Source organism: Pantoea sp. X-Soil-YNGN-844, from assembly GCF_059730595.1.
The window spans coordinates 1778204-1834999 of sequence record NZ_AP036007.1 but is presented as its reverse complement, the minus strand read 5'-3'; the positions used below and the strand labels follow the sequence as shown (position 1 = coordinate 1834999).

The following is a 56796-nucleotide window of genomic DNA, read 5'->3' as shown; positions in this document are numbered from 1 at the left end:
CCTCCGCCGCCGTGATCAGCTTTCCTACCGTGGGCGGCGCTATCGGTAAAAGTCTGGGCCGCATCGTCGGCAGTCTGCTCGGGGCCACCGCCGCGCTGCTGATTGCCGGACATACCCTGAATGAGCCGTGGCTGTTTACCTTTGCGATTGCCGGCTGGTTGGCGCTCTGCACCGGCATTGCAAACCACTACCAGAACAATGTCGCCTACGCCTTTTCGCTGGCGGGTTACACTGCCGCTATTATTGCCTTCAGCAGCGTCAACATCACCGATATCACCTCGCTGTGGACCATCGCCCAGGCACGCGTCTGTGAGGTGATCTCCGGTATTCTCTGCGCAGGTTTGATGATGATGGTGCTGCCAAGCACCTCCGATGGCGAAACGCTGATTACCTCCCTAAAACAGATGCATGCGCGATTGCTGGAACATGCGGTATTACTGCTGCAGCCCTCGGCCAGCGATACTATTCGCACCGCACATGAAAACGTCATCAGCCAGATCCTCACCATGAATCTGCTGCGCATTCAGGCGTTCTGGAGCCACTACCGTTTTCGCCGACAGAACAACGTCCTGAACTATGTGCTGCACCAGCAGCTGCGACTTACCAGCGTGCTCTCGAGCCTGCGCCGCATGCTGCTCAACTGGCCCGACGCGCCAGAGGCGCTGTTTGAGGCGCTGCAGCAACTGCTGGCGGAGCTGGCAAAACCGGCGTGTGATAAATATCGTCTGGCGCAAATCCTGCGCAGCGTGACACCCGCAGCGGATGGCGACTACCGGCAGCGTGCCTTTTGTCAGCGGCTGCGCTACTTCTGCTGGATGTACCTCAACGTGCTGCGCTGGATCCGCCTGCTGGATCGCGCCGATGCCGATACCCGTTTTCAGCCGCCGCCGGTTCCGGCGCTGGCGCGTGACAGTGACAGTGCCGAAGCGGGCTGGAGCGCCCTGCGCACCTTCTGCGTGATCGTCCTGGGCTGCGCCTTCTGGATTAACACGCAATGGTCTTCCGGGGCCTCGGCGCTCACCCTGACCGCCATTGCCTGCGTGCTCTATGCCTCTGCCCCCTCACCCGGCGGCAGCGTGACGCTGCTGCTGAAAACGCTGCTGTGGCTGTTTGCATTTAGTTTTGTGATGAAGTTTGGCCTGATGGTGCAGATCGGTCAGCTATGGCTGTTTTTACTGTTTCTGTTTCCGCTGCTGGTGACGCTGCAACTCTTCAAGCTGCAGCAGAAACAGCGCGCCGGGATGTGGGGGCAGTTCATCGTCTTTATGGGCTCGTTTATCGCGGTGACTAACCCGCCCACGTGGGATTATCAGGATTTTTTTAACGATAACATCGCCAAAGTCTGCGGGGTGCTACTCGCCTGGCTGGCGTTTCAGATTCTGCGGCCCAGCTCCGATGCGCGGCGCAGCCGGCGGCATATCCGGGCACTGCGGCTGGCGTTTCTCGATCAGCTGCGGCAACGACCCCGGCTCAGCGAGAGCCGCTTTGAATCGCAGATTTATCATCGCATCAGCCAGCTCAGCCATAGCCGGGATGAGCAGGCGCGCGTCTGGCTTCTGCGCTGGGGCGTGGTGCTGCTCAACTGTTCGCATATCGTCTGGCAGCTGCGTGAATGGCGTGCCGGTTCAGCAACGCTGATGGCGTTTCGCGATAACAGCCTGCAAAATTTACAGCAGATTATCAGCAGCCGCGGCGTACGGCACAGTTCGCTGGAACAGATGCTGACTGAACTGGAAGCGACTATTACCGCGTTACTGGCGCTGGAAAACAATGAGGCCAGCGAACTGGCGGGGATTATCTGGCGATTACGCTGTTCGCTGGCACAGCTGAAGCAGGCTGTGCCGGAGTGATTACTGGCAATACTGCTGCTGTTGACGGTTAAAATCATCCTGCAACTGTTGCAGCGTTTTATGGCCCTCGAAGCGGGTTTTATCCATCTCGGTCATCGGTTCAATCACCAGCGCTTTCTCATCAGGTGAGAAGATAAAGCGACGCGTCAGTTCGGTGCCGGTGAAACTCTGGCCGTGAATGCCGCCGCACACCATGGTCATGGTGCGACGATAGATCGTGGTGTCAGTGAAATTGGTTTCAGTGGCGCTGCGAAAAACCTGATCGCACCCCTGCGCTTCCAGCTTGCGCACCATGTTGCGACTGAGCCATTCACGACCTTTGGCGATCTTTTCACAGGTGACACGCATCTTGCTGGTATCAATGGTGCGCTGAAGCTCCCGTCCGGTTTCCGTGACCAGCTGCGTATCGTTGGGTTTATCGCATCCCACCAGCAGCAGACACAGCAGTAATGCACCCTTGAATTTCATTTTCCCACTCCTTTCCTCATCACGCTTTCTTACCTGAATCAATATCATAGGGGGGAAATGTCAGGGATGGTATAACAATTCATAAACAGGCGGGATAAAAAAGGGCGGCTATCGCCTGCCGCCCGGAAATTCAGATAACGCCGCACGCATAACGCGCCCCGCCGCCGCCCAGCGGTGCAGGATGGTCGGCATGATTATCCCCGCCGGCATGCACCATCAGCGCTTTGCCTTTGATCTCTTTTAACGATTTCAGCCGTGGCGCCAGCACCGGATAGGTGGCGTTGCCTTTCTCATCGACATAGACAGCGGGCAGGTCGCCCAGGTGACCTTCAGCATACGGCCCCAGATGTTTGCCGCTGTTAGCCGGATCCAGGTGACCGCCAGCCGCACCGGCGGCGACCACTTTACCCTCAGATTCACCCGGCTCACAGCTGCCTTTAGCATGAACATGAAAACCGTGAATGCCCGGCTTCAGTCCCTGCAGTTCCGGCGTAAACTGCAGACCATACTGGGTCTCGTCAATCTTAACGGTGCCCAGCGATTTGCCAATCCCTTCAGCGGTAACCTGATGGATTGTAACCTGCTCGCTGGCAGCCTGTGCTGAGCCGCAGGCGATCAGCGCAAAAAGCGCAACTGCTTTCATTTTCATGGTGACTCCATTTGTATCCCAGGGTTTGAGATAAGTCTGGTCGCTATTGCACTATTTTGCCGAAGATTGACGCAGTTTTACGCTTCAGGGCACATCAAATCCCAGCGCCGCTTTGCGAATACGGAACCACTGCTGTCGCGACAGGGATAAATCCAGTGCCCCGGCGGCTTCGCTGACGCGCGCCGCTTTGCCTGAACCAATGATAGGTAGCGGTCGCGACGGCAGCATCAGTATCCAGGCATAAACTACCTGTTCCAGACTGGTGGCACCGGTTTCCTGCCGCACCATCTCAAGTTCATTACGCAGTGGCTGGAAGTGAGGATCGTTGAACAGACGTCCGCCGCCGAGACACGACCAGGCCATCGGACGAATGCGCAGTTGCTGGCACTGATCCAGCGATCCATCCAGCAGCACGCTTTGCTGCACGGGTGAAATCTCCAGCTGGTTCGTGACCAGCGAGAACGGCAGACGGGATTGCAGCAGTGAAAACTGGGATGGTGTGAAATTCGAGACGCCAAAATTCAGCACCTTGCCGCTTTGATGAAGTGCCATGAAGGCTTCAGCCACTTCGTCAGCCGCCATCAGCGGATCAGGACGATGGATCAGCAGCAAATCGAGACGATCGGTATGGAAATGGCGCAGCGAGTTTTCAGCACTCAGCAGGATATGATTTTTGTCGGTAATGTAGTGACCAATCTGATGTTCAGGCCGGGCGCGGGTGGCAATGCCGCACTTGGTCACAATCTGAAGCTGATCGCGCAGTCCGGGAGCCAGCTTAAGCGCCTCGCCAAAGGCCGCCTCACACTGGTAGTCGCCGTAGATGTCAGCATGGTCAACGGTGGTAATGCCGAGCCTCAGATGGTGCTCAATAAACGCAACCCGCTCCTGCGGCGACATGCCCCACTCCATCAGACGCCAGTACCCCATAACCAGCGGTGAAAAATCGGGGCCCTGTAAAGCGATGGCCTGCGGTTCTAACATGACGTTCTCCCTGTTGCGCATTGGCTGTAATTAGAGTGTCAGAGAGTATAACGGAAAGCGGAAAGTCGTCAGAATAACTCCGGCTGTTGTGGCTCGGGTGGCTCCTCGCCTTTCTGCTGCCGCTGCAGGCGCAGACGACGCTGCTGACAGAGACGAATGACTTCCCGCTTTTGCGCATCGCTGAAGCGCAGCCAGTTGAACCGCTCATCGCGGCTGCGTAAACATCCCAGGCAGTAGCCACGTGCATCGGTCTGGCAGATGCCGCGACAGGGGCTGGGAACCGGGAAAAACTCAAGCTGCTCGGCCACCATGACTCCGGATTAACAGAATAAACAGTCCAGTAAAAAGCGTAGCCTGGATGCGCAGGAATTAAGCTTTGCCTTGTCAGAATTATCCTTTTCTCTCACGGGTGAGTGAACACTCTGTGCCAAATGCACGGTGCAGCGTTGCATTAGACCAACCGGTCTACTACTCTCTTTGCCATGAATAAGACGCTACAACGCAATGAAACCCGCGAACACCTGCTCCAGACAGGTGAACAGCTCTGTCTGCAACGCGGCTTTACCGGAATGGGCCTCAGCGAACTGCTGACGCAGGCGGCGGTGCCGAAAGGCTCCTTCTACTACTATTTCCGCTCTAAAGAGGCGTTTGGCGTGGCGTTACTGGAACGTTACTTTGCGCGTTATCTGCAGGATGTTGAGTTACAGCTCAACCAGACAGACGGCACGCCGCGTGAACGTCTGCTTAACCATTTTCGTGCTGCGGTTGAGCTGTTCGTACAGCAGGGACACATTGTCGGTTGTCTGGGCGTCAAAGTTTCTGCTGAGGTCTGCGATCTCTCTGAGCCGATGCGTGATGCACTGCAGCAGGGTGCAGGAAAGATTACCGCGCTCTATGCCCGGACGCTGATTGCCGCAGAGCAGCAGGAGTCGCTGAGCCTGCCGCAGCCCCCCGCGCAGATGGCAGAGTTGCTGTCGCTGCTGTGGCTGGGAGCCAGTCTGCAGAGCAAAATTTCCCGCGAGGCGCAGCCACTGCGTCTGGCACTGAGTACCATCGAACAGTGGCTTGAAAGCCACTGATTTTTAAAAAACGTGTTTGTAGACGACTGGTCTACTAATCAGGAGCTATTATGGCGAGTACCCAGCTGTTTCGTCCGCTGAAAGTCGGCGCAATTACCGTCCCAAACCGCGTATTTATGGCACCGCTGACCCGTCTGCGCAGCATTGAGCCAGGCGACATCCCTACCCCAATGATGGCGGAGTATTACCGTCAGCGCGCCAGCGCCGGTCTGATTATCACCGAAGCAACCCAGATCTCTTTCCAGGCAAAAGGCTATGCCGGTGCCCCAGGCTTACATACGCAGCCACAGATTGCCGCGTGGAAAGTGATTAACGAAGGTGTCCATCAGGCGGGCGGTCATACCGCCGTGCAGTTATGGCACACCGGTCGTATCTCGCATAACAGCGTGCAGCCGGAAGGCAAAGCACCGGTAGCGCCATCCGCCATTGCCGCGGGTACGCGTACGTCACTGCGTGCTGAAGATGGCAGCGTCTATCGCGAAGACACCTCTGTACCGCGCGAACTGACGGTGCCGGAGATCCAGCAGATTGTGGCCGATTTTGGTCAGGCTGCGGCGAACGCACGTGAAGCAGACTTCGACCTGCTTGAGCTGCACTCCGCGCACGGCTACCTGATTCACCAGTTCCTGGCGCCGGGTTCAAACCAGCGTACCGACGAATATGGTGGCAGCATCGAAAAACGCGGTCGCTTTGCGCTGGAAGTGGTCGATGCGGTGATCGCCAACTGGTCAGCCGATCGCATTGGTATCCGCGTCTCGCCTATCGGCAGCTTCCAGAATCTGGACAACGGTCCGGATGAAGAAGAAGCGGCGCTGTGGTACATCGGTGAGCTGGCAAAACGCAACATCGCCTATCTGCACCTCTCTGAACCAGACTGGGCCGGCGGCAAGCCTTACACCGACGCCTTCCGCCAGAAAGTGCGCGATCTCTTCCCGGGCGCCATCATTGGTGCCGGTGCTTACACCGTTGAGAAAGCGGATGATCTGATTGGTCGCGGTCTGATCGATGCGGTTGCGTTTGGTCGTGATTACATTGCTAACCCGGATCTGGTTGAGCGTCTCCAGCAGGATGCCCCACTTAACCCACAGCGCCCGGAAAGCTTCTACGGCGGCGGCGCGGAAGGTTATATCGACTACCCGACACTGTAATCTGTTTGGGCTGCCGTCCGGGACGATGACGGCAGCCATTATTCAATGGCGATTTTCGTCGCTATACTTAGCGCCTGGGTCATCCGGCGATGGCGTTTTATTTAAAAGAGGATGTTATGCGTTTACTTCATACCATGCTGCGCGTTGGCGATCTGCAACGTTCAATCGATTTCTACACCCGTGTGCTGGGCATGCGCGTGCTGCGTCAGAGCGAAAACACCGAATATAAATATACCCTGGCGTTCGTAGGCTACACCGACGAAAGCGAAGGTGCGGTGATCGAGCTGACCTACAACTGGGGCGTTGATAAATATGACCTCGGCGATGCTTATGGTCACATCGCGCTAGGCGTCGATGACGCAGCAGCAGCCTGCGAACGTATCCGCAAAGATGGCGGCAACGTGACCCGTGAAGCAGGCCCGGTTAAAGGCGGCTCCACCATTATTGCCTTTGTTGAAGATCCCGATGGCTACAAAATCGAGCTGATCGAAAACAAAGATGCCGGTAACGGCCTGGGCAACTAAACCTGCCTCCCAGCCCGCCTGACCCGGTGGGCTGAATCCCCTTCTCTGCGCTTCATCTGCTGCACCCGGCCCCGTTTTTTGCCATAATACGCGCTGCCCTTTTTCTGCAACGAGATCCTGATGTCTGAATCGAATTCCCCTAATGCACTCAATCAACGTTTCCGTGGCTTCTATCCGGTGGTGATCGACGTTGAAACCGCTGGTTTCAACGCGCAAACCGATGCGTTACTGGAGATTGCCGCTATCACGCTGAAAATGGATGAAGAGGGATGGATTCAGATTGACCAGACGCTGCATTTCAACGTCGAACCCTTTGTCGGATCGCTGCTGCATCCGGAAGCGCTGGCCTTTACCGGTATCGATCCGAGTAATCCGCTGCGCGGTGCGGTGAGTGAATATGAGGCGCTGCACGCCATTTTCAAAATGGTGCGCAAAGGCATTAAAGACAGCGGCTGCAATCGCGCCATTATGGTGGCGCACAATGCCACGTTTGATCTGAACTTTATGTCAGCGGCAGCAGAACGTGCCAGCCTGAAGCGCAATCCGTTTCACCCGTTTGCCACCTTTGATACCGCAGCGCTGAGCGGACTGGTGCTGGGTCAGACGGTGCTGGCGAAAGCCTGTATTGCGGCGGGAATGGAGTTTGACAGTACCCAGGCGCATTCAGCGCTCTATGACACTCAGCAGACAGCGACACTGTTCTGCGAACTGGTGAACCGCTGGAAACGGTTAGGTGGCTGGCCTCTGCCCTTCGCCGGGGGTGACGCAGACGCCACGACATCCGCATAAGGGATGCCACAATGAAAGAGGCCGACATGATGTCGGCCTTTTTTTATTCTGCTTCTTTAAATTTTTCTGCGGTCTCTTTGATCAGCGACTGCAGTTCACCACGCTGTAACATCTCGACGATGATGTCGCATCCACCGACCAGCTCACCATCCACCCACAGCTGTGGGAAGGTCGGCCAGTTAGCGTATTTCGGCAGCTCAGCACGAATGTCCGGATTCTGCAGAATATCCACGTAAGCAAAACGCTCACCGCAGGCTGACAGCGCCTGCACCGCCTGTGCAGAGAAACCGCAGCTTGGCAGTTTCGGGGAACCTTTCATGTACAGCAGGATCGGGTTTTCTGCGATCTGGCGCTGAATTTTTTCTACAGTACTCATAATTGCCTTCCTTAATTCGTTACTTCGTGTTTGTTTATTGTAGCGACTTCGCAGCGTGACTGAAAATGAGATTTTGCTCGCTGCCCGATTAAATGACCATCATTGTTAAGTCCCGCTCGCAGGACATTTAACTTCAGGTATTAACAGCTGGTAACAGTTTAATAATTCGTAATAATTCCGTTGGTATAACATGCTGAAAATGTTCATTTTCAGTGCAATCACGTGGGCTGCAAAGATTAACATTAAAAGGCATTACAGTTTTTAAGCGAACTGGACTAGAATGGCCTGGGCACTGATCCTGGATCAGATTAATCTCAACTTTGTCGCGGTGCGTAGTGGCCCTGACAACTTAACTAATTAATGGACTATGCGTTTAATCATTACGCTTTTTATGCTGGCCTTTGCGCAACTGTTTTTCAACATCGCCGCTGCGTCGCCTCACGCGCCGGTGAACGTCAGTACGCATAAAGCAGAGAAAAAGAGTGCGCGCGACGATGAACGCCGCAAGCGTCGCCCGGTAAAAACGGTGACAAAAAAAACTCGTCTCAGCCCTGATCAAAAACTTAAAACGAAAAAACAGAAAAAAGTCGAACTCACTGCTAAACAGACGCCTGCTAAGAAGACCTCGCTCAAAACCGCCCGTATCAGCAAAAGCAAAGAAAAAAACAAAGAGAAGAAACGCTATGGGCATCAGCGCCAGCTGAAAACCGCTGAGGTCACCACCCGCGAGCCAGGCACGATTAAAATGAGCAAATCCCACCGCCAGCGCTATCAGAAGGCGCGTGAGACCGCAATGACCAAGCTGATGGGGCAGTTGGGTAAACCCTATCAGTGGGGCGGCACTTCTCCACATACAGGTTTCGATTGCAGCGGTCTGGTCTGGTATGCCTATAAAGACCTGGTGAAGTTTAAGATCCCGCGTACCGCTAATGAAATGTATCACCTGCGAGACGCCGCGCCGATCAAGCGTGAGTCGCTGGAGAAAGGCGATCTGGTCTTCTTCCGTATTAATGGCCGCGGCACGGCAGACCACGTCGGCGTTTACCTGGGCGATGGCAAGTTTATTCAGTCGCCGCGTACCGGCAAAGATATTCAGATCAGTGCATTAGGGGAAGATTACTGGCAGCGCCACTATATTGGTGCCCGTCGGGTGATGACGCCGAAAACCATTCGCTGAGCAGCAGTATAGTCCGAAAGAAGCCGGGATAATCCCGGCTTTTTTATTAGTGCAGAATGGCAGTAAAACTAAAGGCCACAATCATCAGCAGACAGCCGATAGTGGTCATCAAAGCCAGTTTCAAATCGGTACTCATTGCTTGCTCCTTAGTCACACACTTTGCAGGGATATGGCATTTTCCCACAGGGTCCGGTAAAAATCTCGTTTTATCCGTTCAGCCTTGTTAGAATCCCGCCTTTGTTGCGCAACGCGCGCATCCCTGATTCCGTTTGCGCATCTTTTCAGGCGTTTTTTCTCCGCCAGTCGCCTGTTTACCGGCCAGAAAAGCCGCATTTTTGCGGAAAAAACCCTGAGCAGACGCAAACGTTTAACATTACGCTTATCATAGAGTTAGGTAAGCACTGGAGTCCGATTTTCATGGCAACAATTAAAGATGTGGCGAAACGCGCTGGCGTCTCAACGACCACCGTTTCGCACGTCATCAATAAAACACGCTTTGTCGCTGAAGAGACACGCGAGGCGGTCTGGCAGGCAATTAAGGAACTGCACTACTCGCCAAGTGCGGTGGCGCGCAGCCTGAAAGTAAACCACACCAAAACGTTGGGCCTGCTTGCCACCTCCAGCGAAGCGCCCTATTTCGCTGAAATTATTGAAGCGGTTGAAAACCACTGTTTTGATAAAGGCTATACGCTGATTCTGGGTAATGCGCATAACGACCTGCAAAAACAGCGCGCCTACCTCAGCATGATGGCGCAGAAGCGCGTCGATGGCCTGCTGGTGATGTGCTCTGAGTATCCGGACGATCTGCTGCAGATGCTGGAAGAGAACCGCAATATCCCGATGGTGGTGATGGACTGGGGTGAATCGCGCGCCGACTTTACCGATACGGTTCTCGATAACGCCTTCCAGGGCGGCTATCTGGCGGGACGTTATCTGATTGAACGCGGACACCGTGATATTGGTGCTATCCCCGGTCAGATGGAGCGTAACACCGGCGGCGGACGCCATGCCGGTTTCCTGAAGGCACTGGAAGAAGCGGGTATTCAGCCGCGTGCCGAGTGGATTGTACAGGGTGACTTTGAGCCGGAATCGGGCTATCAGGCGATGCAGCAGATCCTGTCGCAGAAGCAGCGTCCGACGGCGGTGTTCTGTGGCGGTGACATCATGGCGATGGGCGCGATTTGCGCCGCCGACGAGATGGGTTTGCGCGTCCCACAGGATATTTCGGTGATCGGCTATGACAATGTGCGCAACGCCCGTTATTTCGCACCGGCCCTGACCACAGTGCATCAGCCTAAAGCCCAGTTGGGTGAGAAAGCGCTGGAAATGCTTCTGGACCGCATTACCAGTAAGCGCGAAGTGTCACAAACGATTGAGGTCCATCCCACGCTGATTGAGCGCCGTTCCGTGGCCGATGGCCCGTTCCGCGACTATCGCCGTTAATGCTCGCTTAACCACTCCTGATTAAGAGTTTGCGCATCACCCAGATAGCTGAGCAACCAGCCTGTCGCCGGTGATGCGCGATCCTCAGCCCAGCTGACGCAACAGGGGCTATCCGGAAATGCCACCGGCAGCGTCAGTTCGACCAGCTCGCCGCTGTCGAGCAGTGGTCTGGCCAGATGACCCGGCACCATCGCCACACATAAGCCTGCCTGCACGCATTCCAGTCCGGTTTGCCACTCCGGCACCACCAGCCTGCGCTGGTTATCCAGCGTCCATGTCATACGACGCGGCAGTGCGCGTGATGTATCTTCCAGCACCAGTGACGGCCAGCTACGCAGCGTATCATCATCGATCTGGCTCGCCTGCGTCAGAGGATGCTCGGGCGCGACCACGCAACGCCAGTTGAGCATACCCATATCGCGAAATGCAAACCGTCCGCCTACCGGAATCGCCTGAGTGGCCCCAATCGCAACTTCCACCCGACCGTCGGCCAGCGCATCCCAGACGCCGTTAAAAACTTCATAGCTGATGATCAGTTCCATATCGGGAAAGTGGCGATAGAAGTCTTTAACCAGCTGCCGGGTGCGCTGAGGTTTTGCGATACGGTCAACGGCAATGCTGAGCTGCCCCCGCCAGCCGTTGGCCAGTTGCTGACACTGCCGCCGGGTGGCAAGCATTTTTTTGATGACGCTGCGCCCTTCCCGGACAAAATGTTCGCCTGCTGGCGTCAGCACTACTTCGCGATGCTGGCGTTCGAACAGTGGCACTGCCAGCCAGTTCTCCAGCTGACGCACCGTGTAGCTGATAGCAGAGGGCACCCGATGTAACTCCTGCGCGGCGGCGCTGAAACTGCCCCCGCGGGCAACCGCGTCAACGACCTCTAATGCATATTCTGACCACATAATCTGCCTTCAAAAATTTTAACAGCAACCGGCAAATATTACCGTTTCACAGCGGCAAACGCACCTTTTACACTCTGCCGCGTTTATCCTGCAAAAATGAGAATGAGATGCTGTCGAATAAAGGATTTATGCCCTATCTTGCCCTGCTGAGCATGCTCGGCTTTTTAGCCACTGACATGTATCTGCCCGCCTTTGGTGCGATGCAGCAAACGTTTAATACCTCGCCGGGCCTGATCAGCGCCAGTATGAGTCTCTTCCTGGCGGGCTTCGCCTGTGGTCAGCTCTTCTGGGGACCGCTTTCCGATCGCATTGGCCGCAAACCGGTGCTGCTGGCCGGACTGGCCATGTTTGGCGTCGGCTGTGCGGGCATGCTGTGGGTGAATGATATCACTCTGATGCTGGCGCTGCGCTTTGTGCAGGCGATTGGCGTCTGTGCTGCGGCCGTGAGCTGGCAGGCGCTGGTGGTGGATCGCTATCCTGCCGCGCGCGCCAACAAAGTCTTTGCCACGATTATGCCGCTGGTTGCGCTCTCGCCGGCGCTGGCACCGTTGCTGGGTGCCTGGCTCATCGGCCATTTCCACTGGCGTTCGATTTTCCTGGTGCTGACCCTGATTGCGGTGGCGTTGATTCTGACCACGCTGCGTCTGCCCACCGTGCGCAAGGCTGCGGGAGAAAAAGGTGCGCAGCCGGGCTTTTTCACGCTGCTTAAATCACGAGTCTACAGCGGCAACGTGCTGATCTACTCCGCCTGCTCCGCCAGCTTCTTTGCCTGGCTGACCGGATCGCCCTTTATTCTGGCGGATCTGGGTCTGTCGCCCGCTGATATCGGTCTGAGTTATGTGCCCCAGACGCTCGCCTTTTTAATTGGCGGCTTCGGCTGTCGCACCCTGCTCAACCGCTTTAACGGCGCACAGTTGCTGCCCTGGCTGCTGGCCGTCTACAGCCTGAGCATTCTGGCGCTGTTTGCTGTTGCGCTTGCTGGCAGCAGCACGCTGGTGAGCCTGATGGTGCCGTTCTGTGGGATGGCGCTGGCTAACGGCGCGATTTATCCAATAGTGGTTTCCAGTGCACTGACGCCCTTCCCGCATGCCACCGGTAAAGCGGCCGCATTGCAGAACACCTTACAGCTAGGACTCTGCTTCGCTGCAAGCCTGGCAGTCTCTGCCGGATTAACGCATGCACTGTTTACCACTACGCTGATGATGACGGTGACGATTCTGCTGGCGCTGGTGGGTTACGCCACACAGCGTACCGCAAGCGCACAAACTGTTGTTGCCTCCGCGCAACCTGCCTGCCAGGATAATCACTGACACACTGACTTTTTCGTTAGCCTCCTAACAATAAGTCATTGAATATTGACCCGCGTGAGAATATACTCATCCGGGTCAACAAATCTGTAATAAATCAACAATATAATAACGTAATAATCTGATTGGCACCCTGTTGCCGGGACGGTATTCGCGCGCGTTATTCTTACCCTGACCGACCTGCTGCAGGCTATTCCAGTCCTCTGTATCACACAGTCAACCGGTGTGCGGAGTCATCCGTGCCGTTTCTCAATGCCTGACGAAATTGACTACTCTTTGTTCAGGTTCAGATTGGACAGGTGGTGGAAAAGCTATGAGTTCATCTTATGCAGAAGCAGTGAGCCCTGAGGAAAACCATTGGTATCGCATCGTCCACGAAATGCTGGAAAAAGCGGATATTGAAATTAATGGTTCACGCCCCTGGGATATTCATATTAATCATCCCGGCTTTTTTAAGCGTGTTCTGCAGGAGGGATCGCTTGGGCTCGGTGAGAGCTATATGGATGGATGGTGGGAGTGCGATCGGCTGGATATTTTCTTCCATCAGGTGCTGAAACATAAACTCGATCAGCAACTCCCGCATCACTTTAAAGATACGCTGCGCATTGCCGCTGCCCGCTTAACCAATCTGCAGTCAAAAAAGCGGGCCTGGATTGTCGGTAAAGAGCATTACGACCTGGGTAACGATCTCTTTTCACTGATGCTCGACCCCTATATGCAATATTCCTGTGGCTACTGGAAAGAGGCCACAACCCTGGCGACGGCGCAGGAAGCCAAGCTGGATATGATTTGCCGTAAATTAGCGCTGGAGCCCGGAATGTCTCTGCTGGATATCGGCTGTGGCTGGGGCGGACTCGCGGAATTTGCCGCACGTCATTATGGCGTCAACGTGCATGGCGTGACGATTTCCGCCGAACAACAGAAACTGGCGCAGCAGCGCTGTAGCGGATTAGACGTCACGATTCTGTTGCAGGATTATCGCGATCTGAATGAGCAGTTTGATCGCATCGTTTCAGTAGGCATGTTCGAGCATGTCGGGCCGAAGAATTACGCCACCTATTTTGATGTGGTCGATCGTAATTTAAAGCCTGACGGAATTTTTCTGCTTCACACCATTGGCGCGATTAAAACCGATATGAGCGTCGATCCCTGGATCGACAAATATATCTTCCCCAACGGCTGCCTGCCTTCAGTGCGTCACGTGGCGGATGCCAGCGAGCCGCATTTTATTCTGGAAGACTGGCATAACTTTGGGGCCGATTACGACAAAACGCTGATGGCCTGGCATGAGCGCTTTATGCAGGCCTGGCCGGAGCTGGCCGATAACTATGGCGAACGCTTTAAGCGGATGTTCTCCTATTATCTCAATGCCTGTGCCGGCGCCTTCCGCGCGCGGGATATTCAGCTGTGGCAGATTGTGTTCAGTCGCGGTGTTGAGGGCGGATTACGGGTGGCGCGGTAGTGCTCTGTCATGCAAACGCTGCGAATGCCAAATCATATTGAATCTCACAGCAACGAATAAGCTTAACGAGCAGGGAACTGGGTCAGAAGAGGAAAGCGTCCCGCGCCTGTGACAAAAACGCCGGGAGCGTTTTTGAACAACGCAGAGCGTTGGTCCGGCAACGGGCGCACCTCAGGGATGAGGTGCGTAATCGCGCGGGCCGAGCGTGTCATGGACTGGATTTTGCATCTTTCCGATCTGACCCTGTTCCCTGTGATGGCTCGGTAAAACAGCAAAACAGTTCAGATCCTATCGCTACTCTTAAAGGCGCTTACACGCCCTTTATTAACTCTCGGAGGCAGGCTGGCCGGTCAGCATACTCATCGCCGCCGCCGCATCGCGCTGTGCTAACACCCGCTCAACGGTCTCTACGATTGCCTGTGTGTGCGGATCGATCTCAATGTTGACCCGGTCGCCAAAGGTCTTCGCGCCCAGAGTGGTGCGCTCCAGCGTTTCCGGAATCAGATAGACACAGAATTTGGTCTTCGTCACATCACCTACCGTCAGACTGATGCCGTCGATGCCGACGAAACCTTTATGCAGAATATATTTCATCTGCATCGGATCCTGGATTTTAAACCAGACTTCGCGATTGTGTTCTGACTGGATAATTTTGCAGATTTCAGCGGTGGTCATAATATGACCTGACATCAGATGACCGCCTATTTCGTCGCTGAATTTCGCTGCACGCTCAATATTCACCACATCGCCCTGGCGTAAATCGCCAAGGTTAGTCACGCGCAATGTCTCTTTAATTAAATCGAAACTGACGCGGTCACCTTCGATTGCCGTCACGGTCAGGCAGCATCCGTTATGCGCTACGGATGCGCCCAGCGCCAGCCCCGGCAGGAGCTCTTCCGGCAGTCGGACAGTGTGGGTACGAAACAGTTCTTTTTCTTCAATGGACACGATTTCTGCGGTGCCCTGCACAATACCGGTAAACATAGTCTTTGCCTCTGCGAAGTTTACGCTAGTTTATCACAGCTCCGGTCGGCTGATAGATTTCACCCCACCTCACCCCATTAATGGGGTTCAAAACGCATTGTGTGACAAAGATTGGCGAATTCTGTTACCCCGGTTACACTGGTTCGCGCTATTCCCCGGGCTTTTCTGCCCTTTTAATTCATTTAATAAGTCAGGTGTTAACGTGCAGAAGTATTTAACAGAAGCGCGTCAATTGCTGGCCCTTGCGATTCCGGTCATCCTTGCTCAGGTGGCCCAAACCGCAATGGGATTTGTGGATACCATTATGGCCGGCGCAGTCAGCGCCACGGATATGGCCGCCGTTGCTGTCGGCACCTCTGTCTGGCTTCCGGCCATCCTGTTTGGTCATGGTCTTCTGCTTGCATTGACGCCCACCGTTGCGCAACTCAACGGTTCAGGCCGCCGCGAACGCATCGGCGAACAGATCCGCCAGGGCTACTGGCTCGCCTTTTTTGTCTCGCTGCTGATTATGGTGCTGCTGTGGCACGCCGGTTATCTTATCCGGGCGATGCATGACATCGATCCCGCGCTGGCGCGTAAAGCCGAGGGCTATCTGCATGCCCTGCTGTTCGGCGCGCCAGGCTATCTCTTCTTTCAGGTGCTGCGAAATCAGTGCGAGGGGCTGTCGAAAACCAAACCCGGCATGGTACTGGGCTTTCTGGGCCTGATGTTTAACATCCCGCTGAACTATGTCTTTATCTACGGCCACTTCGGCATGCCCGCGTTGGGTGGTGTCGGCTGCGGCGTGGCAACGGCATCGGTCTACTGGGTGATGTTTATCTGCATGCGCTTCTGGGTACGCCGGATGGGCAGCATGCGCGATATCCGGATGGAGAGTCGCTGGTCGCCGCCTTCGCGTCCGATTCTGAGCCGTCTCATGACGCTGGGATTGCCGGTAGCACTGGCGCTGTTCTTTGAAGTCACGCTGTTTGCCGTTGTGGCCCTGCTGGTGTCGCCACTTGGGATTGTGAACGTGGCTGGTCACCAGATCGCGCTGAACTTCAGTTCCCTGATGTTCGTATTACCGTTGTCGCTGGGCGTCGCAACCACCATCCGCGTCGGTTACCGTCTGGGTCAGGGCTCTACCGAGCAGGCAAGAGTCGCCGCCTGGACCGCCCAGGGTGTGGGCATCAGCATGGCAGCGCTGACCGCGATATTTACCGTGACGTTTCGTCATCAGATTGCCCTGCTCTATAACGACAACCCCGAAGTGGTCACACTGGCGGCGCAGCTAATGCTGCTGGCAGCGATTTATCAGTTCTCGGACTCGATACAGGTGATTGGCAGCGGGATTCTGCGTGGATATAAAGATACAAGGTCCATTTTCTTTATTACCTTTATCGCTTACTGGCTGCTGGGATTGCCCGCCGGGTATCTGCTGGCGCTGACCGACTGGCTGGTGCCCCGGATGGGGCCTGCGGGCTTCTGGTGCGGCTTTATTATCGGTCTGACCTCGGCGGCGGTCATGATGATCTGGCGCATCAGACGCTTACAGCGGTCACCTGCGGAAATCATCCTGGCACGCGCGGCGCGATAACCACACAAGCGGGCTATTTATGGCCCGCAATGACGAAAAAAACGACGGTTAGCACAGTTGCTGCTCAGTCATGGCGAAAAAACTATTTTCCCCTTGCCAGGCTTCTGCACTGCCGTTAATATTCGTCCCCGCTGTCGCCCTGACAGCATGTTGCGCTCTTAGCTCAGTTGGTTAGAGCACCACCTTGACATGGTGGGGGTCGATGGTTCGAGTCCATTAGAGCGCACCAAGTGCGTCCGTAGCTCAGTTGGTTAGAGCACCACCTTGACATGGTGGGGGTCGGTGGTTCGAGTCCACTCGGACGCACCAATATTCAGTATGCGCTCTTAGCTCAGTTGGTTAGAGCACCACCTTGACATGGTGGGGGTCGATGGTTCGAGTCCATTAGAGCGCACCACTTTCAGAATTTCTTCAACTTGCGCAACTCTCCCTTTTATTGATCTGCATCGCTCCCCCCTCTGCTTTTTGATTGGTTTTCGCATACTTAGCGTCTATACTGTCCCGCGTTGCTTACTTGAAAGGTTTCAGCGATCACGTGCTTACTGCGATAACTCAAATGATTTGCGCAACAACAGCGTGGTGGTTACCAACCGTAACCGCACAACTTCCCTGCACGCCTGGCCTTCGTCACCTATTCTTACTCAGTACTGCCCATTTCAGTCTCAATCAGAATTTTCATTTCGATGCGCTGCCATCGGATTTCGCCCTTATTCATCCATCACAACTTACAGAAAATCCGTCATGAAAAAGACTAAAATCGTTTGTACAATCGGCCCGAAAACTGAATCCGAAGAGATGCTGACTCAACTGCTTGAAGCGGGCATGAATGTTATGCGTCTTAACTTCTCTCACGGCGACTATGCTGAGCATGGTCAACGCATTACTAATATGCGTGCCGTCATGCAAAAAACCGGCCGTCAGGCGGCTATCCTGCTGGACACCAAAGGCCCTGAAATCCGCACCATGAAGCTGGAAGGCGGCAACGATGCGGCGCTGAAAGCTGGCCAGACCTTTACCTTCACCACCGACCAGAGTGTGATCGGCAACAGTGAGCGCGTTGCGGTAACCTATCCGGGTTTCACAGCCGACCTGAAAATTGGTAACACCGTGCTGGTCGATGATGGCCTGATTGGCATGGAAGTGACCGAAGTCACTGAAAATACCGTCGTGTGCAAGGTCCTGAACAATGGCGACCTGGGTGAGAACAAAGGCGTTAACCTGCCGGGCGTCTCCATCCAGCTGCCTGCACTGGCTGAAAAAGACAAGCGCGACCTGATTTTTGGTTGTGAGCAGGGCGTAGACTTTGTCGCCGCCTCGTTCATCCGCAAGCGTTCAGACGTGCTGGAAATTCGTGAGCACCTGAAACAGCACGGCGGCGAGCATATCCAGATCATCTCTAAAATCGAAAACCAGGAAGGCCTGAATAACTTCGACGAAATCCTCGAAGCATCAGACGGCATCATGGTTGCGCGTGGTGACCTGGGTGTTGAGATCCCGGTTGAAGAAGTGATCTTCGCGCAGAAGATGATGATCAAAAAATGTAATAAAGCACGCAAAGTGGTTATCACCGCGACGCAGATGCTTGATTCAATGATCAAGAACCCGCGCCCTACCCGCGCAGAAGCCGGTGACGTGGCGAACGCCATCCTCGACGGTACCGATGCCGTCATGCTGTCTGGTGAGAGCGCTAAGGGTCGTTATCCGCTGGAGTCGGTCACCATCATGGCGACCATCTGTGAGCGTACCGACCGCGTCATGAAGTCACGCATCGACAGCCAGAACGATACCCGCAAATTGCGTATCACTGAAGCAGTCTGCCGTGGTGCGGTAGAGACAGCTGAGAAGCTGGAAGCACCACTGATTGTGGTCGCGACCGAAGGCGGTAAGTCTGCTAAAGCCGTGCGTAAATATTTCCCGAACGCCACCATTCTGGCACTGACGACCAATCAGACCACCGCACGTCAGCTGATCCTGAGCAAAGGGATTGAGACGCGTCTGGTCACTGAAATCGCCTCAACCGATGATTTCTATCGTCTGGGTAAAGAAGCGGCGCTGGAAAGTGGTTATGGTCAGAAAGGGGATGTTGTGGTGCTGGTATCAGGTGCATTAGTACCAAGCGGAACTACCAACACCGCCTCTGTACACGTACTGTAAAACTCTTTTTTGCCATTATTTTAAAGCGCCTTAACGAGGCGCTTTTTTTATTTCTGCTTAAACCAAATCACGGAAAATTCCAATCGAAAATAACTATTCAAATACTCTTAATATTAAGGTTAATCCGATTAAATCTCTCTGTTTTCGCTAAATTTTTTTATCATATTCTGGGATTCGCTGCTTCTTTGAGCGAACGATCAAATTTAAGCATCTTCTCATCAAAAATTTATTCTCAACTTAAAAAGCTTTGTGTAATACTTGTAACGCTACATGGAGATTAACTCAATCTAGAGGGTATAAATAATGAATCGTACTAAACTGGTACTGGGCGCGGTAGTTCTGGCTTCAACTCTGCTGGCTGGTTGCTCAAGCAACGCTAAAATCGACCAGCTGTCTTCAGACGTTCAGACTCTGAACGCTAAAGTTGACCAGCTGAGCAACGACGTGAACGCAGTGCGTTCAGACGTTCAGGCTGCTAAAGATGACGCAGCTCGCGCTAACCAGCGTCTGGACAACCAGGCTCACTCTTACCGTAAGTAAGAGTTCTGGTTTAAAAATGGCGCCTTTAAGGCGCCATTTTTTTTGCCCGGAATTCAGTGCCCTTTCAGGGACTCATCCGTTCAGGGCTGCGCAGCTTTACCTTCGGCCAGCCCATCCGGGCTATTCGCGTCCACAGAGGCACTCTCCGGCCCCGCAGGCGGCACGGTATCACTCTGTACCGGCTCACCACTGCTGACCAGTACAGGCATGCCTGAGCGTCGCGTTAAGCTGGCTTTAATCAGCGCGCTATCGCTCTTCTCACTCTTCATAAATTTATTCAGGTCACTGCCGATCGCAATAGGCATAGTCTGCGGATCGTCTTTATCATTACGGGACAGCGGCTGATGCACTTCCACGTAGCGTTTTCCATCCGGCTCCACCGCGTACTTCACCGGCTGATTGATGATCTGAACCCGCGTGCCTTTTGGCGCAGCGTTAAACAGCGCTTCAATATCCTCAGAACGCAGACGGATGCAGCCTGAACTGACCCGCATGCCGATGCCAAACTTCGCATTGGTGCCGTGGATCAGATACTGGCCGGTGCCACGCGCCAGACGCATGGCAAACTGCCCCATCGGGTTATCTGGTCCAGCGGGTACCACGCCAGGTAATGTAATGCCCTCTTTGGCGTAACGCTTGCGGATATTCGGGGTGGGTGTCCAGGTGGGATTCGGGATTTTCTGGCCGATCTGCGTCACCATGACTGGCGTTGCCGCCCCCAGCTGACCAATGCCGATGGGATAGACGATGACCTTATCTTCCCCTTTGGGATAGTAGTAGAGACGCAATTCGGCCAGATTCACCACAATCCCTTCGCGCGGCGTATCAGGCAGGATCATCTGCAGCGGCACCGTCAGCTGGGTACCCGCTTTGGGCAACCAGGGATCGGTATCGGGATTCGCCTCCAGCATGCCCAGCAGCCCGACCTGGTAGCGGGCTGCAATGGCTTCCAGCGGTTGTTTATCATCAGGAACCTGAGTCAGAACGTTTTCGCCAATCAGGCGACTGTCAGGCGGTGGCAGCGGGTATTCGGTGGCGAATGCGGGTGCAGAGAGCCCAAAGCAGGTCAGCAGCAATGCACCGGCTAAACGTAAAGCAGGTTTCATGCAATTTTCTCGTCAGATAAAAAAACAGACGCCGGATGGCGTCTGTCGAGTGTAACTTAGCTGAGGTTCTGAGCGGTATGGCGAATAGACCGAATCATCGCCTCCAGCCCCTGCGACCGGGTAGGCGTCAGGTGCTGCACCAGGGCCAGTTCGCCAAACCAGTGGCGCACATCCAGCGCCAGAATTTCGGCGGGTGGCAGGTTCTGATAGAGACTAAATACAATAGCAATCAGACCTTTAACGATAGCGGCATCGCTGTCACCTTCAAATGCGATGGTGCCATCTGTCTGCGGGGTCATTCTGATCCATACCTGACTCTGACAACCGGAAATCGCGTTTTCCGGCTGGTGTAATGTTTCAGAAGATTCCGGAAGCTTTGAACCCAGTTCGATAATGTAGAGGTACTTCTCTTCCCAGTTAGCGCAACGGTTGAAGTTGCGAACCAGTTTCTCTTTTTCAGGCAAATTCGCCATCAGTGACTCCGTTAAAACTGTTCAGCCGCCCAACAGACGATGAATACGCGTCAAACCGGCAGCCAGACGATCCACTTCCTCTTCACTGTTATAGAAGGTGAAAGAGGCACGGCACATCGCCGGGACATTGTAGTGCTGCATCAGCGGCATCGCACAGTGATGTCCGGTGCGGATGGCAATACCGTATTGATCCAGGAAACTGCCGACATCAAAGGCATGATGTTTGCCCAGGTTGAAGGCAATAACACCGGCACGTGACTGCGGGCCGTAGATCTGAATATCCGGAACCGTGCCCAGCTTATCGAGCGCATAGTTCATCAGTGCCGTCTCGCGCTGATGAATGGTATCAAGTCCCAGCGCCTGCACATAGGCCATCGCCGCGCCAAAGCCGATAATGCCACCGGTGTTCGGTGTGCCTGCTTCAAAACGCCACGGCGCACTATTCCAGGTGGTGCCGGTGGGCAGCATGACCTGACCGATCATCGAACCGCCGCCTTCCCACGGTGGCATCTCATCCAGCAGCGCTTTGCGCCCATAGAGAATACCGACGCCATTCGGACCGTAAAGTTTATGGCTGGAGAAGACGTAGAAGTCGCAGCCGATATCCTGCACATCCACTTTGTCATGCATCACGGCCTGCGCGCCATCCACCAGCGTAATCACGCCAGCGGCTTTTGCCTCGGCAACAATGGCTTTAACCGGGTTAACGGTGCCGAGTACGTTCGACACATGCGTCACGGCCAGCAAACGCGTGCGACTGTCGATCAGCCCCGCCAGTTGCTCCAGCGCCAGTTCACCGTTGTCATTTAAGGGCAGCACACGCACTTCTGCCCCGGTACGCTGCGCCAGCATCTGCCACGGCACGATATTGGCGTGATGCTCCATCTCCGTGATGATCAGGTTGTCGCCAGACCTGAGGTTACTGCTGCCCCAGGTATTCGCCACCAGGTTGATGCCTTCGGTGGTGCCTTTAACGAAGACAATCTCTTCCTGTGATCCGGCATTAATGAAACGGGCAGCCTGATCGCGCACGTTCTCCATATCGCTGGTCGCCTGCTGGCTCAGCGTATGGATACCACGATGCACGGCCGCATAGCCGTGCTGATAGAAATGACTCTCGGCGTTAATCACCGACAGGGGACGCTGTGCGCTGGCTGCACTGTCTAGATAGGCCAGCGGATGACCGTTGACCTCACGCTTCAGGATAGGAAAATCAGCCCTGATGCGTTCGAGATCGAAGTTCATCATACGTCGCCTCCGGGAAAACGTTGTGCGATACGCTGCAGTACGGCCTGACGCATCACTTCATTTTCAAGTGTCTCGGTGAGTTCAGCTGCAAACGCATGAATAATCATGGTCTGCGCCGCATCCTGCTCAATACCGCGAGAACGCAGATAGAACATCTGCTCATCGTCGATGCGACCAATGGTAGCACCGTGGCTGCATTTAACGTCATCCGCGTAAATTTCGAGCTGCGGTTTGGTGTCGACTTCAGAAAGCTTGCCCAGTAACAGGTTGTTATTGGTCATCTGCCCGTCGGTCTTCAGCGCATGCTGTGCCACTTTGATGTGACCGTTAAACACCGCACGCCCTTTGTCACGCACGATGGTTTTATGCATCTGGCGGCTGACACAGTGGCCTTTGTTGTGCTCCAGGTAAGTACGGGTATCCGCCACTTCCTGTTTCACCGGCAGTACCAGGCTGTTAATTGCCAGCGTGGTATTTTCGCCATTCAGCTGAGTACTGGTGTTGTGACGCGACAGGCCCGCACCCAGCAGGAAGCTGGTGCTGCTGACCTGGCCATCGTTGCCAATTACCAAATCGTTATGCGCAAAGTGGTAGCTGGCGCTGCTTTCAAAGGCGAGCTTGGTGTGAGTCAGTTTCGCATTGTCACCGATCGCAAAGGTAAAGCGCGTGCCGGTGAAATGGGCGCGCTCATCCAGAGAGACGTAGTGCTCAATGACTTCCGCTTCGGCACTCTCTTCCAGCTGCAGGTGATGGCGGTAATGAACGGTGTTCATGCCCGTCTGCTGACCGCTGGTGATATGCAGCAGATAGACCGGACGGGCAGCGGCTTTACCGCGTGCCAGACGCAGGGTCGTCACCTCTTCTGCCAGGCTCTCAGTCAGATGCAGGAAGACTTCGGGCTGAACCGGAGCGGGCAGAGGACGGCGCTCGGCGGCCACGCTGTGCTGAATCTCAAACAGTTCGACGTCGCGGCTGCTGAAGACGGGCTGGAACTGACCATCGACATACACCAGGCGGATTGCATCCAGCGGCAGCGCCAGTGCATCAACCTGTTCAGCGCTCAGGGTCTGCGGCGCATCGGGCAGCACAAACTGCTGGGACAGCAGCGTGTCCAGCGGCGTGTACTTCCAGTTTTCATGCTTGCGGGTTGGCAGACCAACACGCATCAGTTGCTGCCAGTGCTGCTGTGCCTGCAGAGAACGCACGTCGCCGCGCGATTCAAACAGGTGATGCCACTGTTGCAGCGCAGAATCACTCTTCGTCGGTAAGCCAGCCATAACCTTGCTCCTCCAGCTGTTTCACCAGCGAGAAGTCGCCAGATTTCACGATTTTGCCCTGATACAGAACATGAACGAAGTCTGGCTTGATGTAATCCAGAATACGCTGGTAGTGGGTCACGATGATAAAGGCACGCTTCTCATCACGCAGGCTGTTAACGCCATTCGCGACGATTTTCAGCGCATCGATATCCAGACCGGAGTCAGTTTCATCCAGGATGCAAAGCTCAGGTTCAAGCGCCGCCATCTGCAGAATGTCGTTACGCTTCTTCTCACCACCGGAGAAGCCAACGTTAACGGAACGGGTCAGCAGATCTTCCGGCATCTTCAGCAGATGAATTTTCTCTTCAATGAAGTCCTGGAAATCAAAGCGATCCAGCTCGTCCTGCTGACGATATTTACGCACCGCGTTGACCGAGGTTTGCAGGAAGAACTGGTTGCTGACGCCCGGAATCTCTACCGGATACTGGAAGGCCATAAAGATGCCTTCACCGGCACGCTCTTCAGGGGCCAGTTCCAGCAGATCTTTACCTTTGAAGCTGACTGAACCGCCGGTCACTTCATAATCTTCACGGCCTGCCAGCGTCGCTGACAGCGTACTTTTACCGGAGCCGTTCGGCCCCATGATGGCATGCACTTCGCCCGGTTTAATTTCGAGATTCAGGCCACGCAGAATGGCTTTATCTTCAACACTGACCTGCAAATCTTTAATGCTTAACATTCTTATTCCTTCACATTGCTTCCGGCAAGGCGTGTGACGGCATCAGCCCACACTGTGCTCAAGGCTGATGGCTAACAATTTCTGGGCTTCCACAGCAAATTCCAGTGGCAGCTCCGAGAATACGTCTTTACAGAAGCCGTTCACGATCATCGAGATGGCGTCTTCTTCACTGATACCGCGTTGCAGACAGTAGAACATCTGATCTTCGCCGATACGTGAGGTCGTGGCTTCATGCTCAAGCTGGGCGGTATTGTTGCGGGTTTCAACATACGGGAAGGTATGTGCGCCGCAATCAGGGCCGATCAGCATTGAGTCACACTGCGTAAAGTTACGGGCATTGGTGGCGGTTGGCATGATTTTCACCAGACCGCGATAGGTGTTCTGACTTTTACCGGCCGAAATCCCTTTAGAGATAATGGTCGATTTGGTGTTTTTACCAATGTGGATCATCTTGGTGCCGGTATCGGCCTGCTGACGACCGCTGGTCAGTGCCACCGAATAGAACTCACCCACCGAGTAGTCCCCGCGCAGAATGCAGCTCGGGTATTTCCAGGTGATCGCTGAACCGGTTTCAGACTGGGTCCAGGACATCTTGCTGTGGTCACCTTCACACAGCGCACGCTTGGTCACGAAGTTGAGGATACCGCCCTCGCCTTCACCGCCAGGGAACCAGTTCTGAACGGTCGAATATTTCACTTCAGCATTTTTATGGATGATCACTTCCACCACGGCGGCATGCAGCTGATAGCTGTCACGCACGGGGGCTGAACAACCTTCGATATAGCTGACGTAACTGTCTTCATCGGCAATCAGGATGGTGCGTTCAAACTGACCGGTTTTCGCTGCGTTAATGCGGAAATAGGTCGACAGCTCCATCGGGCAGCGAACCCCTTTCGGGATATAGACGAAGGTGCCGTCAGAGGCGACCGCCGAGTTCAGTGCCGCAAAGAAGTTATCGTTAGCCGGAACCACCGTGCCGAGATACTGCTTCACCAGCTCCGGGTGTTCCTGAATCGCTTCGCCGAATGAACAGAAGATAATCCCCTGCTCCGCCAGCTTGCCGCGATAGGTGGTTGCTACAGAAACGGAGTCAAAAATGGCGTCAACCGCCACTTCCCGCCCTTCACGCACCGGCACACCCAGCTGATTAAAGGCGTTCTCCACTTCCTGCGTCAGGTAGTCGCTGGCTGGCGCGCTGCCGGAAGCCTGGGTCACACCCGGCTCTGAGGCGCAGGTGTCATCGCAGTTACCGCAGGAGGGGGCGGAGTAGTAGCTGTAATCCTGATAGTCGAGTTTTTCGTAGTGGGCTTTCAGCCAGTGCGGCTCTTCCATTTCAAGCCAGGCACGAAACGCTTTAAGACGAAACTCCAGCATCCACTCTGGCTCGTTACGCTTGGCCGAGATCGCCCGCACCACATCTTCATTGATGCCGTTGGCAAATTCTTCGGTCTGCAGTTGGGTAAAGAAGCCCTCTTTGTAGTTGAGCTTGCCTTCCCAGATTTGTACATCGTCAGATGTTTCGCTGTGTCGTGACATATTTCACTTACTCGACGCCAAAGCTCTCACCGCACCCGCAGGCGTGCTGAGCTTTAGGGTTATTGAATTTAAAAATCTGATTCAGGCCTTCACGAACGTAATCCAGTTCAGTGCCATCAACGAATGGCATCGCCTGTAGCGGCACAAACAGCGTTGCGCCGTGGAATGAGAACTGCAGATCGTCTTCGACGGGTTCTTTCACCAGATCCATGACGTAGCCGAACCCGGCGCAGCCGGATTGTTTTACGCCCAGACGTAGCCCCTTGACTTCAGGGTCCTGAGCCGCCAGATTGAGAATTTGTTGCGCTGCGGTTTCAGTCAGCGTCAGACCTTTCCAGACAAAATCGTCGGGTGAGAAAGAGTCTGTATTAACAGATGCCATGTTGATACCTCTTGAGTCCGGACCTTTTCAGGCTATCCCCCTATGGTAGTGATCTGACCAATCACTTCAACCTCTTGTTTTGCAGGGATAATCATCTTGTGCTGTTTTATTCGCTCAATTATTAAGCATAGCTGCTTCCGTTCATCCTGCGTGAACAGAGTCAGTCTCAATAAGCCAGTGATAACCTATTAATAAATCACTCTATTTGAAATAACCATTTTTGATAAAAATGCTTATTGATAGGTTACGCCTTTCTCGGATGTAAACAGATTGTTATTTCCGATTATACCGACAGGCAGGATAAATCGATAAATTTTTCTGTCCTGCAATTGCAATCCCGGCATAGATGAATATGATAATTATTATCATTAACATTCAGAGTGACGCCATGATGCTTTCTGTCTCCGCCTGGCTGCAGCATAAAATCGACGAATACCAGTTTTCGGTGCGTGATATCACCGTCGACTTTTATATGGCGCAGGCAAAGCTCGACCGGGCCGACTGCACGATTCATCAATTGCGTCAGTTTAACGATACCTGTCAGGATATGGCAGAAGTCTGCCAGTTGAACGGTGACGACCAGAGTTACCTTCATGCGATGGGTAAACTGCATCACCGGCTGGTGCAGGAGATGGGAAACAACGATCGCGATCGCCTGTTTCGCCTTCAGGCCTATCAACTGGCGCGATTGTCCCTGACCCGCCTCTGCCATCAACTGGCCATGGTCGGAGAGTGGAACAAAGCCACCGTGCTGCAAAGTGACTTCGTGCGTCACGCAGGCTGGATATTCTAATCCAGCCACGGCGTGACGTCGCGCACAATTTTTTTACATTAACGTTAACAATGCCTGAAGCGGATGGCGCATGCCGTTGCCTTCCACACGCTTGACCTGGCTGCGGCATGAATAGCCGGTGGCCAGACAGCGCTGGCGCGGCAGTCGCTGAAGCTGCGGATGCCAGGAGAGCGCATAGATCCCCAGCGAGTTTTCAAGGTTCTGACTTTCATGGCCATACGTGCCCGCCATGCCGCAGCAGCCTACATTGATGTTTTCCAGCTTTGCGCCAAAACGGGAGAAAATCGCCTGCCACTGGTTGGGCGCTGAAGGCAGCGCGGTTACCTCGGTGCAGTGCGCAAACAGATACCAGGACTCCCCGCCCGTGGCCTGTACCTCACGTTCTGCCAGGGCACGCTCTAACCATTCATGCACCAGCAATACGCTGAAGTCGCCGCGCGATTCACCCAGCGTCTGACGATACTCATCACGATAGCAGAGCACGGTAGCCGGATCGACGCCGACCATCGGCAGTTCCAGTTTTGCGACCCGATTAAGAAAATCGGCGGTACGGGCTGCCGTGCGGGCGAAACGTTGCAGGAAGCCTTTCACGTGCTGCGCTTTACCGTTTGGCGAGAAAGGCAGCAGCACCGGGCGATAACCCAGCTTCTCAATCAGCCTGACAAAATCGTTAACCAGCTGTGCCTCATAGAAGCTGGTAAAGGGATCCTGTACCACCAGCACACAGCTGGCGCGCTCCGTGGCTGACAGTCCTTCCAGCTGTTCCAGCGTCATGTTCATGGCGGGATGGCCACTGAGCTGCTGTTTCAGGTTAGGAGACGAAAGCAGTGGCAGATCGACCATGCCGATATGTGTTTTGCTTAACTCTTTCACCCACGGCTGGCGCAGGAAAAAGTTAAATACTTTTGGCGCCTTCGCCATCAGAGGCGCATAGCCTTCGACCGCCACCACCAGGTGATCGCTGACCGGGCGCAGATAACGGGTGTGATAGAGCTGCAGAAAGCGCGAGCGGAATGCGGGCACGTCAATTTTAATCGGACACTGGGTGGAGCAGGCTTTACAGGCCAGACAGCCGGACATCGCCTCTTTCACCTCGTGCGAGAAGTCATACTCCCCTTTACTGGCGTGCCAGCTGTTGCGGGTACGGGCGATCAGCCCGCGTAGCGACAGGCTGGTTTCCGGCAGCTGCTTTTCGAGTACCAGCGGATCGACGCCCTGCCCGGCCAGCAGTCGCAGCCACTCCCGCGTCAGCGTTGCCCGCCCTTTTGGCGAGTGAATACGGTTGCGGGTGATCTTCATTGACGGGCACATCGGGCTGCGGGCATCAAAATTGAAACATAACCCGTTGCCGTTACACTCCATCGCTCCACGCCATTCATCCCGGACCGTTAACGGAATCTGCCGATCGTATGTTCCGCGCTTCACCGCATCGACCTGCATCATTTCGTCGTTGCTGTTAAAGGGCGTACAGATTTTACCCGGATTCAGGCGGTTAAGCGGGTCAAAGGCCGCTTTGATGCGGCGCAACTCATTAAAAAGCGTCTCGCCGAAGAATGCCGGACTGTACTGGGCGCGGAACCCTTTACCATGTTCACCCCACAGCAGGCCGCCATAGCGCGCGGTCAGCGCCACCACTTCGTCGGAGATCTGTTTCATCATCATCTCCTGCTGCGGATCGCACATATCCAGCGCCGGACGCACGTGCAGGACGCCTGCATCGACGTGACCAAACATACCGTAACTCAGGCCGTGGCTGTCGAGCAGCGCGCGAAACTCGACAATGTAGTCCGCCAGTTTTTCCGGCGGAACGGCGGTATCTTCGACAAACGGAATCGGTTTAGCCCGGCCTTTAGCATTTCCCAGCAGGCCCACCGCTTTTTTACGCATGTTATAGATGCGCTCAATGCCTGCCAGATCGTTACAGAACTGATAGCCAATCACGCCGCCCTGCTGCTGCTGCATCAGCGCATCAAGCCGGGCACACAGTTTTTCGATCTGCTGATCGATGAGTGCGGCGTTGTCACCGGCGAACTCTACGATGTTCAGACCCAGCATCTCTTTATCGGGTACGTCAGCAATCAATTCACGCACCGAGTGCCACACGATATCTTCCCGCGCCAGGTTCAGCACTTTGGAGTCAACGGTCTCAACTGACAGCGCCTGCGCGTCCACCATAAAGGGCGCGTTACGCAGGGCGGAATCGAAGGAGTCATATTTAATGTTTACCAGCCGCCGCACTTTCGGCAGCGGGGTGATATCGAGACGTGCCTCAGTAACAAAAGCCAGCGTTCCCTCGGCACCACAGAGCAGGCGCGTCAGGTCGAAGGTTTGCATATCGTCGCTGAAGACGTGGCGCAGGTCATACCCGGTCAGGAAGCGATTCAGCCTGGGAAACTTTTCCACAATCAGATCCCGGTGCTCGCGGCAGCGCGTCAGCACCTGCTGATAAATACGGCCTTCGGGGGTGGCCGTCTGCGCCAGCGTTTCAGCCAGCGCGGTGGCCATCGGCCGCGTATCAAGAATATCGCCGCCCAGCAGCACGGCGCGCAGGCCCAGTACATGGTCTGAGGTTTTACCATAGACCAGCGAACCCTGACCCGACGCGTCGGTATTGATCATGCCGCCCAGCGTGGCGCGGTTACTGGTGGACAGTTCAGGCGAAAAGAAAAAGCCGAAAGGCTTCAGCCAGGCATTCAGCTGATCTTTGATGACGCCAGCTTCGACCCGCACCCAGCCCTCATCGGTATTGATCTCCAGGATGCGGTTCATGTAGCGCGACATGTCCACCACAATGCCCTGATTCAGCGACTGACCGTTAGTGCCAGTGCCGCCGCCGCGCGGGGTAAATACCAGGCTGGCAAAGCGTGCTTCTCCGGCCACGCGGGCGAGCAGCGCAACGTCCGCCGTCGAACGCGGAAAGAGCGCCGCGTCGGGCAACAATTGATAGATGCTGTTATCGGTGGAGAGTGAAAGACGATCGGCATAGCTGGTCGCCATGTCGCCGGTAAAACCCTGCTCTTTCAGCGACTCAAGGAACGTCAGCACCAGCTGAACGAGGCCCGGTGCCTGCGAAATCTGTGGGATCATGATTGTCTGACCGAAGGTGTTGTAAACGTTTGCGTTTATACGTGAGCGATTTCTCGTTTTATCATATTTTTTCTGCGGCTGCCCTTTTTTCAGAAAAGACAAAAACCTTTCTCCGCGACGCTGTTTAAACCCTGGCAAATAGATCATGATAAAAACGGGCATCCGAATGCCCTGAAATGAAGGATTAAGACGAGGTTATGAGTCAATGATGAAAAGCCAGTACCGGGATATGGATTTACCGCAAATACTCTTTACCCTGATGTTCATTCTGCTGCTGATTGTCGCCTGTTTATGGGTGGTGCAGCCGTTTATTCTGGGCTTTGCCTGGGCCAGCATGGTGGTAATTGCGACCTGGCCATTGATGCTGAAATTCCAGCGCCTGTTGTGGGGACGCCGTTCGCTGGCGGTGATCGTGATGACAATGCTGCTGTTGCTGCTGTTTATCATTCCTATCGCACTGCTGGTCAGCAGCCTGATCGATAACAGTGCCCCGGTCATCGCCTGGGTTACCCAGGGGCATACGATGCCGCAGTTGCTGTGGCTCAGGGATGTGCCGATGGTCGGCAAAAAGCTTTATGTCAGTTATGACACGCTGGTGGCGAGCGGCGGTGCCGGCATCATGGCTAAAATCCAGCCCTACATTGGACGTACTACCGGCTTTTTTGTCGCACAGGCGGGTCATTTCGGCCGCTTTATGATCCACCTGGGCGTGATGTTGCTGTTTAGTGTGCTGCTTTACTGGCGCGGCGAACAGGCTGCTCAGGGCATCCGTCACTTTGCTTTCCGCATGGCGGGACGACGCGGTGATGCCGCCGTGCTGCTGGCGGCACAGTCCATTCGTGCCGTGGCGCTTGGCGTGGTGGTGACGGCGCTGGTGCAGGGCGTGCTGGGCGGTATCGGTCTGGCGATCTCCGGTATCCCCTATGCCACGCTGTTAACGGTGCTGATGATCCTCTGCTGCCTGGTTCAGCTCGGCCCGCTGCTGGTGCTCGTCCCCGCCATCATTTATCTCTACTGGAGTGGCGATACCACCTGGGGAACCGTGCTGCTGGTCTGGAGTTGTGTGGTGGGTACGATGGATAACGTCCTGCGTCCGATGTTAATCCGGATGGGTGCGGACCTGCCGATGATCCTGATCCTTTCTGGCGTAATTGGTGGCCTGTTTGCCTTCGGCATGATTGGTCTGTTTATCGGCCCGGTAGTTCTGGCTGTCTCCTACCGTCTGGTTTCCGTCTGGGTTCATGAAGCACCAGCGCCAGACAATGACCCGCTGGCCGTGGCGGATGCGCTGGCCGATCACGATAGCACCCCGCCAGCCGTCTGATTCACAGCAACGACACACTGTGTCATTCTATCCTGTGAGCATTGATTAGTGCGGTTAATGATGATTAACCGCACCCCTTCTCAGAGACTCGCCAGATTTTGTTTTCCATTAGCGATTTTTAAGAAAAAAGCCATCTTTGGCCTTTATTTGACCTTTCTGGCCTAAAAAAGATTACTTTCTGCACTGTTTCTTAAGTCAAACGGCGAAGTAAAGGTGACAAAAGATTATCGGCTTTAAACTAATAAGAGGATTCTTAAAGACGCCAGCCAGCGGTATGAATAACATGTTTCCTATGTTCGAAATCAAGCTATTGATTTTCAGACAACATGATTCCCCTGAGTAGAGTAAAGAATTGCTGTGTGTAGTCTTTGCCCATCCCCTGTGATGGGCTTTTTTTTTGCCTGAATATGACCAGCTATAAACAGAAAAAGGCCCGCAATGCGGGCCTTTCATCATTTCTGTAAGCGTCGTCAGGCAGTTTTGTTTAACTGTGCCAGACTCACCCACGTTTCCACTACGGTGTCCGGGTTCAGCGACAGGCTATCAATGCCCTCTTCCATCAGCCATGCGGCAAAATCCTGATGGTCGGACGGCCCCTGACCACAGATGCCGACATATTTACCCTGCTGCTTCGCGGCCCTGATCGCCATGGAGAGCAGGGCTTTAACGGCTTCGTTACGCTCGTCAAACAGCGCGGAGACGACGCCGGAATCACGATCCAGCCCCAGCGTTAGCTGGGTCATGTCGTTGGAGCCAATTGAGAAGCCATCAAAGTGCTGCAGGAACTGCTCTGCCAGCAGCGCATTTGACGGGATCTCGCACATCATGATGATCTTCAGCCCGTTCTCACCGCGCTTCAGCCCCTGACGGGCCAGCTCTTCCACCACGGCCTGCGCCTGATCCACCGTGCGCACAAACGGAACCATGATTTCGACGTTGGTCAGGCCCATCTCGTTGCGAACCCGTTTTACCGCTTCACACTCCAGCGCAAAGCAGTCGCGGAAGTTATCCGCCACATAGCGACCTGCGCCACGGAATCCGAGCATCGGGTTTTCTTCTTCCGGCTCATAGCGTTCGCCGCCAACAAGGTTGGCATATTCATTGGTTTTAAAATCGGAAAGTCGGACAATTACGCGTTTCGGTGCAAATGCCGCACCAAGCGTGGCAATTCCCTCCGTCAGGCGAGCGATGTAAAACTCCACCGGATTATCAAATCCTTTCATCATTTTACGGATCTGCTGCTGCAGTTCCGGTGTCTGCTGATCAAATTCAAGCAGCGCTTTCGGGTGGACGCCAATCATTCGGTTAATAATAAATTCCAGCCGCGCCAGGCCAACACCTTCGTTCGGCAGACAGGCGAAATCGAAAGCACGATCGGGGTTACCTACGTTCATCATAATCTTCAGCGGCAGCTCAGGCAGCGAATCGACCTGCGAACTGGTGACGTCGAAGTCGAGCAGCTGATCATAGACGTAGCCGGTGTCGCCCTCGGCGCAGGAGACGGTGACCTGATGACCCTCTCTCAGCCGATCGGTGGCGTCGCCACAACCTACTACCGCCGGAATACCCAGCTCACGCGCGATGATCGCCGCATGGCAGGTTCGTCCGCCACGATTAGTGACAATGGCTGACGCCTTTTTCATGATCGGTTCCCAGTCCGGGTCAGTCATGTCCGTCACCAGCACATCGCCTTTTTCAATGCGGTTCATTTCGCTGATATCGTGGATGACCTTCACCACGCCTGCGCCGATACGATGACCGATGGCTCGCCCTTCAACGACGACGCTGCCCTGACCCTGCAGCGTATAACGCTCCATCACCTGGCCATTTGAGCGCACGGTTTCAGGACGCGCCTGAACAATAAACAGCTTGCCGGTGTGTCCATCTTTGGCCCACTCAATATCCATCGCCCGCTGATAGTGCTGCTCGATCAGCACTGCCTGCTTCGCCAGCGCCTGCACTTCCTCATCGTTCAGACAGAATCGGTCGCGTTCGGCCTCAGGCACATCTTCGATGCGTACCTGTTCGCCATGCGCCTGAGAATCGGCATACACCATGCGCACCTTTTTCGAGCCCATATTGCGACGCACGATAGAGGGACGATCCGCCGCCAGCGTTGGCTTGTGAACATAGAACTCATCCGGGTTAACAGCGCCCTGCACCACCATCTCACCCAGTCCCAGGGCGGCGGTGATGAAGACCACCTGATCAAAGCCGGATTCGGTATCAATGGTGAACATCACACCTGACGAGGCCAGGTCCGAACGCACCATGCGCTGTATGCCGGCAGAGAGCGCCACGCCACGATGGTCGTAGCCCTGATGCACGCGGTAGGAGATAGCACGGTCATTAAACAGTGAAGCAAAGACATGCTTGACCGCCACCATAACGGCGTCGATGCCCTGCACATTCAGGAAGGTTTCCTGCTGGCCGGCAAAGGAGGCGTCGGGCATATCTTCGGCGGTGGCAGAGGAGCGGACGGCAAACGACGCGGCCGCATCATCGGCAGAGAGTTGCTGATAAGCGTCCAGAATGGCGGACTCCAGTTCCGGCAGAAACGGCGTTTCCACCACCCACTGACGAATCTGTTTACCCGCTTTTGCCAGCGCATCAACATCATCAATATCCGTCTCATCCAGCAGCGCATAAATTCGCTGGTTCAGCCCGCTTTGATCGAGAAACAGGTTAAAGGCGTACGACGTGGTCGCAAAACCATTGGGCACGGAAACACCCAGCGACGACAGATTCGTTATCATTTCACCTAACGAGGCGTTTTTGCCGCCTACCCGATCAACATCATGCATGCCAAGCTGGTTATACCAGAGCACCAGTGGCTGTTCTTGAGTGGACATCGTGCTTATCCTTTATCAATTTTCAATGAATGGACACAGAGAGTGAGCTGTTTCCAGCCTGGCATATCACCCCTGCAATAACGATCTGTTGAATCGTTAAAGCAGAATTTCAGCCGCAGTTTCGGAATTGTGAGCGGATTATTTTGCCGTTGCGCAAAGTTGCGATTTTTATCTAACTGATTGATGTGGCAGGAAATGGCACATTTTCAGCCACTTAAGCATTCTGTTTTGTTGCGCAACAGATGGAGGGGCTATTTATGGTCCGATTGCATTTTAAAAAAGAATTCCGGCGAATCGAAACGCCTTTTCAATTTTATTAGCATGATGAAACTGCAGACAAATAATCCGGACAGGCCTTCCAGAAATTAAAATCAGAGATGATTTATTGAGTCGCATCGCGCATGCTGATGGCTCACTCCTGGCTGAGGCTGAATTCATTATGACAACTGACAGAAGCGTTTTTTATATCTCCGATGGTACAGCGATAACAGCTGAAGTCCTGGGCCATGCGGTGCTGTCGCAGTTTCCGGTTAATATCACCAGCCTGACGTTGCCATTTGTGGAAAACGTCCAGCGGGCGCTGGCGGTTAAAGCCCAGATTAACGCGCTCTATCAGCAGAGCGGCGTGCGGCCGCTGGTGTTCTTCTCCATTGTCACGCCAGAGGTGCGCGACATTATCGTGCAGAGTGAGGGTTTTTGTCAGGATATCGTGCAGGCGCTGGTGGCTCCCCTTCAGCAGGAGCTGGGCTTATCGCCTGCCCCCGTGGCACATCGTACCCACGGACTGGACGCCAGTAATCTGGGGAAATATGACGCACGTATTGCGGCGATCGATTACGCCCTGGCGCATGATGACGGCATCTCGCTGCGCGGGCTGGAAGATGCGCAGGTTATCCTATTAGGCGTCTCGCGCTGTGGCAAAACACCCACCAGCCTCTATCTGGCGATGCAGTTTGGTATTCGTGCCGCCAACTACCCCTTTATTGCCGACGATATGGATAATCTTAAACTGCCGCCCGCGCTGCGCGCCCATCAGAATAAACTGTTCGGGCTGACCATCGATCCGGAACGGCTGGCAGCGATACGGCAGGAACGGGCGGAAAATACCCGCTACGCCTCAATGCGTCAGTGCCGGCTGGAAGTAGGCGAAGTTGAAGCGCTGTTTCGCACCCATCAGATCCGCTATCTCAACAGCACTAACTACTCGGTCGAAGAGATTGCCACCAAAATTCTCGACATCATGGGCCTGACGCGCCGTATGTACTGAAGGGGAATCGGATTGAAGATGTAAAGCGCCGCTGCCGTGGGTTTTGATTTCATTATCAAATCACGGGTTGAATTCGCAGACTAATGGTTTATTGTGACCACCATCACTTCCCGGTATTTCACCGCTGCGAAGAACCGTTTTCGAGAAACTCATGAACAAAACCGACGAACTGCGTACCGCACGCATTGGTAGTCTGATTACCCCCGCCAGCCTGGCGGCTGAACATCCTGTCTCTCCGGCGATTGCCGACAATGTCACCGCTGCCCGTAAACGTATCGCCCGTATATTGACGGGTGACGATCCGCGCCTGCTGGTAGTGATCGGGCCCTGCTCGCTGCACGACCCGAAAGCAGCCCTGGAGTATGCCGCGCGTCTGAACGCGTTACGCAGCCGCTATGAAGATCGGCTGGAGATTGTGATGCGTGCCTACTTCGAGAAGCCTCGCACCGTCGTAGGCTGGAAAGGGTTAATCTCCGATCCGGACCTGGATGGCAGCTACGATGTGAACCGGGGTATCGGCATCGCCCGCAAGCTGCTGATCGATATCAACGCGCTGGGCCTGCCCACCGCCACAGAATTTCTGGATATGGTGATCGGCCAGTTTATTGCTGACCTCATCAGCTGGGGCGCGATTGGCGCACGTACCACCGAAAGCCAGATCCACCGCGAAATGGCGTCTGCCCTCTCCTGTCCGGTTGGCTTTAAAAACGGCACCGATGGAAACGTGCAGATCGCGGTGGATGCGATTCGCGCCGCACGCGCCAGCCACATGTTCCTGTCACCGGATAAACTGGGCCAGATGACTATTTATCAGACCAGTGGTAACCCGCATGGTCATGTGATCCTGCGAGGCGGTAAACAGCCTAACTATCATGCCAGCGATGTCGCCGCCGCTGCGGAGAGTCTGGCGGCCTTTAATCTGCCAGAGCAGCTGGTGATCGATTTCAGTCACGGCAACTGTCTGAAACAGCATCGTCGTCAGATGGATGTGGCGGCAGAGGTAGCAGAGCAGATTAAATCAGGATCGCGGGCTGTTGCCGGTGTGATGATTGAAAGCTTCCTGGAAGAAGGCAATCAGAAAGTAGTAAGCGGTGAACCGCTGGTTTACGGCCAGTCGATTACCGATCCCTGCCTCGGCTGGCAGGAGAGCGAACAGGTGCTCGCCCTGCTGGCCGAGGCGGTTTCTCACCGCCTCTGAGTCTTTATTAGCTGGAGCAGCTCACCTCTAAGGTTTTGCCCCAGTCTGGCGGCCGCTGACGATACTCAGCGGCTGTCTCATCACTGAAGGGCTGCTGTAACGCCTGATGCAGACGAGCCAGCGCCCCCTGCTCTCCCCGCTCCGCCTCTTCAATCACCTGTTGTGCCAGATAGTTGCGCAGAATCACTGCCTGATTGGATGCCTTCATTAAGGCCTGCCGTTCTTCATCGCTGACCTGCTCATCCATCAGACGACTGCGATAACGCTGATACCAGCTATCAAACGCCTCACGATCGATGAACTCGTCGCGCAACGGTGAGCGGCTTTCCGCCTGTTGGGTTTCACTCAGCAGCCGGAACGTCAGGGTGTAATCACTGTGCTCCTGCGTCATCAGCGCCAGCAGATCGGTCAGAATCTGATTGTCGCTGCTCTGCTGCGTCAGCAGACCAAGCTTCGCCCGCATCCTCTCACCCCAGACGCGCATCAGTTCAGGCTCATAGGCGCTTAGCGCCGTCCGCAACTGCTCAGTGGTCAGAAGACCCGACAGCGCATGCGCCAGACGGTTAAGATTCCACATGCCAATCATCGGCTGATTTTCAAAACTGTAGCGCCCCTGATAGTCACTGTGATTACAGATAAAGTCAGGCTGATAATCATCCAGAAAACCAAACGGGCCATAGTCGATGGTCAGGCCAAGGATCGACATATTGTCAGTATTCATGACGCCATGCGCGAAGCCCACACTTTGCCATAACGCAATCAGGCGCGCGGTGCGTAACACAATGTCGGTAAACCACTGTTGATAGCGGTCCGCTTCTCCTTCCAGATGCGGCCAGTGATGACGAATGGCGTAGTCGGCCAACTGCTGCACTTTCTCCTGCTGCTGGCTGTAAAAGAAATGCTCGAAATGACCGAAACGCAGGTGGCTCGGTGAAATGCGCATCAGCATCGCGCCACGCTCAGTGGTTTCGCGGTAGACCGGCTCATCGCCTATCGACAGAGTGAGTGCGCGCGTGGTGGGGATACCCAGATGGTGCAGCGCTTCCGAGGCGAGAAACTCACGGACGCTGGAACGGATCACGGCACGACCATCGCCCATGCGGGAATAAGGCGTCAGGCCTGCACCCTTGAGATGCCAGTCAAGTTTGCTGCCATCATCCAGACGCTGTTCACCCAGCAGGATACCGCGCCCGTCACCGAGCTGACCCGCCCAGACACCAAACTGATGGCCACTGTAGACCTGCGCCAGCGGCTGCATGCCGGGCAGTAGTGCCGCACCGTGCCAGACATCGTGACCGTGACCTTCAAAGAGCGCACTATCCAGCCCCATTGAGGTTGCAAGCGGTGCGTTGTGATACAGCAGGCGTCCGCCTGCCAGCGGCGTGGGGTTCAGCGCGGTATAACACCCGGTCAGCTCACGGAACCAGGTGTTGTCAAAAGAGGCCTTGCCTGCGGACATTGTTTCTCCCATGCGATACTCAGCGATACGTAGGTTAGTCCTTTAGTGTAACGCTGATAGCAGGGATTAACAGGTTCTGTCAGCCGGGATGCTGAGAGGAAGGCATGCGCTCGTCGGCACAGAGCAGTGAACGCAGTGCGTCAGATTTTACCACCGGGAAGAGCGCACCCTGAAAATCGGCACCATTCAGCTGGCTGACTTTATCGAACAGCACTTCGTCATCAATGCCGCAAATAATCAACCGGTCACAATGGGCGCGGAAATTATCAATAATGCTCTGAATAAATGGCACAAATGAAGCGCGTTTTGCCAGCGAGTGAATAAATTCTTTGTCGAGACAGATGCAGCTGAATAAATTATCGTAGACTGCATTAGAGGGTGATTTGCCCGCGCCAAAATGAGAAAGCGCTAAATTAAACTCAGCATGCAGGCTCGCCAGCAGCGGATTATTTTTGCCCAGCTTGAGTTGCGGAAACGTTTCAGTGATATTCAACAGAATGAACGGAAGCTGTTTTATTTTGCGCATGACTAATTCACTGGCAAGCAGCGTCCGGGCCATGCCTTCATCAATACGGATAAAAGCTGACACGGAATGCGCTTCAAATAATCCGCGATTCTGCTCCAGCAATCCAATCTGGCTTTGCAGCAGGCGTAACTGCTGCGACTCATCAAGCTGGGGAAGCAGCAGATCCTGAGGCAGGGTGATGGGCGCACTTTCATGCACAAACTGCGTTACCAGCTCGACAGCGGTCAACCGTCCGTCAACATCACAGACAGGATAAAACCAGATTTCCGACTGATAGTCGGCCGAGAGATGAATTTTCATTTTAATGCCAGAATATGCGGCGATGTTGATATCGTATAGTAATGGTCAGCCGCAGGCAATAGTGCCAAATCATTGAAGAGACGACCTTCTTTACGCTTCCATTGCCGTTTGGCAACAGCCGAACACGCTTAAGCCAAATAGTAGTGACAAAACACCGGTTATTAGTGGAATTAAATCAGCGATTATTCTGTTTATTAAAATCCTCGCCCTAAACTTTCATTTAAAATAAAACTTTTAATCGTTGTTTTAACTCTATTTAAAATTGGACTTAAGTCTGATTTCGCGAACCTGCTGTTAAATACGGCGAGCCTGCCAGAACACTTTTCGCCAGTAGACATTGTCGAGTGAGGAGCGAATGACGCCCTGACTGGTCGAGGCGTGGATAAAAGCATTATCGGTATCATAGATGCCCACATGCAGGCCATTTTCACCGCGTCCGGTTTTGAAAAAGACCAGATCGCCTGGCAGCAGTTCATCTTTGCTGATGCGGGTGCCAATATCGCTTTGGGCTGAGGTGGTGCGCGGCAGTTGCAGTGCAAATTTATCGCGGAAGGTCAGATAGACAAAGCCGGAGCAGTCAACGCCGTTACGACTCATGCCGCCATAACGATAAGGCGTACCGCGCCAGTGACCGAGCTGATCGTTCAGTTCCGCTATCACGGTGATTGAATCGGAAAGACGGCCATTAATCGGCGGGGCGTGATGACTGCATCCCGTCAGCAGCAGAACTAAAATCAGCAAACCCAGGCGCATCGCCAAATGTCCTTATCAGAAGTTGCAACCGGCATAATGTAGCGGTAAAGCCCGCCAGGTAGCAAGTGTCAGGGCAGAACGGTCAGCAGCGTGCGTCCTTCAAGTTCAATCTGCCGGAAAGCAATCTGGTAGAGTGGTGTCAGGCGCTGCGGCGTCAGAACCTCTGAAGGTTCGCCCTGCGCGATCACCTGCCCGCTATCCATCAGCCAGACCCTGTCTGCCTGCTGCAGACTGTGGTTAAGATCGTGACTGCTGGCGACAACACTAACACCCGACGCGCACAGCGCCGCAATCAGATCGTCCACCGCTTTTTGCTGGCCGATATCCAGCGCCGTCAACGGCTCATCAAGAATCAGCAGCCGCCCGCAGGGGTTGATGTGAGGATCGATCTGGGCACAGACGGCTGCCAGCCGGACGCGCTGCCATTCCCCGCCGGAGAGCAGGGTCAGTGAACGCGATAACTTATCCTGCAGCTGAAGCCGCTGCAGCAGCATGCTGAGACAGGCATCGGCCTGTGGCCCCACCGGTTTCAGGTGCAGACGCAAATAGTGCCAGACCGGCATCTGACTCAGTGGGGCCTGCTGCTGTGGCAGCCAGCCGCGCACCCTTGACAATGCCGCGCCGTTCCAGTCACTCAGCGCCTTTTCGTCCAGCAGCACCGTGCCGGAGGCAGGTTGTAGTCCGGCAATCACACTCAGTAAGGTGCTTTTACCGGCTCCGTTCGGGCCTGCAATGTGCAGCAGCTGACCGGCGGCAAGCTCGTCGGTCAATGGCAGCAGCCGTCCAGGGACGGCGGCCTTTTGCAGGCGCAACAGCATCTATTTTGCCAGCGCCTGTTTAATCGTTTCCAGAATGATGGGATCTTCCGGCGTCATGTCAGGTGCAAAACGCTGGATCACACTGCCGTCACGGCCAATCAGGAACTTTTCAAAGTTCCACAGGATGTCGCCCTGCTCTTTCGGCGCGCGTCCTTTACTCTCCATACGTTCGTAAAAACCGCTGCCTTCCGGACGCACCGCGTCAGGCCGGGCCGCAATCAGCTGCGCATAGAGCGGATGACGCGCCGGGCCATTAACCTCGGTTTTGGCAAACAGCGGGAACGTCACGCCATAGGTGGTACTGCAGAAAGTTTTGATCTCCTCACTGCTGCCCGGTTCCTGCTCCAGAAACTGATTGCAGGGGAAACCGAGGACGCTGAAGCCCTGATCCTGCCAGGCTTTCTGCAGATTCTCCAGCTCTTCGTATTGCGGCGTCAGACCACATTTCGAGGCAACGTTGACGACCAGCAGGACTTTGCCGTGCCACTGTGACAGCGTGGTTTTTTCCCCGTCGAGAGTAACCAGTTCAGTCTCATAAATGTTCATGCTTTTTCCTGTAATGGATGCGGTTGTGGATGCAGAGTAGCCAGCCGAAGCTAGCGCGAAGATTTCACCAGTAAAATAATAAACAGTGGCGCGCCCAGTGTCGCCGTCACGACGCCTATCGTCAACTCCGCTGACGTCAGTGCCAGACGCGCCACGATATCGGCGGCCAGAAGCACCGCCGCGCCCGCCAGCGCCGATGCCGGCAAAAGATAGCGGTGATCGCTGATGCCGCTCAGACGCAGCAGATGCGGGATGACCAGTCCGACAAAGCCAATGGCGCCGGCCATCGCGACGCTGATACCCACCAGCCAGCCCATCGCCAGCACCAGCAGGTTACGCCAGAAGAAGAGTGACAGCCCGAGCTGACGGGCGGACGTCTCGCCCAGAGCCAGCAGATTGAGAATCGGCCCGGTCGCCCCCAGCGCGAGCATCACCGGCAGCAGTGCCAGCATCATCCAGCCATAGCGCCAGTCAATGCCGCTGAATCCCCCCATCATCCAGTACATCAGCTGACGCAGATCGAGGCTGGTGCTGAAGTAGACCGCCCAGGTCATGATGGCACTGCAGATAATCCCCAGCGCCACGCCGGTCAGCAACAGCCGGGTGACCGAGAGCTGACGATGGGCAAAATGCAGCAGGATAAGCGTAATAACCAGCGCACCGGCCATCGCCGCCAGCCCCAGGCTCCATAGCGAGCCGCTGCCCAGCAGCACGCCGAGCACCAGGCCGATACCCGCGCCGTTCGAAACGCCGAGCAGACCTGGCTCCGCCAGCGGATTGGTAAACAGCGCCTGCATCACCACGCCGCATATCGCCAGCGACGCCCCCACCAGGACTACCGCCAGACTGCGGGGCAGCCGCAACTGCCAGACAAAGAGCTGTCCGCTATCGCTGAACCACGCAGAGGGCGCGATCCAGCTGTCCCCGGCACAGAGGCTGAGACAGAGCAGTGCAGAGAGCATAAGGGCGAGCGCAATCAGCCATTTCTGGCCGCGTTGATCGGCCTGGCGCGCGAACGTGTCGAGCAGAGACATAAGCGGGATTAGCTGAGAAAACAGTGATTTGATTGTAGAGGGATTGGTGAAAAAAGAAAGGCTGATGAGGCAGTCTGAACCGGGATGGCGTGAACATTGACGAACACAGGAAGCAGAATCCCTGTTTACCTGAACCATGAAAAAAGGCCGCTTTCGCGGCCTTTTTGAAACGCTGAAATTCAGTCAGTCTCTTTGGGTGTAGCGTTCTCTACGCGGCTTTTCAGCTTCTGTCCTGGACGGAACGTTACTACGCGACGCGCAGTAATCGGAATATCTTCACCCGTTTTCGGGTTTCTGCCAGGACGCTGGTTCTTGTCACGCAGGTCAAAATTACCAAACCCAGACAGTTTTACCTGTTCTCCATTTTCCAAAGCGCGACGTACCTCTTCGAAAAACAGCTCTACTAACTCTTTAGCATCGCGTTTGCTCAGCCCGAGTTTCTCAAACAGGTACTCTGACATCTCAGCTTTTGTAAGCGCCATAGGTTCAATCCCTCAAGGTTGCCTGGAATCGCTCTTTTAATGCCGCAACGCATTTGCCAACGGTCGCGGCAATCTCCTCTTCTTCGAGTGTCCGGCTGGTATCCTGCAAAATCAGGCTGATTGCGAGGCTCTTATAGCCCTCAGAAACGCCCTTACCGCGGTACACGTCAAACAAGTTTACGCCAACTACCTGATTTACGCCAACTTTCTTACACTCCGCAATGATATCTGCTGCAGGGACGTTTTCAGCCACTACAACGGCAATATCACGGCGGTTCGCCGGGAAGCGAGAAATCTCGCGCGCGTCAGGCAGGACGCGGTCTGCGACCTTATTCCAAAGCAGTTCAAAGACTAAGGTGCGACCATTGAGATCAAGCTTACGTTCCAGCTCAGGATGTACAACGCCGATAAATCCGATATGTTCATCACGCAAATAAATCGCCGCGCTCTGTCCTGGATGCAACGCCGGATTCGCCTCAGCCCGGAAGCTAATCTCATCCAGTTTGCCGGTTAAATCGAGCAGCGACTCTAAATCGCCTTTCAAATCATAGAAGTCAACTGTCTGACGCGCCAGATCCCAGTGCTCTTCAACGCGGTTGCCGCTGATGACGCCAGCCAGCATAAGATCCTGACGGATGCCTAAATCTGCCTGCGTATCTGGCACAAAGCGTAAGCCGCTCTCAAACAGACGTACGCGGCTCTGCTGGCGGTTCTGGTTGTAGACTACCGCACTGAGCAGACCGGTCCAGAGTGACAGACGCATGGTCGACATATCACTGGAGATCGGGCTTGGCAGTAACAGCGCCTCTTCACCCGGATGCAGCAGCTGCTGGATTTTCGGATCGACGAAGCTATAGGTAATCGCTTCCTGATAACCTTTATCCACCAGCAGGTTTTTGGCGCGTTTCAGCGACAGATTCGCTTCACGGTGACGGGTCATGACCAGACCGGCCTGAACAGGCACATCAGGAATATTGTTGTAGCCATAAATACGGGCCACTTCTTCAACCAGATCTTCTTCAATGGTCATATCGAAACGCCAGCTCGGCGCGACGGCCTGCCACTGCCCTTCACCTGCCGTCACGTCACAGCCAAGGCGCGTCAGAATGTCGGTAACCTGCTCATCCGCAATCACGTGACCAATCAGACGATCCAGCTTTTCGCGACGCAGCGTAATGGTCGCCGGGACAGGCAGGGCTGCCTGATGGGTCTGATCGATGATCGGGCCTGCTTCACCGCCGCAGATGGATAGCAGCAGCTGGGTAGCACGCTCCAGCGCAGTATGTTGCAGCGCCGGGTCAACACCACGCTCGTAGCGATGAGACGCGTCAGTATGCAGACCGTGACGACGGGCGCGGCCGGTGATAGAGAGCGGATCAAAGTACGCACACTCGAACAGGATGTTCTGCGTTTCGCCGTTCACACCCGAATGTTCGCCACCAAAGATACCGGCCATCGCCAGCGCTTTCTGATGATCGGCGATCACTAAAGTATCACTCTGCAGGGTGGCTTCAGTGCCATCCAGCAGCGTCAGCTTTTCGCCCTCTTTCGCCATGCGCACCACGATACCGCCATCAATACGGTCAAGGTCGAAGGCGTGCATTGGCTGACCCAGCTCCAGCAGAACGTAGTTGGTGATATCAACGACCGGATCGATAGAGCGAATGCCGCAGCGACGCAACTTCTCTTTCATCCACAGTGGCGTAGCCGCCTTAACGTTAATTCCTTTCACGACACGGCCCAGATAGCGCGGACAGGCTTCTGGCGCGTCAACCTGAATCGGGAACGTGTCGTTAAGCGTCGCCGCGACCGGCTGCATCTCCGGTACCTTCAGCGGCAGGCCGTTGAGCACGGCAACATCACGGGCGATACCGATCAGACCCAGACAGTCGGCGCGGTTAGGCGTGACGCTGATTTCGATGGTGTTGTCGTCCAGCTGCAGATAAGCACGGATATCGGTGCCAACGGGCGCGTCAGAAGGCAGTTCGATGATGCCGTTGTGATCGTCGGAAATACCCAGCTCGGAGAACGAGCAGAGCATCCCTTCAGAAGGCTCGCCACGCAGTTTGGCTGCTTTGATTTTGAAATCACCGGGCAGCACAGCGCCGACGGTCGCGACAGCAACTTTCAGTCCCTGACGGCAGTTCGGCGCGCCACAGACGATATCCAGCAGGCGATCGCCACCGACGTTGATTTTGGTGACACGCAGCTTGTCGGCATTGGGGTGCTGACCGCACTCCACGACTTCACCAACCACAACGCCGTGGAACGCACCGGCGACGGCATCAACGCCGTCCACTTCCAGACCGGCCATGGTGATTTGTTCAGACAGCGCAGCGCTGTCCAGGGCTGGATTTACCCATTCGCGTAACCAGAGTTCACTGAATTTCATTGGATATCCTGCCCTTACTTAAATTGTTTGAGGAAACGTAAATCATTTTCGAAGAAAGCACGCAGATCGGTCACGCCATAGCGCAACATGGTCAGACGCTCCATGCCCATACCAAAGGCGAAACCAGAGTAAACTTCCGGATCGATGCCGACGTTGCGCAGCACGTTAGGGTGCACCATGCCGCAACCCAGCACTTCCAGCCACTTACCGTTTTTACCCATAACATCCACTTCTGCCGATGGCTCAGTGAATGGGAAATAAGAAGGACGGAAGCGAATCTGCAAATCTTCTTCGAAGAAGTTGTTCAGGAAATCGTGCAACGTGCCTTTCAGGTTGGTAAAGCTGATGTTTTTATCCACGATCAGCCCTTCCATCTGATGGAACATCGGCGTGTGCGTCTGGTCGTAATCGTTACGGTAGACGCGGCCGGGCGCAATAATGCGGATAGGCGGCTGCTGAGCCTGCATGGTGCGGATCTGCACGCCAGAGGTCTGCGTACGCAGCAGACGCGTGGCGTCAAACCAGAAGGTGTCGTGATCGGCACGTGCCGGGTGGTGTGCAGGAATATTCAGCGCATCGAAGTTATGATAATCATCTTCAATTTCGGGCCCTGTTACCACACCAAAGCCTAACTCGCCAAAGAAGGTCTCAATGCGATCCATGGTGCGGGTGACCGGATGCAGACCGCCATTCTCGATACGACGCCCCGGTAGCGAGACATCGATGGTCTCTTCCGCCAGACGGGCATTCAGCACCGCGGCTTCCAGTGCGTCTTTACGGGCATTCAGTCGATCGGTGACCTGCTGCTTCGCTTCATTGATTACCGCACCCGCTGCAGGACGCTCTTCTGCTGGCAGCTCGCGCAACGTCGTCATCTGCAGTGTCAGATGTCCTTTCTTACCCAGGTATTCGACGCGCACCGCGTCAAGGGCGGCGATATCCATCGCCCCGTCGATGGCCGCCGTGGCGCTGGCCACCAGTTCTGCGAGTTGGGACATAGTTTCCTCTTTTTCCAGTCAGGCTGGTCAGTTCTCGTTGGGACCTGCCGGTCCAATATGCTAGCGCCAGAAACAAAAAAGCCTCCACGAGGGAGGCTTTTAGCGCGATTTTTCGTTTCTTCTCTTATGCGCAAAAGCCCCCGAATGTCAGGCGCTAAAGTAAAAAAAGAAACGGAAAATAGCAGCATTCATGCTTGCGGTTACCTTGTCATGCGATACAGGGGGTCTATTGAAAAGCTCAGCGACGAAAATGTCAATCTTTTGCGTAAGTTACAGGCAATAAAAAAGGGAGCAAGCTCCCTTTTCCATCTGACTTACGCCAGGGCTGATTTCGCTTTTTCGACCAGTGCAGAGAATGCCACTTTGTCGAATACTGCGATGTCGGCCAGGATCTTACGGTCAATCTCAATAGCTGCTTTTTTCAGACCATTGATGAAACGGCTGTAAGACATGCCGTTCTGACGCGCCGCTGCGTTGATACGCGCGATCCACAGCTGACGGAACTGACGCTTACGCTGACGACGGTCACGGTAAGCATACTGACCAGCTTTGATAACAGCCTGGAAAGCAACACGGTAAACACGTGAACGTGCACCGTAATAGCCTTTAGCTTGTTTTAAGATTTTTTTGTGACGTGCGCGAGCAACTACACCACGTTTTACACGAGCCATTTAGCTCTCCTGTTTAATATTCTGAATTAATGAAAAAAATTTACTTATGCGTACGGCAGGCAGGCAATAACCAGACCCAGATCGCCTTTTGACACCATGCCTTTAGGGCGCAGGTGACGTTTACGCTTAGTAGATTTTTTAGTCAGAATATGACGCAGGTTTGCGTGTTTACGCTTGAAGCCGCCAGAAGCGGTCTTCTTGAAGCGCTTAGCCGCGCCACGTACAGTTTTAATCTTTGGCATTTTAAAAATATCCACTTCGCATTGTTAATAACATGACCCAGACAGGCGAACAGATAACCGCACAGCGCGAACGCTGCGCGGTCCTTGCTACTTGAAAGCCTACTGTTTCTTCTTAGGAGCGAGCACCATGATCATCTGGCGGCCTTCGATCTTCGAAGGGAAGGATTCGACAATGGCCAAATCCAGATCTTCACACAGGTCTTTACGGACGCGGTTAAGCACTTCCATACCGATCTGCTGGTGCGCCATCTCACGACCGCGGAAGCGGAGCGTGATTTTGGCTTTATCGCCATCTTCCAGAAAGCGAATCAGGTTGCGTAGTTTGACCTGATAGTCGCCATCATCGGTTCCAGGACGGAATTTGATTTCCTTAACCTGAATAACTTTTTGCTTCTTCTTCTGTTCCTTAGAAGATTTGCTTTTTTCATAGAGGAACTTGCCGTAATCCATAATACGGCAGACCGGCGGTTCGGCATTCGGGCTGATTTCGACTAAGTCGCCGCCCGCTTCCTCGGCTTTTTCCAGAGCTTCGCGTAATGTGACAATGCCAATCGGCTCGCCATCCATGCCCGTTAAGCGCACTTCAGTTGCGCGGATTTCACTGTTAATTTTGTTCGGACGCGTCGGTAGTACTCGTTTTCCGCCTTTAATACTTTATTCCTCCAATTGGTGAAGATTTCGGCTGCGAATCTCTTGTTGAAGTTTCTCAACAAATAGATCGACATCCATCGATCCCAGGTCTTTACCACGGCGGGTGCGAACGGCAACTTTGCCAGATTCCACCTCTTTATCACCGCAGACCAACATATAAGGGACGCGACGTAATGTGTGCTCGCGGATTTTAAAGCCTATCTTCTCATTTCTCAAGTCTGCCTTCACACGAATGCCAGCATTCTGCAGCTTACGCGTCAAAGACTCAACATATTCCGCTTGTCCGTCGGTAATATTCATTACCACAACTTGCAGCGGTGCCAGCCAGGTTGGGAAGAAACCGGCGAATTCTTCGGTAAGAATACCGATGAAGCGCTCCATCGATCCCAGAATCGCCCGGTGAATCATCACTGGCGTCTGGCGATCGTTGTTTTCACCCACGTAGGTTGCTTCAAGGCGTTTTGGCAGGGAGAAGTCTAGCTGAACGGTTCCGCACTGCCAGGCGCGATCAAGACAATCGTACAAAGTGAACTCAATTTTAGGGCCGTAGAACGCGCCTTCACCTGGCTGGAACTCAAACTCAATGTTGTTTTCGTTCAGCGCAGCGGCCAGGTCTTCCTCGGCACGATCCCACATCTCATCTGTACCGATGCGTTTCTCAGGACGGGTGGATAACTTCACCACAATCTTTTCAAAGCCGAAGGTGCTGTACATGTCATAAACCATGCGGATACAGCTGTTCACTTCGTCACGCACCTGCTCTTCTGTACAGAAGACGTGTGCATCATCCTGGGTAAAGCCGCGAACGCGCATCAGACCGTGCAGCGCACCTGAGGGCTCATTACGGTGACAGCTACCAAACTCTGCCATACGCAGCGGCAGGTCACGGTAGGATTTCAGACCCTGATTAAAGATCTGAACGTGTCCAGGACAGTTCATCGGTTTGATGCAGTATTCACGGTTCTCAGATGAGGTGGTGAACATGGCTTCTTTATAGTTTTCCCAGTGCCCGGTTTTTTCCCACAGGACGCGGTCCATCATGAACGGACCTTTCACTTCCTGGTACTGGTACTCTTTTAATTTGCTGCGGACAAACACTTCCAGCTCGCGGAAGATAGTCCAGCCGTCATTATGCCAGAAGACCATACCGGGTGCTTCTTCCTGCATGTGGTAAAGATCCAGCTGCTTACCAATCTTACGATGGTCACGCTTCGCCGCCTCTTCCAGACGCTGCAGATAGGCTGCCAGTTGCTTTTTGTCTGCCCATGCGGTGCCATAAATACGCTGCAGCATTTTGTTGCTGCTGTCGCCGCGCCAGTAGGCACCGGAGATCTTCTGCAGTTTAAAATGATGGCAAAACCGCATGTTCGGCACGTGCGGACCGCGACACATGTCGACATATTCTTCGTGATGATACAGGCCAGGCTTATCGTCATGGCTGATGTTTTCATCAAGAATGGTGGTCTTGTAGATTTCGCCGCGCGCCGCAAAGACGTCGCGTGCTTCCTGCCAGCTGACCTTTTTCTTCACCACATCGTAGTTGGTTTCAGCCAACTGATGCATGCGTTTTTCCAGCAGGTCGATATCTTCCTGGGTCAGGGTACGATCGATGTCGACATCATAATAGAAGCCGTTATCAATGACCGGGCCAATCGCCATTTTGGTATCCGGCCACAGCTGTTTAATTGCGTGCCCTAACAGGTGCGCACAGGAGTGACGGATAATTTCCAGACCCGCTTCATCTTTTGCGGTAATGATCGCAACAGCGGCATCCTCGGTGATGGGATCAACAGCATCAACCAGTTCACCGTTAACGCGGCCAGCGATACAGGCTTTCGCCAGACCTGGACCGATGTCCAGCGCAATATCCATGACACTGACAGGGCGGTCAAACACACGCTGGCTGCCATCAGGAAGCGTAATTACAGGCATTTCATGTCCTTATTTGCAGTGGTAAGCCACACGAAAGCTTACATGCAACGTAATGTAAAATGAGTGACCTGGCGTGATATCAGACCCACATTGTCGGAATGTCGCCAGGATTGCAGTGCGGAGCAGATGATAGCAGTTTTCGCCGACGAGAAAAACCATCCCCTTTTCGCTAAGCCATGGAGCGAACAAAAAAAAGCGGCCTGACACACAGTGTCAGACCGCCGGGCATGCCGCAGGCAAAAATGCGCTTACATAGCGTAAGAGAGCATGATTGAGGTTTTGGTGTCGGTGCGATCTGGCGCAGACTCAGCCGGATTGTTGTTCCAGGTGACATTGTAAGCCAGCTTCAGCGCGAAGTGGCTATTGATAGCGACCTGCAGGCCGGTTTCGGAGTTCACCGTGGTGTCTTCACCGAAGCTGCTCAGCACGGATACGCCCTGAATAAATTTGGTGGTATCGGTCAGCTGCCACTGATAGCTCACTGCGCCATAGCCAAGCGCCTTGGTCTGATGACCACCAGCGTGGTAGTCGTCATAACGTACACCCGGACCCAATTCCGCACGCAGCGAGTGCACCGGACCATTCAGGATCTGACGACCGTAACCGGCAGTCAGCACGTCACGTGAATCATAACCATTGAAACGATCGCTTAACCAGCTCGCCTGGCCAAACAGGTAGTCATAGGAGTTGAGGTTATAGCGTGAACGACCACCGATGTTGTACGTCTCTGAAGAGCGTTCATCATTTGACGAGGTGTTTGCTGCGTTACCCCACAAGCTGTAGGCCATAGATGACTGATACCAGGTCATATTGGTCTGAGCCGTCAGCGATGAACTGGTGGTGTTACCGGTTTGCGCCAGGTATCCCGCAGAAGCAGAACCTTCAAATGGCTTTTTAGCCGTGGAAGGGTCATCCATTGAGGTGAATACGGCGTTATCGGCCAGTGCCTGGTGACAAAACGCTCCGGCGGAGAGCAAAAGAACAGCAGACAGCTTGTTATAGGCTTTCATTAAATGTGATCCGTGCGACTGTTTAAAAAACGGAGAGTCTGAAGCGTTTTGCCGGGCATTCAATGCAATTTACGGTAAGTTTTGTAAAAAATTATTAACTTACACAAAATACCTGGAATCACCCTGACAACCCATGTTAATTGGGACTCATCTTATTAACGTCGCGCATTATAGTGCTGTCCAAATGAAAAGCCAGACGTAACGGCAGAAAGATTTTTACGTCATGGGCAGTGCTCCTGACACTGATTTACGCTATGCGTCACGACAGACACCCAGCATCTCTTTCATAATTCGCCTGAATTTTCACCATAGTCTACGCTCAGTTCAGTTTCTCTTTCCCGGAGGTGCCTTATGAGCAACACTGCCCTGACCCGCTATATCGTGACCTTTCATTATCAGGAGTCGGGATTAAGTGACATCCTGGAGCTCACCAGCGCGATGACCGCCGCCGGTTTCACCACCACGCTGGCTGATGAAAACGGCCATCCCCATGAGCTGGGCACGAACAGTTATGGCATTGTCAGTACGCTGGACGCTGAGGATCTGCGACAGCAGGTTGCGGCTGCCGGTGAAAACGCACTGGGTCAGAAACCCGATGTGACTGTTATGACCTTTGAAGAGTATCTGCGGGACACCGCCAGTCATCGCCCCGCCACCTCAGCGCCAGAATAAAAAGGTGCAATCACGCTGGTTTTGGTGAATATTCAGGCATCAGCATCGAACTTACGCAGCGAACAACGAGGATAGCCCTATGTGGTCAGCCATCAGTCGTCTGTTAAGCGAGCAGTTAGGCAACGCCGAAATCACTCAACGTCACGCCCTTGCGGGTGGTGATATCCACCCCACCTGGCATATTCGCTACGGTGATCATGATGTCTTCGTTAAAAGTAACAGCCGCGAGATGCTGTCGCTTTTTACCTGGGAAGCAGACCAGCTCGCCTTGCTGGCACGCACCGGCACGGTTCGGGTGCCAAAGGTGTATGGTGTGGGTCATCATCGTGAGGAGAGCTTTCTGTTGCTGGAGTACATCAGGCCACAGCCGCTTGATGAGCAGAGTGCATATCTGCTGGGTCAGCAGCTGGCGCACCTGCATCAGTGGAGCGAGCAGACACAGTTTGGCCTCGATTTCGACAACAACATCACCACCACGCCCCAGCCTAATAGCTGGCTGCGACGCTGGTCGGTCTTTTTTGCCGAACAGCGCATCGGCTGGCAGCTGCAGCTGGCGGCCGAAAAGGGGATTCAGTACGGGGATACCGAGCTGATTATCGCCTCCGTGCAGCGGGTGCTTGCGTCACATCATCCGCAGCCGTCGCTGCTGCATGGCGATCTCTGGCCCGCTAACTGCGCCAGCAGTGACAGTGGCCCCTGGCTGTTCGATCCCGCCTGCTACTGGGGCGACCGTGAGTGCGATTTAGCCATGCTGAGCTGGTACCCTGACCTGCCCCGCCAGATTTACGACGGCTATCAGGCCGTGTGGCCCCTGCCGGATGGTTTTTCGCAGCGTCTGCCGGTCTATCAGCTCTACTATCTGCTGAACCGGGCTAACGTGTTTGGCGGGCACTGGCCTGGCGATGCGCAGTTCGCCATTGGCCAGTTGCTGGATGAGGATGCGCTCGGTACCCGTCAGGCCAGGCCGGCCTGACGGCGTTCACGGTCAGATAAAGCCCAGCAGCGACAGCGCAAAATATCCGGCTATCGCAATCACCACTGGCAGGACATAAAGCGGGAAGATCTGCAGGAAGATGGTGTGACGAGGAACGCGCACCTTCTCTTCCAGTTGCTGACGGCTGCGTCCTTCACTGCCCTTTGCCTGCTCCAGAATCATCTGATCTTCAATGCCCTCTTTGACGTGACGTGCCTGCCGTCCCATCCGCGCGCCTGATGATTCCAGCGCCAGCCCGACAAAAATCAGAATGTAGATTACCCAGAAACCCAGGTTCATCTGACCATTAAATTCCGGTACTGGCGAGTTATGCCAGAAAACGTTCAGGAATGGCGTGTTGAAGCGCAGCATATCGACAATGACATGGACGAAATCAAGCATGACGGCGTCAATGCCCGGCTGCTTCTCGCTGTGCTTAAACATAAAGCTCAGTACTGAAATAATGGTCGACAGCAGTGCCACTAAAAAGAGCACCCAGCCCACCACGCGCTTAAGGATGGCGATACGGCCAGCCTGTTGATAGGTCATAATATCTCCTGAACCTGGAATCCAATTTGCCGTCAGTCTACCTGCCAACGAAGAAATTTCCCAAATAAAGCGTGGTCAATCGGATGAAGCATGCGTCAGGAGAGAATGATGTTATGGTTAAACCGACTTTATTTATAAGGAGACCGCTGATGACCTGGCACCGCCCTGTCCTTGCTGCCCTGTTTGATATGGATGGCTTACTGATCGATTCTGAACCGCTGTGGGATCAGGCTGAACTGGATATCTTTTCAACACTGGACGTCGACCTGTCACGACGCAGTGAAATGCCCGATACCCTTGGCCTGCGTATCGACCAGACTGTGCGGATGTGGTACGAAACGCTGCCCTGGCAGGGCCCCTCTCAGCAGGAGGTTACTGACCGTATTATTGCGCGCGCCATGACGCTGGTGGATCAGACGCGGCCGCTTCTGCCTGGCGTGGAAACGGCGCTGCAGCTCTGCCAGGAGCAGGGAATGAAAATCGGCCTGGCCTCAGCATCGCCGCTCATGATGCTGGAACAGGTACTGGAGATCTTCAACCTGCGCCACTATTTCGATGTGCTGGCTTCAGCAGAAGCACTGCCCTACAGCAAGCCCCATCCGCAGGTCTACCTTAACGCCGCCGCCAGCCTGGCGATTGATCCACTCAACTGCGTCACGCTGGAAGACTCGTTCAATGGCATGATCGCCACCAAAGCGGCCCGCATGCGGTCGATTGTGGTGCCCGCCGCTGAACATCGCGACGACCCGCGCTGGGCGCTGGCAGATGTCCGGCTGGAAAATCTGACCCAGCTTAGCCTGCAGCATCTGCAGGGATAACAAACAGCCCGCGCAGCGCGGGCTTTTTTTTTGCCCGCTGCGCCTGCCGGTTGATCTACTCCGCAAAAAATAAAACAACGTTTCATTTTTATTGAATTCCCATCCCGCTCTGCCTAAGATGCCCGAAGCGTCCCCATTCGGGGCATGAATAACCTGACCTGCAGAGAGGCCTGAGATGGACGTTCGCCAAAGCATTCACAGCGATCACGCTAAACAGCTCGACACTGAAGCGCTGCGCCGCGAGTTTCTGATTGAGACGATTTTTTCCGCTGACAATTACACCCTGACCTACAGTCACATCGACCGCATCATCATTGGTGGCGTGATGCCGGTTAACAAGCCAGTCACTATCGGTGATGAGATGGGAAAGCAGCTGGGCGTCAGTTACTTTCTTGAACGCCGCGAGCTGGGCATGATCAACATTGGCGGTCCGGGCCTGGTTGAGGTCGACGGTAAAGCCTGGGAAATCGGTCATGAAGAGGCGCTTTACATTGGTAAAGGTGCGCGCAACCTGCTGTTCCGCAGCCTGAACCCGGCCCAGCCCGCTAAATTCTATTACAACAGCGCACCCGCACACTGCACCTTCCCGGATAAGAAGATTACGTTACAGGAAGCCGCAACCGCCACGCTGGGTGATGCTGCTACTGCCAATCGTCGCACCATTAACAAATTTATCGTGCCGGATGTGCTGCCCACCTGCCAGCTCACCATGGGCTTAACCCGACTGGATGAAGGCAGCCTGTGGAACACCATGCCCTGTCACACCCATGAACGGCGCATGGAAGTCTATTTCTACTTCGATATGAGCGAAGAGAGCGCGCTCTTCCACATGATGGGAGAACCCCAGCAAACCCGCCATCTGCTGGTACATAACGAGCAGGCGGTCATCTCACCCAGTTGGTCAATTCATGCCGGCGTCGGCACCCAGCGTTACACCTTTATCTGGGGCATGGTGGGTGAGAATCAGGTCTTTGATGACATGGACCACGTCAAAATCAGCGAACTGCGTTAAGCAGAGGAGAAGCATAAATGGTATTGAATACGTTTGATTTAAAAGGCAAAGTGGCAATGGTGACCGGTTGTAATACCGGTCTGGGTCAGGGTATGGCTCTGGGGCTGGCTCAGGCTGGCTGCGATATTGTCGGCGTTAACCGTTTCGAACCTGACGACACGCAGCGTAAAGTTGAAGCACTTGGCCGCCGTTTCTGGTCGATATCGGCTGACCTGATGAAATCTGATGTTGCGTCGCAGGTTGTTGAGCAGGCGGTCGCAGCCGCGGGCAGAATTGATATTCTTGTCAACAACGCCGGGATTATCCGTCGTGAAGATGCACTGAACTTCAGCGAGCAGGACTGGGATGATGTGATGAACATCAACAGTAAAACGGTCTTTTTCCTGTCACAGCAGGTAGCTCGGCAGTTTATTGCTCAGGGTAACGGCGGTAAGATTATCAATATCGCCTCTATGCTGTCGTTCCAGGGCGGCATCCGGGTGCCTTCCTATACAGCGTCAAAAAGCGCAGTCATGGGTTTAACGCGTCTGATGGCGAACGAGTGGGCGAAGCATGGCGTTAATGTTAATGCGATTGCCCCAGGCTATATGGCTACCGATAACACTGAACAGCTGCGTAAAGACCAGGCCCGAAGCGATGAGATCCTGGCGCGTATCCCGGCAGGACGCTGGGGCGTACCTGATGACATGATGGGCCCGGTAGTTTTCCTGGCCTCTTCCGCGTCTGATTACGTTAATGGCTATACTCTGGCGGTAGATGGCGGCTGGCTGGCCCGTTAATCTTTCTGGCAGAACGGGCGGACAGTGTTTCATCGCTGTCCGCCTTGTTAAAAATATTCATGCTTCGTTACAGCGTCACATGTTCTCATTTACTGGATAAATCCCTATACTGGATGCATCGACAGCTTTCTTTGCAACCAGGTTCTATCATGACGGGCGAAGGCCACATCATTTTTGCCATTGCCAGCGCTATTTTTGCCAAACGTGCTGAGCTGACACCCGTACTGGCGCAGGCCGACTGGTGGCATCTCGTTCCTTCAGCCCTGCTGACATGCCTCCTGCCCGATATCGATCACCCCAAATCTCTGCTGGGACAGCGACTACGCTGGCTTTCTCATCCTATTGCGCGCGCGTTCGGCCATCGGGGCTTTACTCATAGTCTGCTGGCAGTGGCGGCCGGTTTATGGCTTTTTCAGATAAACCTGCCCCAGTCGTCGCCGATACCGGCAGACGTACTGCAGGGTCTGACGCTGGGCTACCTCAGCCATATTGTGGCCGATATGCTGACGCCCGCCGGGGTTCCGCTGCTGTGGCCCTGCCGCTGGCGCTTCCGTCTGCCGATTCTGCGCAGTCAGAAAGGAAATCAGCTTGAGCGGGCGTTATGTCTGGGACTGGTAGGCTATGCGCTGTGGTTCCCGGTCGGCATGCCATCTTTTGGTGCAAACGGCTGGCCGACTCAGCTGTTTGATACGCTACAAAATGGCGTCGGGCGGTTAATTTCCAGTCATACTGCGCAATAAAGCCGCACAAAACGTCATTAAGTTATAAACCATGCCATTTGGATATAAGGCACCCTCTCCGCCTGCTGTTACCATTCTTGCTGTCTTAATTCGTGATTAACATTATGCGGCTTTCCCGGGTGGGAAAGCCGCATTACTCTGGAGTTTCAGCATGGACCTTCCTCTTACGCTTAATATCGTGGCCTTTGTGGTGCTGCTGGTATTACTCTCCCGCTTCAGCCGTCAGAACTGGAGCCTGTCGAAAAAAGTGCTGACCGGTCTGGTGATCGGCGTGCTGTTCGGCCTGGTTTTGCAGTTGATCTACGGCGAAAACAGCGCAGTGGTAAAAGAGTCTATCAGCTGGTTTAACATCGTCGGTAATGGCTATGTCCAGTTGCTGCAGATGGTGGTAATGCCGCTGGTGTTCGTTTCTATTCTGAGCGCAGTTGCCCGTCTGCATAATGCCTCGTCGCTGGGGAAAATCAGCGTACTGACCATTGGCGTACTGCTGTTTACCACCGCGATTTCCGCGCTGGTCGGCGTCTTCGTGACCGGCCTGTTTGGTCTGAGCGCGGAAGGTCTGGTTCAGGGTGTGCAGGAAACCGCGCGGCTGAGTGCGATCCAGAGCAACTATGTTGGCAAGGTCTCTGACCTGAGCGTGCCACAGCTGATGCTCTCCTTTATCCCGAAAAACCCGTTTGCCGATCTGACCGGCGCTAATCCAACCTCGATTATCAGCGTCGTCATCTTTGCCGCCTTCCTGGGTGTGGCTGCCCTGCAGTTGCTG

Annotated in this window: 56 protein-coding genes, 3 tRNA genes, 1 other RNA gene and 1 other annotated feature (2 of these 61 only partly in view); of the genes, 27 read left to right on the top strand and 33 right to left on the bottom strand. The window is 54.5% G+C overall.

Annotation, left to right across the window (positions count from 1 at the left end; genetic code table 11):
• On the top strand, positions 1–1850 hold the 3' portion of the coding sequence (locus AC6I8C_RS08530; protein ID WP_497822169.1) for an FUSC family protein. It extends 151 nt beyond the left edge of the window; only the last 1850 of its 2001 coding nucleotides appear in the window; the start codon falls outside the window, past its left edge; the stop codon is at positions 1848–1850.
• Here AC6I8C_RS08530 and AC6I8C_RS08525 read toward each other — a convergent pair whose 3' ends face one another.
• The 4 genes from AC6I8C_RS08525 to AC6I8C_RS08510 form a co-directional block, all read right to left on the bottom strand.
• Positions 1851–2318 (bottom strand): hypothetical protein, encoded by a 468-nt coding sequence (locus AC6I8C_RS08525; RefSeq protein WP_013357718.1) that lies wholly within the window; start codon positions 2316–2318, stop codon positions 1851–1853.
• Positions 2319–2448: 130 nt separating this feature from the next.
• Positions 2449–2967 (bottom strand): superoxide dismutase [Cu-Zn] SodC, encoded by a 519-nt coding sequence (gene sodC, locus AC6I8C_RS08520; RefSeq protein ID WP_497822168.1) that lies wholly within the window; start codon positions 2965–2967, stop codon positions 2449–2451.
• Positions 2968–3051: 84 nt separating this feature from the next.
• Complete coding sequence (locus AC6I8C_RS08515) at positions 3052–3948, bottom strand: aldo/keto reductase (RefSeq protein WP_497822167.1); 897 nt, start codon at positions 3946–3948, stop codon at positions 3052–3054.
• A 68-nt stretch (positions 3949–4016) separates the two neighbouring features.
• Positions 4017–4256, bottom strand: coding sequence for a DUF1289 domain-containing protein (locus tag AC6I8C_RS08510; RefSeq protein ID WP_107320176.1), 240 nt, complete (start codon positions 4254–4256; stop codon positions 4017–4019).
• A 174-nt stretch (positions 4257–4430) separates the two neighbouring features.
• On the opposite strand from AC6I8C_RS08510, the gene AC6I8C_RS08505 reads away from it, so the two are divergent.
• From AC6I8C_RS08505 to rnt, 4 genes are all read left to right on the top strand, one after another.
• Positions 4431–5027, top strand: coding sequence for a TetR/AcrR family transcriptional regulator (locus tag AC6I8C_RS08505; protein WP_033732498.1), 597 nt, complete (start codon positions 4431–4433; stop codon positions 5025–5027).
• 50 nt (positions 5028–5077) lie between these two features.
• A complete protein-coding gene (locus AC6I8C_RS08500; protein ID WP_033782946.1) occupies positions 5078–6175 on the top strand; it encodes an alkene reductase in 1098 nt (365 codons plus the stop codon).
• Positions 6176–6291: 116 nt separating this feature from the next.
• Positions 6292–6699: a lactoylglutathione lyase gene (gene gloA, locus AC6I8C_RS08495; protein WP_010245580.1), complete on the top strand. Its 408-nt coding sequence runs from the start codon at positions 6292–6294 to the stop codon at positions 6697–6699.
• 120 nt (positions 6700–6819) lie between these two features.
• A complete protein-coding gene (gene rnt / locus AC6I8C_RS08490) occupies positions 6820–7488 on the top strand; it encodes a ribonuclease T (protein WP_013357711.1) in 669 nt (222 codons plus the stop codon).
• 43 nt (positions 7489–7531) lie between these two features.
• On the opposite strand, the gene AC6I8C_RS08485 is transcribed toward rnt, so the two are convergent.
• Positions 7532–7867 carry a Grx4 family monothiol glutaredoxin gene (locus tag AC6I8C_RS08485; protein WP_179291196.1) on the bottom strand — a complete coding sequence of 112 codons (336 nt, stop codon included), beginning with the start codon at positions 7865–7867 and terminating at the stop codon, positions 7532–7534.
• Between the two features lie 364 nt (positions 7868–8231).
• Between AC6I8C_RS08485 and AC6I8C_RS08480 the strand changes: the two genes are divergently transcribed.
• The gene (locus AC6I8C_RS08480; RefSeq protein ID WP_135908994.1) at positions 8232–9041 is read left to right on the top strand and encodes a C40 family peptidase; all 810 of its coding nucleotides are present in this window, start codon (positions 8232–8234) and stop codon (positions 9039–9041) included.
• A 46-nt stretch (positions 9042–9087) separates the two neighbouring features.
• On the opposite strand, the gene cydH is transcribed toward AC6I8C_RS08480, so the two are convergent.
• Positions 9088–9177, bottom strand: a complete 90-nt coding sequence (gene cydH / locus AC6I8C_RS08475; RefSeq protein WP_497822166.1) for a cytochrome bd-I oxidase subunit CydH — start codon at positions 9175–9177, stop codon at positions 9088–9090.
• A 281-nt stretch (positions 9178–9458) separates the two neighbouring features.
• Between cydH and purR the strand changes: the two genes are divergently transcribed.
• Complete coding sequence (gene purR / locus AC6I8C_RS08470; protein ID WP_497822165.1) at positions 9459–10484, top strand: HTH-type transcriptional repressor PurR; 1026 nt, start codon at positions 9459–9461, stop codon at positions 10482–10484.
• Here the strand turns inward: purR and punR are convergent.
• Entirely contained in the window at positions 10481–11386 is a 906-nt protein-coding gene (gene punR / locus AC6I8C_RS08465) for a DNA-binding transcriptional activator PunR (protein WP_497822164.1), read from the bottom strand. The two genes, purR and punR, sit on opposite strands and share 4 nt — an antisense overlap.
• 107 nt (positions 11387–11493) lie before the next feature.
• Here punR and punC point away from each other — a divergent pair, with 107 nt between their 5' ends.
• Both punC and cfa read left to right on the top strand, forming a co-directional pair.
• On the top strand, positions 11494–12696 hold the full coding sequence (gene punC, locus AC6I8C_RS08460) for a purine nucleoside transporter PunC (RefSeq protein ID WP_497822163.1): 1203 nt from the start codon (positions 11494–11496) through the stop codon (positions 12694–12696).
• 310 nt (positions 12697–13006) lie between these two features.
• Complete coding sequence (gene cfa / locus AC6I8C_RS08455) at positions 13007–14155, top strand: cyclopropane fatty acyl phospholipid synthase (protein ID WP_033732491.1); 1149 nt, start codon at positions 13007–13009, stop codon at positions 14153–14155.
• Between the two features lie 324 nt (positions 14156–14479).
• Here cfa and AC6I8C_RS08450 read toward each other — a convergent pair whose 3' ends face one another.
• A complete protein-coding gene (locus AC6I8C_RS08450) occupies positions 14480–15139 on the bottom strand; it encodes a riboflavin synthase subunit alpha (protein WP_095707276.1) in 660 nt (219 codons plus the stop codon).
• Between the two features lie 202 nt (positions 15140–15341).
• Here AC6I8C_RS08450 and AC6I8C_RS08445 point away from each other — a divergent pair, with 202 nt between their 5' ends.
• The 6 genes from AC6I8C_RS08445 to AC6I8C_RS08420 all read left to right on the top strand — a co-directional run bounded on the left by AC6I8C_RS08445 (position 15342) and on the right by AC6I8C_RS08420 (position 19409).
• Positions 15342–16715, top strand: coding sequence for an MATE family efflux transporter (locus AC6I8C_RS08445; RefSeq protein ID WP_150012832.1), 1374 nt, complete (start codon positions 15342–15344; stop codon positions 16713–16715).
• Positions 16716–16867: 152 nt separating this feature from the next.
• A tRNA-Val gene (locus tag AC6I8C_RS08440) sits at positions 16868–16944 on the top strand.
• Positions 16945–16947: 3 nt separating this feature from the next.
• Positions 16948–17024: transfer RNA gene (locus tag AC6I8C_RS08435), tRNA-Val, on the top strand.
• Positions 17025–17035: 11 nt separating this feature from the next.
• A tRNA-Val gene (locus AC6I8C_RS08430) sits at positions 17036–17112 on the top strand.
• A 344-nt stretch (positions 17113–17456) separates the two neighbouring features.
• A complete protein-coding gene (pykF, locus tag AC6I8C_RS08425) occupies positions 17457–18869 on the top strand; it encodes a pyruvate kinase PykF (RefSeq protein WP_033732486.1) in 1413 nt (470 codons plus the stop codon).
• A gap of 303 nt (positions 18870–19172) precedes the next feature.
• Positions 19173–19409 carry a major outer membrane lipoprotein gene (locus AC6I8C_RS08420; RefSeq protein WP_009090492.1) on the top strand — a complete coding sequence of 79 codons (237 nt, stop codon included), beginning with the start codon at positions 19173–19175 and terminating at the stop codon, positions 19407–19409.
• Between the two features lie 80 nt (positions 19410–19489).
• On the opposite strand, the gene AC6I8C_RS08415 is transcribed toward AC6I8C_RS08420, so the two are convergent.
• Genes AC6I8C_RS08415 through sufA form a run of 7 tightly spaced genes read right to left on the bottom strand, consistent with a single transcriptional unit; the run spans position 19490 to position 26152 of the window.
• Complete coding sequence (locus AC6I8C_RS08415; protein ID WP_497822162.1) at positions 19490–20515, bottom strand: L,D-transpeptidase family protein; 1026 nt, start codon at positions 20513–20515, stop codon at positions 19490–19492.
• Between the two features lie 56 nt (positions 20516–20571).
• Positions 20572–20988 (bottom strand): cysteine desulfuration protein SufE, encoded by a 417-nt coding sequence (gene sufE / locus AC6I8C_RS08410; RefSeq protein ID WP_150012826.1) that lies wholly within the window; start codon positions 20986–20988, stop codon positions 20572–20574.
• A gap of 21 nt (positions 20989–21009) precedes the next feature.
• Positions 21010–22233: a cysteine desulfurase SufS gene (gene sufS, locus AC6I8C_RS08405; RefSeq protein WP_497823323.1), complete on the bottom strand. Its 1224-nt coding sequence runs from the start codon at positions 22231–22233 to the stop codon at positions 21010–21012.
• Positions 22233–23513, bottom strand: coding sequence for a Fe-S cluster assembly protein SufD (gene sufD, locus AC6I8C_RS08400; protein WP_497822161.1), 1281 nt, complete (start codon positions 23511–23513; stop codon positions 22233–22235). The genes sufS and sufD overlap by 1 nt, the downstream gene beginning before the upstream one ends.
• Complete coding sequence (sufC, locus tag AC6I8C_RS08395; protein WP_013357697.1) at positions 23488–24234, bottom strand: Fe-S cluster assembly ATPase SufC; 747 nt, start codon at positions 24232–24234, stop codon at positions 23488–23490. Before sufC ends, sufD begins: the two co-directional genes overlap by 26 nt.
• A gap of 42 nt (positions 24235–24276) precedes the next feature.
• Positions 24277–25770: a Fe-S cluster assembly protein SufB gene (gene sufB, locus AC6I8C_RS08390; protein WP_013357696.1), complete on the bottom strand. Its 1494-nt coding sequence runs from the start codon at positions 25768–25770 to the stop codon at positions 24277–24279.
• A 7-nt stretch (positions 25771–25777) separates the two neighbouring features.
• The gene (gene sufA / locus AC6I8C_RS08385; protein ID WP_003853229.1) at positions 25778–26152 is read right to left on the bottom strand and encodes a Fe-S cluster assembly scaffold SufA; all 375 of its coding nucleotides are present in this window, start codon (positions 26150–26152) and stop codon (positions 25778–25780) included.
• Positions 26153–26540: 388 nt separating this feature from the next.
• On the opposite strand from sufA, the gene AC6I8C_RS08380 reads away from it, so the two are divergent.
• Positions 26541–26945, top strand: a complete 405-nt coding sequence (locus AC6I8C_RS08380) for a hypothetical protein (RefSeq protein ID WP_497823322.1) — start codon at positions 26541–26543, stop codon at positions 26943–26945.
• 33 nt (positions 26946–26978) lie between these two features.
• On the opposite strand, the gene ydiJ is transcribed toward AC6I8C_RS08380, so the two are convergent.
• A complete protein-coding gene (gene ydiJ / locus AC6I8C_RS08375; protein ID WP_497822160.1) occupies positions 26979–30032 on the bottom strand; it encodes a D-2-hydroxyglutarate dehydrogenase YdiJ in 3054 nt (1017 codons plus the stop codon).
• 205 nt (positions 30033–30237) lie between these two features.
• On the opposite strand from ydiJ, the gene ydiK reads away from it, so the two are divergent.
• Positions 30238–31356 (top strand): AI-2E family transporter YdiK, encoded by a 1119-nt coding sequence (gene ydiK, locus AC6I8C_RS08370; RefSeq protein WP_377794663.1) that lies wholly within the window; start codon positions 30238–30240, stop codon positions 31354–31356.
• 292 nt (positions 31357–31648) lie between these two features.
• Positions 31649–31756: antisense sRNA RprA (rprA, locus tag AC6I8C_RS08365), an RNA gene on the top strand.
• Positions 31757–31826: 70 nt separating this feature from the next.
• Here rprA and ppsA read toward each other — a convergent pair.
• Positions 31827–34208, bottom strand: coding sequence for a phosphoenolpyruvate synthase (gene ppsA, locus AC6I8C_RS08360; RefSeq protein ID WP_497822159.1), 2382 nt, complete (start codon positions 34206–34208; stop codon positions 31827–31829).
• Positions 34209–34647: 439 nt separating this feature from the next.
• Here ppsA and ppsR point away from each other — a divergent pair, with 439 nt between their 5' ends.
• Positions 34648–35475, top strand: a complete 828-nt coding sequence (gene ppsR, locus AC6I8C_RS08355) for a posphoenolpyruvate synthetase regulatory kinase/phosphorylase PpsR (protein ID WP_013357691.1) — start codon at positions 34648–34650, stop codon at positions 35473–35475.
• Positions 35476–35626: 151 nt separating this feature from the next.
• The gene (locus tag AC6I8C_RS08350) at positions 35627–36673 is read left to right on the top strand and encodes a 3-deoxy-7-phosphoheptulonate synthase (protein WP_497822158.1); all 1047 of its coding nucleotides are present in this window, start codon (positions 35627–35629) and stop codon (positions 36671–36673) included.
• A 7-nt stretch (positions 36674–36680) separates the two neighbouring features.
• On the opposite strand, the gene AC6I8C_RS08345 is transcribed toward AC6I8C_RS08350, so the two are convergent.
• The 15 genes from AC6I8C_RS08345 to AC6I8C_RS08275 form a co-directional block, all read right to left on the bottom strand.
• Positions 36681–38132, bottom strand: a complete 1452-nt coding sequence (locus tag AC6I8C_RS08345) for a protein adenylyltransferase SelO (RefSeq protein WP_497823321.1) — start codon at positions 38130–38132, stop codon at positions 36681–36683.
• 79 nt (positions 38133–38211) lie between these two features.
• Complete coding sequence (locus AC6I8C_RS08340) at positions 38212–38958, bottom strand: EAL domain-containing protein (protein ID WP_497822157.1); 747 nt, start codon at positions 38956–38958, stop codon at positions 38212–38214.
• Between the two features lie 294 nt (positions 38959–39252).
• On the bottom strand, positions 39253–39711 hold the full coding sequence (locus AC6I8C_RS08335; protein WP_013357687.1) for a C40 family peptidase: 459 nt from the start codon (positions 39709–39711) through the stop codon (positions 39253–39255).
• Between the two features lie 68 nt (positions 39712–39779).
• Positions 39780–40529, bottom strand: a complete 750-nt coding sequence (btuD, locus tag AC6I8C_RS08330; protein ID WP_497822156.1) for a vitamin B12 ABC transporter ATP-binding protein BtuD — start codon at positions 40527–40529, stop codon at positions 39780–39782.
• On the bottom strand, positions 40530–41075 hold the full coding sequence (locus tag AC6I8C_RS08325; RefSeq protein ID WP_497822155.1) for a glutathione peroxidase: 546 nt from the start codon (positions 41073–41075) through the stop codon (positions 40530–40532).
• Positions 41076–41125: 50 nt separating this feature from the next.
• Positions 41126–42109, bottom strand: a complete 984-nt coding sequence (gene btuC / locus AC6I8C_RS08320) for a vitamin B12 ABC transporter permease BtuC (protein ID WP_497822154.1) — start codon at positions 42107–42109, stop codon at positions 41126–41128.
• A gap of 179 nt (positions 42110–42288) precedes the next feature.
• Positions 42289–42591, bottom strand: coding sequence for an integration host factor subunit alpha (gene ihfA / locus AC6I8C_RS08315; protein WP_003853259.1), 303 nt, complete (start codon positions 42589–42591; stop codon positions 42289–42291).
• A gap of 4 nt (positions 42592–42595) precedes the next feature.
• Positions 42596–44983: a phenylalanine--tRNA ligase subunit beta gene (gene pheT / locus AC6I8C_RS08310; RefSeq protein ID WP_497822153.1), complete on the bottom strand. Its 2388-nt coding sequence runs from the start codon at positions 44981–44983 to the stop codon at positions 42596–42598.
• Positions 44984–44997: 14 nt separating this feature from the next.
• The gene (gene pheS, locus AC6I8C_RS08305) at positions 44998–45981 is read right to left on the bottom strand and encodes a phenylalanine--tRNA ligase subunit alpha (protein WP_497822152.1); all 984 of its coding nucleotides are present in this window, start codon (positions 45979–45981) and stop codon (positions 44998–45000) included.
• Between the two features lie 71 nt (positions 45982–46052).
• Positions 46053–46178, bottom strand: a sequence feature (Phe leader region).
• Positions 46129–46173 carry a pheST operon leader peptide PheM gene (gene pheM / locus AC6I8C_RS08300; RefSeq protein ID WP_106120997.1) on the bottom strand — a complete coding sequence of 15 codons (45 nt, stop codon included), beginning with the start codon at positions 46171–46173 and terminating at the stop codon, positions 46129–46131. Its footprint overlaps the feature before it by 45 nt.
• 117 nt (positions 46179–46295) lie before the next feature.
• Entirely contained in the window at positions 46296–46652 is a 357-nt protein-coding gene (gene rplT / locus AC6I8C_RS08295; RefSeq protein WP_003853267.1) for a 50S ribosomal protein L20, read from the bottom strand.
• 44 nt (positions 46653–46696) lie between these two features.
• Entirely contained in the window at positions 46697–46894 is a 198-nt protein-coding gene (rpmI, locus tag AC6I8C_RS08290) for a 50S ribosomal protein L35 (RefSeq protein WP_004157374.1), read from the bottom strand.
• A 99-nt stretch (positions 46895–46993) separates the two neighbouring features.
• A complete protein-coding gene (infC, locus tag AC6I8C_RS08285) occupies positions 46994–47545 on the bottom strand; it encodes a translation initiation factor IF-3 (RefSeq protein ID WP_033732471.1) in 552 nt (183 codons plus the stop codon).
• Positions 47546–47548: 3 nt separating this feature from the next.
• Positions 47549–49477, bottom strand: a complete 1929-nt coding sequence (gene thrS / locus AC6I8C_RS08280; protein ID WP_419964152.1) for a threonine--tRNA ligase — start codon at positions 49475–49477, stop codon at positions 47549–47551.
• A gap of 248 nt (positions 49478–49725) precedes the next feature.
• A complete protein-coding gene (locus AC6I8C_RS08275) occupies positions 49726–50487 on the bottom strand; it encodes a DUF481 domain-containing protein (protein ID WP_497822151.1) in 762 nt (253 codons plus the stop codon).
• A 351-nt stretch (positions 50488–50838) separates the two neighbouring features.
• Here AC6I8C_RS08275 and ghoS point away from each other — a divergent pair, with 351 nt between their 5' ends.
• Both ghoS and AC6I8C_RS08265 read left to right on the top strand, forming a co-directional pair.
• Positions 50839–51159: a type V toxin-antitoxin system endoribonuclease antitoxin GhoS gene (ghoS, locus tag AC6I8C_RS08270; protein ID WP_222924113.1), complete on the top strand. Its 321-nt coding sequence runs from the start codon at positions 50839–50841 to the stop codon at positions 51157–51159.
• A gap of 79 nt (positions 51160–51238) precedes the next feature.
• A complete protein-coding gene (locus AC6I8C_RS08265) occupies positions 51239–52132 on the top strand; it encodes a fructosamine kinase family protein (protein ID WP_150012794.1) in 894 nt (297 codons plus the stop codon).
• 12 nt (positions 52133–52144) lie between these two features.
• Here the strand turns inward: AC6I8C_RS08265 and AC6I8C_RS08260 are convergent, their stop codons facing one another.
• Positions 52145–52681 (bottom strand): YniB family protein, encoded by a 537-nt coding sequence (locus tag AC6I8C_RS08260; protein WP_497822150.1) that lies wholly within the window; start codon positions 52679–52681, stop codon positions 52145–52147.
• 149 nt (positions 52682–52830) lie between these two features.
• Between AC6I8C_RS08260 and hxpB the strand changes: the two genes are divergently transcribed.
• The 5 genes from hxpB to AC6I8C_RS08235 all read left to right on the top strand — a co-directional run.
• Positions 52831–53499, top strand: coding sequence for a hexitol phosphatase HxpB (gene hxpB / locus AC6I8C_RS08255; RefSeq protein WP_497822149.1), 669 nt, complete (start codon positions 52831–52833; stop codon positions 53497–53499).
• Positions 53500–53674: 175 nt separating this feature from the next.
• Positions 53675–54511, top strand: coding sequence for a 5-dehydro-4-deoxy-D-glucuronate isomerase (gene kduI / locus AC6I8C_RS08250; protein ID WP_497822148.1), 837 nt, complete (start codon positions 53675–53677; stop codon positions 54509–54511).
• Between the two features lie 17 nt (positions 54512–54528).
• Positions 54529–55290, top strand: a complete 762-nt coding sequence (gene kduD, locus AC6I8C_RS08245) for a 2-dehydro-3-deoxy-D-gluconate 5-dehydrogenase KduD (protein ID WP_497822147.1) — start codon at positions 54529–54531, stop codon at positions 55288–55290.
• Between the two features lie 149 nt (positions 55291–55439).
• A complete protein-coding gene (locus AC6I8C_RS08240) occupies positions 55440–56030 on the top strand; it encodes a metal-dependent hydrolase (RefSeq protein ID WP_497822146.1) in 591 nt (196 codons plus the stop codon).
• Positions 56031–56181: 151 nt separating this feature from the next.
• Positions 56182–56796 carry the 5' portion of an L-cystine transporter gene (locus tag AC6I8C_RS08235; RefSeq protein ID WP_497822145.1) on the top strand. Its footprint extends 777 nt past the window's final position, so the window shows 615 of its 1392 coding nt (coding positions 1–615); it begins with the start codon at positions 56182–56184; its stop codon lies beyond the right edge, outside the window.

Bases quoted from the DNA above. Each gene is read 5' to 3' on its own strand.
- AC6I8C_RS08525 (WP_013357718.1), bottom strand. From the start codon at position 2,318: ATGAAATTCAAGGGTGCATTACTGCTGTGTCTGCTGCTGGTGGGATGC.
- sodC (WP_497822168.1), bottom strand. From the start codon at position 2,967: ATGAAAATGAAAGCAGTTGCGCTTTTTGCGCTGATCGCCTGCGGCTCA.
- AC6I8C_RS08515 (WP_497822167.1), bottom strand. From the start codon at position 3,948: ATGTTAGAACCGCAGGCCATCGCTTTACAGGGCCCCGATTTTTCACCG.
- AC6I8C_RS08505 (WP_033732498.1), top strand. From the start codon at position 4,431: ATGAATAAGACGCTACAACGCAATGAAACCCGCGAACACCTGCTCCAG.
- AC6I8C_RS08500 (WP_033782946.1), top strand. From the start codon at position 5,078: ATGGCGAGTACCCAGCTGTTTCGTCCGCTGAAAGTCGGCGCAATTACC.
- gloA (WP_010245580.1), top strand. From the start codon at position 6,292: ATGCGTTTACTTCATACCATGCTGCGCGTTGGCGATCTGCAACGTTCA.
- rnt (WP_013357711.1), top strand. From the start codon at position 6,820: ATGTCTGAATCGAATTCCCCTAATGCACTCAATCAACGTTTCCGTGGC.
- AC6I8C_RS08480 (WP_135908994.1), top strand. From the start codon at position 8,232: ATGCGTTTAATCATTACGCTTTTTATGCTGGCCTTTGCGCAACTGTTT.
- cydH (WP_497822166.1), bottom strand. From the start codon at position 9,177: ATGAGTACCGATTTGAAACTGGCTTTGATGACCACTATCGGCTGTCTG.
- purR (WP_497822165.1), top strand. From the start codon at position 9,459: ATGGCAACAATTAAAGATGTGGCGAAACGCGCTGGCGTCTCAACGACC.
- punR (WP_497822164.1), bottom strand. From the start codon at position 11,386: ATGTGGTCAGAATATGCATTAGAGGTCGTTGACGCGGTTGCCCGCGGG.
- punC (WP_497822163.1), top strand. From the start codon at position 11,494: ATGCTGTCGAATAAAGGATTTATGCCCTATCTTGCCCTGCTGAGCATG.
- cfa (WP_033732491.1), top strand. From the start codon at position 13,007: ATGAGTTCATCTTATGCAGAAGCAGTGAGCCCTGAGGAAAACCATTGG.
- AC6I8C_RS08450 (WP_095707276.1), bottom strand. From the start codon at position 15,139: ATGTTTACCGGTATTGTGCAGGGCACCGCAGAAATCGTGTCCATTGAA.
- pykF (WP_033732486.1), top strand. From the start codon at position 17,457: ATGAAAAAGACTAAAATCGTTTGTACAATCGGCCCGAAAACTGAATCC.
- AC6I8C_RS08420 (WP_009090492.1), top strand. From the start codon at position 19,173: ATGAATCGTACTAAACTGGTACTGGGCGCGGTAGTTCTGGCTTCAACT.
- AC6I8C_RS08415 (WP_497822162.1), bottom strand. From the start codon at position 20,515: ATGAAACCTGCTTTACGTTTAGCCGGTGCATTGCTGCTGACCTGCTTT.
- sufE (WP_150012826.1), bottom strand. From the start codon at position 20,988: ATGGCGAATTTGCCTGAAAAAGAGAAACTGGTTCGCAACTTCAACCGT.
- sufS (WP_497823323.1), bottom strand. From the start codon at position 22,233: ATGAACTTCGATCTCGAACGCATCAGGGCTGATTTTCCTATCCTGAAG.
- sufD (WP_497822161.1), bottom strand. From the start codon at position 23,513: ATGGCTGGCTTACCGACGAAGAGTGATTCTGCGCTGCAACAGTGGCAT.
- sufC (WP_013357697.1), bottom strand. From the start codon at position 24,234: ATGTTAAGCATTAAAGATTTGCAGGTCAGTGTTGAAGATAAAGCCATT.
- sufB (WP_013357696.1), bottom strand. From the start codon at position 25,770: ATGTCACGACACAGCGAAACATCTGACGATGTACAAATCTGGGAAGGC.
- sufA (WP_003853229.1), bottom strand. From the start codon at position 26,152: ATGGCATCTGTTAATACAGACTCTTTCTCACCCGACGATTTTGTCTGG.
- AC6I8C_RS08380 (WP_497823322.1), top strand. From the start codon at position 26,541: ATGATGCTTTCTGTCTCCGCCTGGCTGCAGCATAAAATCGACGAATAC.
- ydiJ (WP_497822160.1), bottom strand. From the start codon at position 30,032: ATGATCCCACAGATTTCGCAGGCACCGGGCCTCGTTCAGCTGGTGCTG.
- ydiK (WP_377794663.1), top strand. From the start codon at position 30,238: ATGATGAAAAGCCAGTACCGGGATATGGATTTACCGCAAATACTCTTT.
- ppsA (WP_497822159.1), bottom strand. From the start codon at position 34,208: ATGTCCACTCAAGAACAGCCACTGGTGCTCTGGTATAACCAGCTTGGC.
- ppsR (WP_013357691.1), top strand. From the start codon at position 34,648: ATGACAACTGACAGAAGCGTTTTTTATATCTCCGATGGTACAGCGATA.
- AC6I8C_RS08350 (WP_497822158.1), top strand. From the start codon at position 35,627: ATGAACAAAACCGACGAACTGCGTACCGCACGCATTGGTAGTCTGATT.
- AC6I8C_RS08345 (WP_497823321.1), bottom strand. From the start codon at position 38,132: ATGTCCGCAGGCAAGGCCTCTTTTGACAACACCTGGTTCCGTGAGCTG.
- AC6I8C_RS08340 (WP_497822157.1), bottom strand. From the start codon at position 38,958: ATGAAAATTCATCTCTCGGCCGACTATCAGTCGGAAATCTGGTTTTAT.
- AC6I8C_RS08335 (WP_013357687.1), bottom strand. From the start codon at position 39,711: ATGCGCCTGGGTTTGCTGATTTTAGTTCTGCTGCTGACGGGATGCAGT.
- btuD (WP_497822156.1), bottom strand. From the start codon at position 40,529: ATGCTGTTGCGCCTGCAAAAGGCCGCCGTCCCTGGACGGCTGCTGCCA.
- AC6I8C_RS08325 (WP_497822155.1), bottom strand. From the start codon at position 41,075: ATGAACATTTATGAGACTGAACTGGTTACTCTCGACGGGGAAAAAACC.
- btuC (WP_497822154.1), bottom strand. From the start codon at position 42,109: ATGTCTCTGCTCGACACGTTCGCGCGCCAGGCCGATCAACGCGGCCAG.
- ihfA (WP_003853259.1), bottom strand. From the start codon at position 42,591: ATGGCGCTTACAAAAGCTGAGATGTCAGAGTACCTGTTTGAGAAACTC.
- pheT (WP_497822153.1), bottom strand. From the start codon at position 44,983: ATGAAATTCAGTGAACTCTGGTTACGCGAATGGGTAAATCCAGCCCTG.
- pheS (WP_497822152.1), bottom strand. From the start codon at position 45,981: ATGTCCCAACTCGCAGAACTGGTGGCCAGCGCCACGGCGGCCATCGAC.
- rplT (WP_003853267.1), bottom strand. From the start codon at position 46,652: ATGGCTCGTGTAAAACGTGGTGTAGTTGCTCGCGCACGTCACAAAAAA.
- rpmI (WP_004157374.1), bottom strand. From the start codon at position 46,894: ATGCCAAAGATTAAAACTGTACGTGGCGCGGCTAAGCGCTTCAAGAAG.
- thrS (WP_419964152.1), bottom strand. From the start codon at position 49,477: ATGCCTGTAATTACGCTTCCTGATGGCAGCCAGCGTGTGTTTGACCGC.
- AC6I8C_RS08275 (WP_497822151.1), bottom strand. From the start codon at position 50,487: ATGAAAGCCTATAACAAGCTGTCTGCTGTTCTTTTGCTCTCCGCCGGA.
- ghoS (WP_222924113.1), top strand. From the start codon at position 50,839: ATGAGCAACACTGCCCTGACCCGCTATATCGTGACCTTTCATTATCAG.
- AC6I8C_RS08265 (WP_150012794.1), top strand. From the start codon at position 51,239: ATGTGGTCAGCCATCAGTCGTCTGTTAAGCGAGCAGTTAGGCAACGCC.
- AC6I8C_RS08260 (WP_497822150.1), bottom strand. From the start codon at position 52,681: ATGACCTATCAACAGGCTGGCCGTATCGCCATCCTTAAGCGCGTGGTG.
- hxpB (WP_497822149.1), top strand. From the start codon at position 52,831: ATGACCTGGCACCGCCCTGTCCTTGCTGCCCTGTTTGATATGGATGGC.
- kduI (WP_497822148.1), top strand. From the start codon at position 53,675: ATGGACGTTCGCCAAAGCATTCACAGCGATCACGCTAAACAGCTCGAC.
- kduD (WP_497822147.1), top strand. From the start codon at position 54,529: ATGGTATTGAATACGTTTGATTTAAAAGGCAAAGTGGCAATGGTGACC.
- AC6I8C_RS08240 (WP_497822146.1), top strand. From the start codon at position 55,440: ATGACGGGCGAAGGCCACATCATTTTTGCCATTGCCAGCGCTATTTTT.